This is a genomic window from Streptomyces sp. NPDC001339, assembly GCF_042895955.1.
In the GTDB taxonomy this organism is placed as follows: Bacteria; Actinomycetota; Actinomycetes; order Streptomycetales; family Streptomycetaceae; genus Streptomyces.
In genome coordinates, this window is sequence record NZ_JBIAWT010000012.1 from 171,880 (window position 1) to 214,021 (window position 42,142).

Annotated in this window: 41 protein-coding genes and 1 rRNA gene (1 of these 42 cut by a window edge); 23 read left to right on the plus strand and 19 right to left on the minus strand. The window is 70.2% G+C overall.

Annotated features, from left to right (window positions below; translation table 11 throughout):
• The 3 genes from ACFY12_RS30130 to ACFY12_RS30140 form a co-directional block, all read left to right on the plus strand.
• Window positions 1-226: the final stretch of an asparaginase gene (locus ACFY12_RS30130; RefSeq protein ID WP_390719084.1), read on the plus strand. The gene continues 839 nt to the left of window position 1, outside the view; only the last 226 of its 1,065 coding nucleotides appear in the window; its start codon lies beyond the left edge, outside the window; the stop codon is at window positions 224-226.
• A 264-nt stretch (window positions 227-490) separates the two neighbouring features.
• The gene (locus ACFY12_RS30135) at window positions 491-922 is read left to right on the plus strand and encodes an ankyrin repeat domain-containing protein (RefSeq protein WP_390719085.1); all 432 of its coding nucleotides are present in this window, start codon (window positions 491-493) and stop codon (window positions 920-922) included.
• 232 nt (window positions 923-1,154) lie between these two features.
• A complete protein-coding gene (locus ACFY12_RS30140; RefSeq protein WP_390719086.1) occupies window positions 1,155-1,721 on the plus strand; it encodes an NADPH-dependent FMN reductase in 567 nt (188 codons plus the stop codon).
• 29 nt (window positions 1,722-1,750) lie between these two features.
• Here the strand turns inward: ACFY12_RS30140 and ACFY12_RS30145 are convergent, their stop codons facing one another.
• The gene (locus ACFY12_RS30145) at window positions 1,751-2,338 is read right to left on the minus strand and encodes a TetR/AcrR family transcriptional regulator (protein ID WP_390719087.1); all 588 of its coding nucleotides are present in this window, start codon (window positions 2,336-2,338) and stop codon (window positions 1,751-1,753) included.
• Window positions 2,339-2,509: 171 nt separating this feature from the next.
• Here ACFY12_RS30145 and ACFY12_RS30150 point away from each other — a divergent pair, with 171 nt between their 5' ends.
• Entirely contained in the window at window positions 2,510-2,923 is a 414-nt protein-coding gene (locus ACFY12_RS30150; RefSeq protein ID WP_390719088.1) for a VOC family protein, read from the plus strand.
• Between the two features lie 138 nt (window positions 2,924-3,061).
• On the opposite strand, the gene ACFY12_RS30155 is transcribed toward ACFY12_RS30150, so the two are convergent.
• From ACFY12_RS30155 to ACFY12_RS30170, 4 genes are all read right to left on the minus strand, one after another.
• The gene (locus tag ACFY12_RS30155; protein WP_390719089.1) at window positions 3,062-3,472 is read right to left on the minus strand and encodes a VOC family protein; all 411 of its coding nucleotides are present in this window, start codon (window positions 3,470-3,472) and stop codon (window positions 3,062-3,064) included.
• Between the two features lie 172 nt (window positions 3,473-3,644).
• Window positions 3,645-4,640, minus strand: a complete 996-nt coding sequence (locus tag ACFY12_RS30160) for an aldo/keto reductase (protein ID WP_390719090.1) — start codon at window positions 4,638-4,640, stop codon at window positions 3,645-3,647.
• Between the two features lie 276 nt (window positions 4,641-4,916).
• Window positions 4,917-5,234 carry a winged helix-turn-helix domain-containing protein gene (locus tag ACFY12_RS30165; RefSeq protein WP_390719091.1) on the minus strand — a complete coding sequence of 106 codons (318 nt, stop codon included), beginning with the start codon at window positions 5,232-5,234 and terminating at the stop codon, window positions 4,917-4,919.
• A complete protein-coding gene (locus ACFY12_RS30170) occupies window positions 5,231-5,671 on the minus strand; it encodes a hypothetical protein (RefSeq protein ID WP_390719092.1) in 441 nt (146 codons plus the stop codon). Before ACFY12_RS30170 ends, ACFY12_RS30165 begins: the two co-directional genes overlap by 4 nt.
• A gap of 402 nt (window positions 5,672-6,073) precedes the next feature.
• Between ACFY12_RS30170 and ACFY12_RS30175 the strand changes: the two genes are divergently transcribed.
• Window positions 6,074-7,078, plus strand: a complete 1,005-nt coding sequence (locus tag ACFY12_RS30175; protein ID WP_390719093.1) for a putative protein N(5)-glutamine methyltransferase — start codon at window positions 6,074-6,076, stop codon at window positions 7,076-7,078.
• Window positions 7,079-7,485: 407 nt separating this feature from the next.
• Window positions 7,486-7,884 carry a DUF2752 domain-containing protein gene (locus ACFY12_RS30180; protein ID WP_390719094.1) on the plus strand — a complete coding sequence of 133 codons (399 nt, stop codon included), beginning with the start codon at window positions 7,486-7,488 and terminating at the stop codon, window positions 7,882-7,884.
• A gap of 29 nt (window positions 7,885-7,913) precedes the next feature.
• On the opposite strand, the gene ACFY12_RS30185 is transcribed toward ACFY12_RS30180, so the two are convergent.
• Window positions 7,914-8,762 carry a helix-turn-helix transcriptional regulator gene (locus ACFY12_RS30185; RefSeq protein ID WP_390719095.1) on the minus strand — a complete coding sequence of 283 codons (849 nt, stop codon included), beginning with the start codon at window positions 8,760-8,762 and terminating at the stop codon, window positions 7,914-7,916.
• Window positions 8,763-9,011: 249 nt separating this feature from the next.
• On the opposite strand from ACFY12_RS30185, the gene ACFY12_RS30190 reads away from it, so the two are divergent.
• Window positions 9,012-9,791 carry an NAD(P)H-dependent oxidoreductase gene (locus ACFY12_RS30190; protein WP_390719096.1) on the plus strand — a complete coding sequence of 260 codons (780 nt, stop codon included), beginning with the start codon at window positions 9,012-9,014 and terminating at the stop codon, window positions 9,789-9,791.
• 214 nt (window positions 9,792-10,005) lie between these two features.
• Here the strand turns inward: ACFY12_RS30190 and eno are convergent, their stop codons facing one another.
• Entirely contained in the window at window positions 10,006-11,283 is a 1,278-nt protein-coding gene (eno, locus tag ACFY12_RS30195; protein ID WP_390719097.1) for a phosphopyruvate hydratase, read from the minus strand.
• Between the two features lie 227 nt (window positions 11,284-11,510).
• Here eno and ACFY12_RS30200 point away from each other — a divergent pair, with 227 nt between their 5' ends.
• Window positions 11,511-11,969, plus strand: coding sequence for a MarR family winged helix-turn-helix transcriptional regulator (locus ACFY12_RS30200; protein WP_390719131.1), 459 nt, complete (start codon window positions 11,511-11,513; stop codon window positions 11,967-11,969).
• A 39-nt stretch (window positions 11,970-12,008) separates the two neighbouring features.
• Here ACFY12_RS30200 and ACFY12_RS30205 read toward each other — a convergent pair whose 3' ends face one another.
• Entirely contained in the window at window positions 12,009-13,118 is a 1,110-nt protein-coding gene (locus ACFY12_RS30205) for an MFS transporter (RefSeq protein WP_390719132.1), read from the minus strand.
• Between the two features lie 334 nt (window positions 13,119-13,452).
• On the opposite strand from ACFY12_RS30205, the gene ACFY12_RS30210 reads away from it, so the two are divergent.
• The 3 genes from ACFY12_RS30210 to ACFY12_RS30220 all read left to right on the plus strand — a co-directional run bounded on the left by ACFY12_RS30210 (window position 13,453) and on the right by ACFY12_RS30220 (window position 15,192).
• Complete coding sequence (locus ACFY12_RS30210; protein ID WP_390719098.1) at window positions 13,453-13,935, plus strand: helix-turn-helix domain-containing protein; 483 nt, start codon at window positions 13,453-13,455, stop codon at window positions 13,933-13,935.
• Window positions 13,936-13,967: 32 nt separating this feature from the next.
• Window positions 13,968-14,639, plus strand: coding sequence for a hypothetical protein (locus ACFY12_RS30215; protein ID WP_390719099.1), 672 nt, complete (start codon window positions 13,968-13,970; stop codon window positions 14,637-14,639).
• A 211-nt stretch (window positions 14,640-14,850) separates the two neighbouring features.
• Complete coding sequence (locus ACFY12_RS30220) at window positions 14,851-15,192, plus strand: DUF2516 family protein (protein WP_390719100.1); 342 nt, start codon at window positions 14,851-14,853, stop codon at window positions 15,190-15,192.
• A gap of 293 nt (window positions 15,193-15,485) precedes the next feature.
• Here ACFY12_RS30220 and ACFY12_RS30225 read toward each other — a convergent pair whose 3' ends face one another.
• Window positions 15,486-17,147, minus strand: a complete 1,662-nt coding sequence (locus ACFY12_RS30225; protein ID WP_390719101.1) for a SpoIIE family protein phosphatase — start codon at window positions 17,145-17,147, stop codon at window positions 15,486-15,488.
• A gap of 427 nt (window positions 17,148-17,574) precedes the next feature.
• Window positions 17,575-18,702, minus strand: a complete 1,128-nt coding sequence (locus ACFY12_RS30230; RefSeq protein WP_390719102.1) for an NlpC/P60 family protein — start codon at window positions 18,700-18,702, stop codon at window positions 17,575-17,577.
• A 608-nt stretch (window positions 18,703-19,310) separates the two neighbouring features.
• Here ACFY12_RS30230 and pstS point away from each other — a divergent pair.
• The 4 genes from pstS to pstB all read left to right on the plus strand — a co-directional run bounded on the left by pstS (window position 19,311) and on the right by pstB (window position 23,411).
• Window positions 19,311-20,432: a phosphate ABC transporter substrate-binding protein PstS gene (gene pstS, locus ACFY12_RS30235; RefSeq protein WP_390719103.1), complete on the plus strand. Its 1,122-nt coding sequence runs from the start codon at window positions 19,311-19,313 to the stop codon at window positions 20,430-20,432.
• A gap of 98 nt (window positions 20,433-20,530) precedes the next feature.
• The gene (pstC, locus tag ACFY12_RS30240) at window positions 20,531-21,532 is read left to right on the plus strand and encodes a phosphate ABC transporter permease subunit PstC (RefSeq protein WP_390719104.1); all 1,002 of its coding nucleotides are present in this window, start codon (window positions 20,531-20,533) and stop codon (window positions 21,530-21,532) included.
• On the plus strand, window positions 21,529-22,602 hold the full coding sequence (gene pstA / locus ACFY12_RS30245) for a phosphate ABC transporter permease PstA (RefSeq protein WP_390719105.1): 1,074 nt from the start codon (window positions 21,529-21,531) through the stop codon (window positions 22,600-22,602). The genes pstC and pstA overlap by 4 nt, the downstream gene beginning before the upstream one ends.
• A 32-nt stretch (window positions 22,603-22,634) precedes the next feature.
• Window positions 22,635-23,411 (plus strand): phosphate ABC transporter ATP-binding protein PstB, encoded by a 777-nt coding sequence (gene pstB / locus ACFY12_RS30250; RefSeq protein WP_390719106.1) that lies wholly within the window; start codon window positions 22,635-22,637, stop codon window positions 23,409-23,411.
• Window positions 23,412-23,580: 169 nt separating this feature from the next.
• Here the strand turns inward: pstB and ACFY12_RS30255 are convergent, their stop codons facing one another.
• Complete coding sequence (locus tag ACFY12_RS30255) at window positions 23,581-24,579, minus strand: anion permease (protein ID WP_390719107.1); 999 nt, start codon at window positions 24,577-24,579, stop codon at window positions 23,581-23,583.
• Between the two features lie 9 nt (window positions 24,580-24,588).
• Window positions 24,589-25,209 carry a DUF47 domain-containing protein gene (locus tag ACFY12_RS30260; RefSeq protein WP_390719108.1) on the minus strand — a complete coding sequence of 207 codons (621 nt, stop codon included), beginning with the start codon at window positions 25,207-25,209 and terminating at the stop codon, window positions 24,589-24,591.
• Window positions 25,210-25,402: 193 nt separating this feature from the next.
• Here ACFY12_RS30260 and ACFY12_RS30265 point away from each other — a divergent pair, with 193 nt between their 5' ends.
• Window positions 25,403-25,819 carry a metal-sensitive transcriptional regulator gene (locus ACFY12_RS30265; RefSeq protein ID WP_390719109.1) on the plus strand — a complete coding sequence of 139 codons (417 nt, stop codon included), beginning with the start codon at window positions 25,403-25,405 and terminating at the stop codon, window positions 25,817-25,819.
• Window positions 25,820-25,913: 94 nt separating this feature from the next.
• On the opposite strand, the gene ACFY12_RS30270 is transcribed toward ACFY12_RS30265, so the two are convergent.
• Together ACFY12_RS30270 and ACFY12_RS30275 are read right to left on the minus strand one after the other, a co-directional pair.
• On the minus strand, window positions 25,914-26,165 hold the full coding sequence (locus tag ACFY12_RS30270) for a hypothetical protein (RefSeq protein ID WP_390719110.1): 252 nt from the start codon (window positions 26,163-26,165) through the stop codon (window positions 25,914-25,916).
• A gap of 133 nt (window positions 26,166-26,298) precedes the next feature.
• A complete protein-coding gene (locus ACFY12_RS30275) occupies window positions 26,299-27,273 on the minus strand; it encodes a hypothetical protein (RefSeq protein WP_390719133.1) in 975 nt (324 codons plus the stop codon).
• A gap of 687 nt (window positions 27,274-27,960) precedes the next feature.
• Here ACFY12_RS30275 and ACFY12_RS30280 point away from each other — a divergent pair.
• Window positions 27,961-29,559 (plus strand): FAD-binding oxidoreductase, encoded by a 1,599-nt coding sequence (locus ACFY12_RS30280; RefSeq protein ID WP_390719111.1) that lies wholly within the window; start codon window positions 27,961-27,963, stop codon window positions 29,557-29,559.
• 130 nt (window positions 29,560-29,689) lie between these two features.
• Here ACFY12_RS30280 and ACFY12_RS30285 read toward each other — a convergent pair whose 3' ends face one another.
• Both ACFY12_RS30285 and ACFY12_RS30290 read right to left on the minus strand, forming a co-directional pair.
• The gene (locus tag ACFY12_RS30285) at window positions 29,690-30,457 is read right to left on the minus strand and encodes a phosphatase PAP2 family protein (protein ID WP_390719112.1); all 768 of its coding nucleotides are present in this window, start codon (window positions 30,455-30,457) and stop codon (window positions 29,690-29,692) included.
• Between the two features lie 226 nt (window positions 30,458-30,683).
• The gene (locus ACFY12_RS30290; protein WP_390719113.1) at window positions 30,684-31,688 is read right to left on the minus strand and encodes an NlpC/P60 family protein; all 1,005 of its coding nucleotides are present in this window, start codon (window positions 31,686-31,688) and stop codon (window positions 30,684-30,686) included.
• Between the two features lie 507 nt (window positions 31,689-32,195).
• Here ACFY12_RS30290 and ACFY12_RS30295 point away from each other — a divergent pair.
• From ACFY12_RS30295 to ACFY12_RS30320, 6 genes are all read left to right on the plus strand, one after another.
• Window positions 32,196-32,504, plus strand: a complete 309-nt coding sequence (locus ACFY12_RS30295) for a hypothetical protein (protein ID WP_046930918.1) — start codon at window positions 32,196-32,198, stop codon at window positions 32,502-32,504.
• A 681-nt stretch (window positions 32,505-33,185) separates the two neighbouring features.
• Complete coding sequence (locus ACFY12_RS30300) at window positions 33,186-34,046, plus strand: hypothetical protein (RefSeq protein ID WP_390719114.1); 861 nt, start codon at window positions 33,186-33,188, stop codon at window positions 34,044-34,046.
• On the plus strand, window positions 34,036-35,343 hold the full coding sequence (locus ACFY12_RS30305) for a hypothetical protein (protein WP_390719115.1): 1,308 nt from the start codon (window positions 34,036-34,038) through the stop codon (window positions 35,341-35,343). Before ACFY12_RS30300 ends, ACFY12_RS30305 begins: the two co-directional genes overlap by 11 nt.
• Window positions 35,340-36,914, plus strand: a complete 1,575-nt coding sequence (locus ACFY12_RS30310) for an SCO6880 family protein (RefSeq protein ID WP_390719116.1) — start codon at window positions 35,340-35,342, stop codon at window positions 36,912-36,914. The genes ACFY12_RS30305 and ACFY12_RS30310 overlap by 4 nt, the downstream gene beginning before the upstream one ends.
• 22 nt (window positions 36,915-36,936) lie before the next feature.
• Window positions 36,937-38,367, plus strand: a complete 1,431-nt coding sequence (locus tag ACFY12_RS30315; protein WP_390719117.1) for an ATP-binding protein — start codon at window positions 36,937-36,939, stop codon at window positions 38,365-38,367.
• A complete protein-coding gene (locus ACFY12_RS30320) occupies window positions 38,364-40,103 on the plus strand; it encodes a TraM recognition domain-containing protein (RefSeq protein WP_390719118.1) in 1,740 nt (579 codons plus the stop codon). The genes ACFY12_RS30315 and ACFY12_RS30320 overlap by 4 nt, the downstream gene beginning before the upstream one ends.
• Window positions 40,104-40,157: 54 nt before the next feature.
• Here ACFY12_RS30320 and ACFY12_RS30325 read toward each other — a convergent pair whose 3' ends face one another.
• From ACFY12_RS30325 to rrf, 3 genes are all read right to left on the minus strand, one after another.
• A complete protein-coding gene (locus tag ACFY12_RS30325; protein WP_390719119.1) occupies window positions 40,158-40,883 on the minus strand; it encodes a TetR/AcrR family transcriptional regulator in 726 nt (241 codons plus the stop codon).
• A complete protein-coding gene (locus ACFY12_RS30330; RefSeq protein WP_390719120.1) occupies window positions 40,880-41,941 on the minus strand; it encodes a saccharopine dehydrogenase in 1,062 nt (353 codons plus the stop codon). Before ACFY12_RS30330 ends, ACFY12_RS30325 begins: the two co-directional genes overlap by 4 nt.
• Window positions 41,942-42,054: 113 nt before the next feature.
• Window positions 42,055-42,142, minus strand: a 5S ribosomal RNA gene (rrf, locus tag ACFY12_RS30335); the annotation flags it as partial.

Genomic DNA, 42,142 nt, shown 5'->3' on the forward strand with positions numbered 1-42,142 from the left:
CGGGGTGCTGTCGAAGATGGGCGCCGAGGCGGTCCAGGCGGTGGCCCTGCCGGACGGCCGCGCCCTGGCCTTCAAGATCGATGACGGGGCGTCCCGTGCCCTCGGGCCGGTTCTGGCCCGCGTCCTGCGCACGATGGGCGTCGAGTCCGACGTGCTGGCGCGGCTGGAGGACGTACCGCTGCTGGGTGGCGGCGTACGCGTCGGGGAGATCCGGGCCGCGTTCTGACCGGCCCCGCTGCCGGCCTCACCGACAGCCTCACCGACAGCCCCGCCATCAGTCCGGCCATCGGCCCGGCCATCAGTCCGGCCATCGGCTCGGCCGTCGGCCCGGTGGCCGGCCTCACCATCAGTCCGGCCACCGGCTCTGCCACCCACTCCGGCATCAGCCCGCCACCGGCCCCGCCACCGCTGCCGCAACGGCCATGGCCTGCATAAAGTGGCGCTGACAGGGCACATACGCACCACCCACCACAGCAGGAGGCCGGCGACCATGAGCGACGCGAATCCCGAGCCGCAGGGGCCCGAGGCGATCGAGCACGCGCACGACCCCGAGGTACTGCAGCTCGCCGCGAAGGTCTTCGACCTGGCACGGCACGGTGACACCGACACCCTCGCCGCGTACGTGGACGCGGGCGTGCCCGCCAGCCTGACGAACGACAAGGGCGACTCGCTGGTGATGCTGGCGGCCTACCACGGCCACCCCACCACCGTGGAGGCGCTGTTGAAGCGGGGCGCCGACGCCGACCGGCCCAACGACCGTGGCCAGACGCCACTGGCCGGCGCGGTCTTCAAGGGCGAGGACGAGGTCGTCAAGGTGCTCGTCGCGCATGGTGCGGACCCGGCAGCGGGCACCCCCTCCGCGATCGAGACGGCCCAGATGTTCCAGAAGACCGAACTGCTGAAGCTGTTCGGCGTGGAGTGACGGGAATGGCGGAAATGGCGGGAACGGCTGAGGGTTTGATCGGCGGGGAGGGAGCGACCGGCGGGGGGAATGGCCTGGCGGGGAGGGAATGACCGGCGGCATGGCAGGTGCAGGTGCAGGTGCCCCCACCACACTTGACCTCAACCTTTCTTGAGGTCCTAGCGTCGAGCCCGGCGGCGGCAACACCACACGGCCGCCGCCGCCTCATCCGCCGTGCCACGAAGGGCCACGCATGTCCCAGCACCCCTACCGCCTCGCAGTGATTGTCGGCAGCACCCGGGAGGGCCGGTTCGCGCCCGTCATCGCGAACTGGTTCACCCGGCAGGCCGAACGCCACCCCGAGATCGCCCTCGACGTCATCGACCTGGACACGGTCCGCCCGTACGAACTCCGCCACGGCAGCGAGGAGTACGCGTCCTACGCCAAGCGCGTCGACGAGGCGGACGCCTTCGTCGTGATCACCCCGGAGTACAACCACTCCTTCCCGGCCCCGCTCAAGCACGCCATCGACCTGCTGCACTCCCCGTGGCAGGCCAAGCCGGTCGGCTTCGTCTCGTACGGCGGGATCTCCGGCGGCCTCCGCGCCGTCGAGCAACTGCGGCTGGTCTTCGCCGAGTTGCACGCCACGACGGTCCGCGAAACGGTGTCCTTCGCGCTCGCCGGCACGCTCTTCGACGACGCCGGCCACCTGCACGACCCGGCCCCGGCCGCCCAGGCCGCCGACACCCTTCTCGCGCAGCTGAGCTGGTGGGCCGTGACCCTCCGCGAGGCCCGCGCCGCCCGCCCGTACGGCGAATAGCGGGACCCGCACCCTCCCCCCCCCAACCCCTACCCCACATCCCCTTTCAGGCCGGTCGCGCGGTCGACGAGCGCCGTGATCAGGCCGTCGGCCTCCTCATCCGGCACCACTCCGGGCAGGGTGAGCTGCTCCAGCATCAGCCCGGTCATCGCGAGATACATCAGCATCACCGCCGTACGGTCCCCCGGCAGCCCGCTGTCCAGATGGAAGCGGACATCCTCGTCGAGTACCGCCCGGATGGTCCGGGTCAGCTCCGCCCGCAGTTCGGGCCGCCGGGTGGCCTCCAGGCGCAGCTCCAGCATCGCCAGATAGCCGGTACGGTTCTCGGCCACCCGGCGGTTGATCCAGTGCATCAGCTCGACGACCAGCGCCCGGTCCCGGGGCGCCGCCAGCACCTCGGCGACCTCAGCCGGGTCGGGCGCGATCCGCTGGTGAATCTGCCCGGTGACCTGGGCCAGCAGGTCGTCCCGGTTGGCGAAGTAGTTGGACGCGGTGCCGTTGGGCACACCCGCGGCCGTATCGACGGCCCGGAAGGTCAGCCCGCGCGCGCCGTCCCGCGCCAGCACCTCGATCGCGGCGTCCACCAGCGCCGCCCGCCGCTCAGGATTACGCGCCATCCCTCAGCTCCTCCGCCGTCCGCATCCCTGTCCACGCCCCCGATTCCGCATGCTCCACAAAAAAGACTTGCAACCACTACACCAAGAGTACTACAAATGAAGCACTACACCTGGAGTTGTTGTCGCGACCCAGCCGCCCGCTCCCGAACGAGAAGGACCACCACGACCACCATGCACTTCACCAAACTCGGCACCGCCCTGCTCACCGACGACGTCGCCGCCAGCGCCCGCTTCTACGCCGACAATTTCGGCTTCCAGCGGGTGGTGGAGCTGGACTGGTACGCCAGCCTCCAGCACCCCCAACACCCCGATCACCACCTGGACTTCACCCTGCGCGGCCACGAAGCCATGCCCGAGGACTTCCGCACCCAGCAGACCGGCGGGGCGCTCCTCGGCTTCCTCGTGGAGGACGCTGAAGCCGAGGAAGCCGCACTGCGCGCCAAGGGCGTACCGATCGCCGTACCAGTGCGCGACGAGCCCTGGGGGCAGCGCCGCTTCAACGTCTGGGCCCCCGAGGGCACCCTCATCGAGGTCCTCCAGACCATCGCCCCCGACCCGGAATGGCTGGCCTCCCAGGGCCTGTGAACGCCGCTGCCGGGAGACCGGCGGCGGCACGCTCCCACCCCCTTCCCACCCTCAACCTCCAGCCCTCCAGCGCTCAACCTCCAGCCCTACAGCGCTCGGCCTCCAGTCCTCCAGCCCTCAACCACCAGCCCTCAACCTTCAGTCCTCACCCGGCCGTTCCTGAATCGCCCAGCCATTCCCGTCCGGATCGCTGAAGTAGACGAACGAGTTCCACGCCCCGCCGGGACCCTCGGCCATCGCCCCGTTCTCCACATGCTGAACGGGGCCGGCCGGGACGCCCCGTTCGATCAACTGCGCGCGGGCGGCCGCGACATCGGACACCACCAGCTGCAGCCCCTGCACGGATCCCGGCGGCACCTCGGAGACTCCGGCACCCGCCCCGATGACGATCGAACAGTCCGACCCGGGAGGCGTCAGCTGCACAATGCGCGCCGCACCACCGATGCATACGTCGTGATCGACAGCGAAGCCCACCTGCTCGCTGTAGAAGCGCTTCGCCCGCTCCACATCAGACACCGGAATCGGCACCAGTTCGAGCTTCCAGTCCATGCCGCACCGTCCCTCCGTACGAGGACGCCCACTGCACAAAGTCTAGGAAGCGCAGCACGGATGCGCTCATCGACGCCCATTGCCCTTCAATGCCCTTCATTAGCCCTCATCGCCCCCCCGTCGCCCCCCATTGCCTCCCATTGCCCCTCGTGGGCCGCTCCCCCGGGCGGGCTCACCCGTTGACGAAGGTCATGCTCACCTTGTCGTAGCGGGTCCCGGCTATCAGTGCCGCCGGGGCTGCTGCGTCGATGGCGGCGAGTTCGTCAGCGGTGAGTTCGATCGCGACGGCGGCGAGGTTCTCCTCCAGGTACTCCCGCCGACGGGTGCCGGGGATCGGCACGACGTCCTCTCCGCGGTGCTGCACCCAGGCCAGAGCGAGCTGACCCGCACTGACGCCCCTCTCCGCGGCGAGGTCGTGCAGCTTCTCGACGATGGCCAGGTTCTGCTCCAGATTGCCCTCGGCGAAGCGCGGCTGGGTGCGGCGCATATCGGACTCCGGCAACGCCTTCAGCGAGGTGTAGCGACCGGTCAGGAAGCCCCGCCCGAGCGGGGAGAACGGCACCAGGCCGATGCCGAGTTCACGGCATACCGGCACGGTCTCCTGCTCCAGATCGCGCGTCCACAACGACCACTCGCTCTGTAGCGCGGCGATCGGATGCACCGCATGCGCCCGACGCAGCGTCGCCACACTCGCCTCGGACAGTCCGAGGTGCCGCACCTTGCCGGCCGCGACCAGATCGGCCATCGCACCGACGGTCTCCTCTATCGGTACGTCAGGATCGACGCGGTGCTGGTAGTAGAGGTCGATGTGGTCGACCCCGAGTCGGCGCAGTGAGGCGTCGCAGGCCTGCCGTACGTAGGCGGCGTCGCCACGGATCACGGTCGGCTCACCGAGCCGGTTGACGAACCCGAACTTGGTCGCCAGCACCACCTCGTCCCGCCGGCCGGCGATGGCCCTGCCTATCAGTTCCTCATTGTGGCCCGCCCCGTAGAAGTCGGAAGTGTCCAGCAGGCTGATGCCGAGGTCGAGCGCGCGGTTGATGGTCGCGATCGACTGCGCATCGTCAGACTCCCCGTAGCCGTGGCTCATCCCCATGCAACCCATTCCCTGCGCGGAAACGGTCAGCTCGCCGAGTTTGCGCGAAGGGACGCTCAACGCGCCCGGCATGCTCGGAGTACCCGGCATGCTCGAGGTGGTTGGCGTGCTCGCCGTGACTGGCGTGCTCGGCGCGGCCGACGTGCTCGGCGTGGCTGGGTTCGTCGTCGCTGTCTTCGATGTGGTCATGCTGCTGCTACCTCCTGGCCTGGGGACTTACCGGAATCCCGGCCGGGACGTTATGAGTTGGAGTGCGCTCGAAGTCAACCTCGAAGTCAACAAGGCTTCGGCGGTGGTGGTCGTACGATGCCGAGGCAGAGTCCCGTCAGCCGGTTCTCCCGCGTTCCGTCAGCCGGTGTCTCCCGCAATGGCCCGCAGGGCCTGGCAGTGCGCGGTGAAGGCGGTGCGGCCATCCTCCGTGAGAGCGAGCCAGGTGCGCGGGCGCTTGCCGACGTAGCCCTTGGTGACGGCGACGTAGCCGGCCTTCTCCAAGGTGGCGACCTGCCGTGACAAGACCGAGTCGCTCACCTCGACGGTATCGCGGACGAAGGCGAACTCCGCCTTGTCGGCAGCCGCCAGCGTCGCCACGATGGAGAAGCGGACCGGGGCGTGGATCACCTCGTCGAGTTCATGGCGTGGATGGTTTCCCCGCTGCGGGTCCGTCACCGCCGGGCCTCCAGGTAAGCGCCTATCAGCCCGGGAAGGGCAACCACCAGGGCACCGGGCACCCACCACGCCGCAACGCCCGGAAACCAGATGCAGCCAGGAATCAGCACCGCGTTGTAGAGCAGCGCCCAGGTGCCGATCAAGCCGCCGTGCCAACGGCCGAACCCGCGCCGGGATACGCGCTGCCGGGCCGCGTACACCGACAGTCCCCCGATGACGAGGCACCAGCACGTTATGCCGATCGCCACCCCATACGGATGGTCCAGCAGCCCGATGGCGAGGACCAGGAGCCCGGATGCACAGCCGTAGATCACCTGGTACCAGACATACCACCGGGAGCTGTCCCGGACCTTGGAGCTCAGCTCCTGCGCGCGGGCCAGTGCGGCCGCCGCGTCAGATGCGCCCCCGGAATCTGATGCGCATGCGTAATTCGGCATTTCAGTCCCCCCCTGACTAATGCGTTGACCAATGCGTCGGTTCGTCCTCCCGCGCCGCCCCATCTCCCGGCGTCGCACAATCAGCATGACAAGTACTTTCCAATCTGACAAGTACTTTCCAGCCGTCCGCTGCGGATGAGGCGCGGTTCGCCCCACGCCGCCCCACGCCCCGCACCGCCCAGCCCAGCCCAGCCCCGCACCGCACCGCACCGCACCGCATCCGAAGCTTTCGCTGCGTCAGGTACTGTGATCGTCACAGCAGTGGCCCGTTCGAGGAGGTGAGACCGATCCCCCGCCAGTCCCGGCAGGCGCTCCCGTCTCACGCCGTGCGGTCCACCCGGTCCAAGTGACCGTCCGGCACAGGTGACCCGGGAAGCGCGCTCAGCGCCCCGAAAGGCTCACATGTCGTCACCTCAGTTCCCCGCGCCCCCATTCCCCTCGGACCTGGTCCCGCCCCTCGCGGAGCGGGTCTCGTCGCGCTGTTCGGCTCCCGCGTCTCAGCAGGTCTCGCCGCCGCCGTCCCACTCCGCCATCGTCACCACGCTGCGCGCCGCCGGCTGCGTCTTCGCCGAGGACGAGGCCGACCTGCTCCTCTCCACCGCGGATACGCCGGACGAGCTCGCCGCCATGGTGGAGCGACGGGTCGCCGGCCTGCCTCTGGAACACGTCCTCGGCTGGGCCGAGTTCCACGGACTGCGCATCGCCGTCGATCCCGGCGTCTTCGTGCCCCGTCGCCGCACCGAATTCCTGCTGGGCGAGGCCATCGCGCTCAGCCTCCGGGCCAGGGACCGCCGCCTCCCCTGCCCCCGCTCCTGCCCTCTCCCCTGCCGTCCCCTGATCGCAGTCGACCTGTGCTGCGGCTCCGGCGCGGTGGGCGCCGCGCTGGCCACCGCGCTCACCACCGGGCCGGAGCGAGTCGAGCTGTACGCGGCCGACATCGACCCCGCCGCGGTGCGCTGCGCCCGCCGTAACGTCACCTCCGTGGGAGGCCAGGTCTACGAAGGCGACCTCTTCGCCGCGCTGCCCACCGGGCTCCGCGGCCGTATCGACATCCTGGTGGCCAACGTTCCCTACGTACCGACCGAAGAGGTCGGACTGCTACCCGCGGAAGCCCGCGAGTACGAGCCGCTGGTGGCGCTCGACGGCGGCGCGGACGGGCTCGACGTGCTGCGCCGGGTGACCGCCGCCGCGCCGCAGTGGCTGGCGCCGGGTGGACATCTGCTCGTCGAGACGAGCGAACGGCAGGCCCCGCGGGCAGTCGAGGCCTTCGCCCTCAACGGTCTGCATCCCCGGGTGGCCACCTGCGACGAGTTGTACGCCACGGTCGTCATCGGGACCCGGCGGCGACAAGGCGACGGCGCGTCCCGCAGCGCTGAACACAGCGCCGAACGCAGCGCGGAACGCTGACGGCTCCCCGCCCTCCTCTTGCCTCGTCACAGCAACGCCCTGCCGGTCGCCCGATCGGCCGCCGCCACGCCGCCGGGCAAATGCGGTCGGCGCCGGCAGAGCCGACACTGACCGAACGGACATCTCCCTCCACGGACGTCCCCCGCCCCCCCTCAGACGCAGACCACTCCCGCAGACGTAGACCACTCCCGGAGAAATCTCCCGAGGCCACAGCAGAACGAAGACGGTGGTGAGACGGCGTGCCGAGCGAGGACGGGTGGCAACACGGACAACAGGGCAGACGACAAGACAGAGGACAGGACAGGCCACAGACCAGGCAGCGGTGGCAGCGGTGGCTGCCATGCCGAGCAGTCTGGGAGGACCATGACCGGCACCGCTGGGCCGGCCCGCTGGCCGCGGCCGGACTCATGGCGGGCGCGGCAATGGCCCTCTTCGGGCTACCTCCGATCGACCTCCACGGGCCGCCGCATCGCGCGGGCGTGATGGGACCGCTGTGCGGCGGCACCCGTGGGGTACACGCGGCAATGCTCGGGCACTTCGGCGAGGCCTGGCGCTACAACCCCCTCAGCGTGGTGCTGGTCGCCGGCGCCCTGACCGTAGTGGTCCGCGAGGTCGTTGGACGCCTCGGAGGCCGCTGGCTGAACCTACGGGTACGCCGCCGCCCTATGACGGTGTTGGCCCTGACCCTGCTCGTCGCACTGACGGTGCGGCAGCAGGCGTACGCCGACCTGCTGCGGGTCGACCCGCACGCCGAGACACACGCCTGGTTGTCCCAGCACCCTGACCTCCCCGGTGGTGAGTGGTAGGTGGCAGGTGGCAGGTGGGCATCGTCGAGTTACTCGCAGACCTGAGCGTTCGCCGGGGCATGCGTATCGCCGCTGTCCGCGCCCAGGCCCGCGAGCAGGCGTAGCCCGTCCTCGGCGGGGCTTCCGGGAGCTGCGGACAGCACCAGCAGCTCCATGCCCGACCCATCCGGGAGTGCGAAGTTCTCCTGGTGCAGTTCCAACAGTCCGACCAGCGGGTGCCGGTACGCCTTGCATCCATGTGTACGGGCGCACACGTCCGCGCGGGCCCAGAGACGGCGGAAGCGTTCGCTGCCCATCGCCAGCTCGCCGATGAGCGAGGCCAGGCGCGGGTCCTCGGGGTATTTGCCGGCGGCCAGACGCAGGTGCCCGACCACGTCGAGGGTGCATTTCTCCCAGTCCGCGTACAGGCCGCGCTCGGCCTCCTCGAGGAAGATGTGCCGGGCGGTGTTCAGGCCCGGCATCGGCCGGCCGTAGAGGAGACCGGCAAGGCGGTTCCCGGCGAGCACGTCCATGCGGTGGTCCATGATCAGCGCGGGTGCGTCGGCGACCAGGCCGAGGACGCGCAGCAGCTCCGGCCGGACCCGCCCGCCCGGCGCCTTCGTGCGGCGGCGGCGCTGCCGGGCGAGCCGGTGGAGGTGCCCGCGTTCGGTCTCGTCGAGGCCCAGCACGCGGGCGAGCGCGTCGAGGACCTGCTCGGAGGGCTGGGTCGCGCGGCCCTGCTCCAGGCGTACGTAGTAGTCGACGCTGACTCCGGAGAGGTGCGCGACCTCTTCGCGGCGCAGCCCTTCGACGCGTCGGCGGCTGTCGACGGGGATGCCGACGGCCGCCGGATCGACCCGGGAACGCCGGGTCCGCAGGAAGCCCGCGAGATCGTCCATGTCCCCAGTATGGCCTCGGTGTTGACCGTGAAGGTGGCCCTGCCGTTACCAGGAAGTCCTGTCCGACGGAAGCCCCGTCCAGCGGAAGAGCCGTCCAACGGAAGTCCCGTCCGATGGAAGAGGTGTCCGACGGAAGAGACGTCCAACGGAAGAGGCGTCCGACGGAAGAAGCGTCCCTGAACGCCGGGCATCGCGGCGCCCAGGATCGAAGACATCCGATCCGTTCCGAAGGAGTCAAGGAGTGTTCCCGTGAAGACGCTGATCGTCTACGCCCACCCGGAGCCGAAGTCGCTCAACGGCTCGCTGAAGGACCTCGCGGTGTCCACATTGGAGAACGCCGGGCACGAGGTGCGGGTGAGCGATCTGTACGCGATGAACTGGAAGACGGCCGTGGACGCCGCGGACTACGGCCCCGACGCCTCAACTCCGCTGAAGGTCGCTCGGGACTCGGGCCGGGCCTTCGACGCCGGGACGCTCACCCCGGACGTCCTCGCCGAGCAGCAGAAGCTGCTGTGGGCCGACACGCTCATCTTCCAGTTCCCGCTGTGGTGGTACTCGATGCCCGCGATCCTCAAGGGCTGGGTGGACCGGGTATTCACCTACCGATTCGCGTACGGCGTCGGCGAGCACAGCGACACCAAGTACGGCGAGCGCTACGGCGAAGGCACCCTCGCGGGCAGGAAGGCTCTGCTGTCGGTGACGGCCGGCGGCCCGGAGTCGCATTACGCCGCTCGCGCGATCAACGGCCCCATCGACGATCTGCTGTTCCCGATCCACCACGGCATCCTCTACTACCCGGGCATCGAGGTGCTGCCGCCGTTCGTGCTGTACGGCACCGACCAGATGACCGGCGAGGACTACCGGGACGCCACCAAGGCCTGGGAGCAGCGCCTGCTCACCCTGGAATCGACCGAGCCGATCGCGTTCCGGCGGCAGAACTTCGGCGATTACGAGCTCCCCTCACTGCACCTGAAGGAGGGACTGGAGCCCGCGGGCCGCACGGGGTTCGGGCTGCACGTGCGCGACTGACCGCCGGGGCGGGGGTAGCCGGGGCGAGTTCGAGTCCGCGCTCCCCCTGCCCCTCGCCCTGCCCCTGACCCTGGTCCTGGCCCTGGCCCTGGTCCTGGTCCTCACCCTGGCCCGCCAGATTCCGCGACGGCTGACGAGCTCGTACGTGGTGAGCAGCGGTTTGCGGCGGTTTGCGGCGGCTACTGTAGCGGCGGCTTGCAGCGGCCAGCAACGGTCAGCGGCGCAGCGCTTCCGCGCCTGCATACCGGGCGCTGCTGCCCAACCCCTCCTCGATGCGGATGAGTTGGTTGTACTTGGCGGTGCGGTCGGAGCGGGACAGCGAGCCGGTCTTGATCTGACCGCAGCCCGTGGCCACCGCCAGGTCCGCGATCGTCGTGTCCTCCGTCTCTCCCGAGCGGTGCGACATGACGACGGTGTAGCCCGCCCGGTGGGCGGCGTTGACGGTGGCCAGGGACTCCGTCAGGGTGCCGATCTGATTGACCTTCACCAGGACCGAGTTGGCGACGCCGGAGCGGATGCCCTCGCGCAGGAGGGTCTCGTTCGTGCAGAACACGTCGTCGCCGGTGAGCTGGCAGCGCGCACCGACCCGTGCCGTCAGGTCCTGCCACCCCGCCAGGTCGTTCTCGGCCATCGGGTCCTCGATCGACACGATGGGGTAGGCGTCGATCAACTTGACCAGGTAGTCGGCGTGTTCGGCCGGTGTGCGCCGTACGCCCTCGCCGGTGTAGTCGTAGACGCCGTCGCGGAAGAACTCGGACGACGCGGGGTCCATGACCAGGCCGATGTCCGTGCCCGGCCGGTAACCCGTGCGCTCGACGGCGGCCACGACGAAGTCGAGGGCCTCTTCGGCGGTGCGCAGGGCGGGCGCGAAGCCGCCCTCGTCGCCGACGCCCGTGGAGTGTCCGGCGGCGAGCAGGTCGCGGCGCAGGGTATGGAAGATCTCGGACCCCATCCGCACGGCCTCGGCGAAGGTCTCCGCGCCGATCGGGGCGATCATGAACTCCTGGAAGTCCAGGGGGTTGTCGGCGTGCGCGCCCCCGTTGACGATGTTCATCATCGGTACGGGCAGCAGCCGGGCGTCGGAGCCGCCGAGGTAGCGGTAGAGCGGCAGGCGGCGGGCGGCCGCCGAGGCCTTGGCAGTGGCCAGGGAGACCCCGAGGATCGCGTTGGCGCCGAGCCTGGACTTGGCGGGGGTGCCGTCCGTGGCGACGAGGGCGGCGTCGAGGCCGGCCTGGTCCTCGGCCTCGCGACCGGTGACGGCGGCGGCGAGCTCCGTGTTGACGTGGCGTACCGCGCGGTCGACGCCCTTGCCGTGCCAGCGAGCCGGGTCACCGTCGCGGAGTTCGACGGCTTCGCGGGCGCCCGTCGAAGCGCCGGAGGGGACTGCGGCCCGACCGATGGATCCGTCCGCCAGTTCCACGTCCACTTCGACGGTGGGGTTGCCCCTGCTGTCGAGAACGCGGCGGCCGGTGACGGAGGTGATGGCGGTCACGGGAGTCCTGCCTTTCAAGGGTGGTTGCTCTGGTCATCCGTAAGACCCGTTGTCGTATGCGTGCCGGGCTCCGGCTGCTACGTGCCGGGCTGTGGCTGCGGCGACAGTGGCGCTGGACCCGGCACAGCAAAACTCTACAGCAATGCTGCGCAGCTATGCTGTTCAGTGCTGCTGAACAGTTGCACTGTTCAGCATCGCTGCGCAGTTACGCTGCGTTAAAATTCGGTATGCCCATTCCGGAATCCGCCGCCGTCGCGGCCGAACTGCGCACCGCGATGGGAAAGCTCACCCGGCGCGTGAAGCTCGAGGACCAGATGCCGCTCGGCCAGGTGGCCGTCCTCGGTGCGCTGGACCGCAGCGGCGCGATGACGACCAGCGAACTGGCGGCCGATCAGCGGGTGCGTCCGCAGTCCATGGCCCGAGCCGTCGGACTGCTCATGGAGCAGGGGCTGATCACTCGTCGGGCGCATCCGACCGACGGCCGCAAGAGCCTGGTCGAGCTCTCCTCTGCGGGGCAGGCGCTGCTGGAGGAGGAGCGGGGGCGCAGGGCCGATTGGCTTGCGCGGGCGATCGAGGCGGAATTGACGGGGGAGGAACGGGAGTTGCTGGCGCGGGGGATCGGGCTGGTGGAGCGGCTCGCGGCGCACGAGGCAGCGACCCGTGGATCAGACGACCGCTTGAGCTGATGTGGACGTACTTCCGCCGTCGTGGACGCACTTCCGTTGTCACGGCGGGGCGGACGCCCGCCCGCCCCGTAGCACTGCGCAGGCCCCGAACGTCAGCAGCCCACCGGCGAGGAAGGTGCCCCGCACGCCGGTCAGCGGCAGGATCAGTGCCCCAAGTGCGGCGCCCGCCGCGATACCGGCGTTGTAGGCACCGGAGTTCGCCGCGAGGGCGATATCCGTGCGGCCCGGTGCGCAGTGCAGCATCGCGTTCTGGGTGGTCATGAACACCGGCCCGAGTGCACCGCCCATCAGCACCAGGAACACCACCGCCCCTACCGGACGGGTGCCGGCCGCGTACAGACCGAGCATGCCCACCGCCTGTGTGGCTACGGCCGTGGTCAGAGCGGACTGCGGAAAGCGGTCCAGTATCGCGCCGGTGATGCTCGCCCCGGCCAGACACGCCACGCCGAAAGCCACGAGCAGGGCGCTGACCGCGCTCGATGAGAACCCGCTCACGTCGCCCAGGAACTTCACGATGTAGGTGTATCCCGCGAATGCCCCGGTGGCGGACAGGGTGCCGCCCGCCAGCACCGTCCAGAACCGGCGGGCGTGGGGACTGGTTCCGTAGGCGGTGGGCTCTTTTTCCGGACGCGAGGTCGGCAGCAGAACAGCGATCGTCACCAGAGAGATGAGCCCCGGAACCGCCGGCAGAGCGACCGGAACCGGCCAGCCACTCTGCCGACCCAGCCAGGTCCCGGCGGGAACACCGAGCACCAGGGCGAGCGAACCGGCGACGGACAGTGCCCCGACCACACGCCCACGGACCTCTGGCGCGAACAGGCCCACCGCGACCGGCCCCATCACAGCCCAGAACAGCGCCTGGCCGAGCGCGGTCAGCAGCCGCGCCACAAGGAGCAGCCAGTAGGAGGTAGCCAGCGCTGCCATCAGACTGGACACGACGAGCGCGGCCAGAAGTCCCGTGAGCACATGCCGCCGGGGCACAGCCCGCATGACGTGGGCCAGCGGTACCGACGCAACGGCCACCGTCACGCCGTAACCGGTAACCAGGAGACCGACCGCCGGCACCGACACCCGAAGGCTTTCAGAGATGAGCTCCAGGAGGCCGATCGGCAGGTTCTCCGCAGTGTTGAAGGTGAAGGCGGCCAGCATCAGGGCCACGAGCACCGCCGGTCCGTGCCAGGGAGCCGGTTGTCGACCGGCGATCGCAAGGTCTCTTCCCGCCCTCGCCCGTTGCTCCTGCTCCTGCTCCATGGCGCCGTCCATGGAGGTACCCCACAGAGCTCACCGACCCCGCCGCAACCCCATTCACCTGCCGTGCGCCATCACGACAAATACCTCAAATACCTCGCCGACATGACAGTCGGCGTGACGAGCCACTCGCACGACCGCAGCGCCGCAGCCCCACAGCGCCGCAGCCTCACAGCGGAACCACTTTTGCTAGCGGTTGCTTGCAATAGTTAGCACGAAGGGGCAGTATCGACACATGGCATCACTCAACGTCGGCAATCTCGGCGAGTTCCTGCGGGAGCAGCGGCGCACGGCGCGGCTGAGTCTGCGGCAGCTGGCGGATGCCGCCGGGGTGTCCAATCCGTACCTCAGCCAGATCGAGCGCGGGCTGCGCAAGCCGAGCGCGGAGATCCTGCAGCAGCTCGCCAAGGCGCTGCGGATATCCGCCGAGACGCTGTACGTCCAGGCCGGAATTCTGGACGAGCGGCGGGGGCTGGACGGAGTCGAGGTACAGACCGCGATACTCACCGACCCGGCGCTGAACGAGAGGCAGAAGCAGGTCCTGCTGCAGATCTACGAGTCGTTCCGCAAGGAGAACGGGCTCGTCGGCGGCGGCAAGGACGGCACTGCGAGCGGGCGTGAGGACGAGCGGGGAGACGGGAGCGGCCCGGATTCCCGCGAGGCACGCGGCACGGACTCCCGTGAGACAGAGGCCGACGGCGGCCCGCACGCCACCTGAGCAACCAAACCGTTTCCAGGAGGAAGAACGCCATGGCCATCACCACCGATGACCTCCGCAAGGCCCTGACCGACACGACCCCGCTGTACGCGCTGGTCGGCGGCTTCGACCTGGCCACCGAGAAGCTCGCCGAGGTGCCGCAGCTCGTCAAGAAGGTCCAGGCCGAGGCGCCCAAGCGCTTCGAGTCGGTACGCAGCACCGATCCCAAGGACATCCAGGCACTGGTCGCCAAGCAGGCCAAGGAGGCCAAGGAGAAGCTGGCGGAGCTGCGGGACTCGCTCGACGGCGACTTCAAGAAGTTCCGTGACCGCGCGCAGGAGCTGACGCTGCAGGGCGTGGGCCGGGTCGCCGAGGGCGCCGTACAGGTCCGCGAGGGCTATGAAGGACTGGCCGAGCGCGGACGGAACGCAGTGGAGACCTGGCGCAGCGACGCCGCCGACCGCGGCGAGGAGGGCACGGTCGCGGTCGAGCCGGGGTCGAAGCCGGCCGCCGCCGAGGGCAGCGCCGCGACCGAGGTCGCCAACGGGGCCAAGGCGGAGTCCAAGGCAACGCCGTCGACCCAGGGTCGGAGCCAGGAGCAGGCCCCCCAGGCCCAGAGCTCGGCCCAGAGTCAGAGCCAGGCCAAGGCGGCCGCGGGGAAGAAGCCGGTCGCGCAGCGCAAGCCGGCCCCGGCGAAGAAGAGCACCCCGCCCTCCACGAAGTGACTCGGATCACTCTTCACTGACGGCGCCGCATCAGCCGAGAGCGCCGGTTCACCGGCCGGGCCGGGCACACTGGACGTGCCCGGCCCGTTGTCCGGGTACGGTCCCGTTGTCCGGGTACGGTGGGGCCGCACGGACGACGACGAGCTGACGAGTACGAGACAACTGGCGAAGACGAGAAGACGAGACGAACGGCGAACGGGCGGTGGATGGCGTGCTGATTTACGGGTTCCAGAGCATTCTGAGCTGGGTGCAGCTCGGCCTGGGGGTCTATGCCGCCGTGATGCTGATCGATGCGGCGGTGCGCCGTGAGGACGCCTACCGCGCCGCCAACAAGCAGACCAAGGGCATGTGGCTGGTGTTCCTCGCCATTGCCACGGCCCTGCTGTTCATCCTGCCGGTCATGTCGTTCCTGCCGATCATCGGCATCATCGCGGTGATCGTCTACACCGTCGATGTGCGGCCGGCACTGCGGGAGATCTCCGGCGGCAGCGGCCGGTGGCGCGGCGGCTCCAGCTCGGACGGACCGTACGGGCCGTACAACGGCGGGCGCTGAGCCGGGCGGCCCCTAGGGGACGGTCGAACAGATCCCCTAGGGGATGCGAGGGCCCCCTGCGGGGCCACAACGTTGGTGCGGTGCGCGGTATTCCGGGAGCGGGTGCGCAGTATTCCGGGAGCGGCGGCCGTGGTGCGTCGTAGTGCGCCGTGGCGCGGAATCGGTGCGGCGGGTGGGTTGCTCGGTGCTCCGGTCAGGGGTTGTTCTCGGTGCTCCCGTCAGGGGCTGTTCTCGGTGCTCCGGCCAGGGGCTGTTCTCGGTGCTCCGGTCAGGGGTTGTTCTCGGTGCTCCGGTCAGGGGCTGTTGTGTGGGGTGGGGTTCTGGGTGGGGCGGTCCAGGAGCAGGACGGCGACGTCGTCGGTGAGTTCGCCGCCGTTGAGGTCTTGAACCTCCTGGACCGACGCTTCCAGCAGGGCCTCGCCGCTGAGGCCGAACTCCATCTGGCGGCTTACCAGTTCGGCCATCCCCTCCTGGCCGAGGCGCTGGTTGCCCTGGCCGATGCGGCCCTCGATCAGGCCGTCGGTGTACATCATCAGGCTCCAGGCGCTGCCCAGCTCGACCTGCCGGCGCGGCCAGCGGGCCTGGGGCAGCAGGCCGAGCGCCGGGCCGCCGAATTCGTACGGCAGCAGCTGGGGGCGCTCGCCGGCGCGGGCCAGCAGGGGGGCCGGGTGGCCGGCCAGGAAGAGGCCGGCGTGGTGGCCGTCGGCGGAGATGTCGACGGTGCAGAGCGTCGCGAAGATCTCGTCGTCCCCGCGCTCGTGCTCCAGCACCTTCTGGAGGGTGGCGAGCAGTTCGTCGCCGGACAGCCCGGCGAAGGTCAGCGCGCGCCAGGCGATCCGCAGCTCGACGCCGAGAGCGGCCTCGTCCGGACCGTGGCCGCAGACGTCGCCGATCATCGCGTGGACGGTGCCGTCGGGGGTACGGACGGTGTCGTAGAAGTCGCCGCCGAGCAGTGCACGGCTGCGGCCCGGCCGGTAGCGGGCGGCGAACCGCAGGTCGGAGCCGTCGAGCAGCGGAGTGGGCAGCAGGCCGCGTTCCAGGCGGGCGTTCTCCTGGGCCCGCATCCGGGACTCGGTCAGCTGGCGCTGTGCGAGGTCGGCGCGTTTGCGTTCGACGGCGTAGCGGACGGCGCGGCTGAGCACCGCCCCGTCCAGCTCGTCGTGGAAGAGGTAGTCCTGGGCACCGACGCGGACGGCGTCGGCGGCGCGCTCGGCATCGGTCTCGCGGGTGAGGACGAGGACGGCGTGCGAGGGGGCCATCCGCAGGACGTCGCGGAGAATCCCCAGCTCGTCGGCGGAGGCATCGGCCTGGCCCGGGGCACCCGGGCTGCCTGAGCGACCCGGGCTGCCCGGGTCCCGCTCCGGTTTGTCCGTCCGGGCGACCCGTTCGGCCCAGGCGGCCCAGTCGGCGCGGTCAGCACGTTCCGTACGGTCAGCACGGTCCGTACGGTCGGCGGCGCGCTCGGCCGGGGGCAGGTCGAGCAGGATGCAGTGCACATCGTCGGTGAGCAGCCGCTCGGCCTCGGTGAGGTTGCGGGCGGTGCGTACGCGCGCCTTACGGCCCGCCCAGTCCCACATGTCGGGAACGTGACTGTTGGGGTCCTCGCCGATGAGGAGCAGCGTCAGGCCCTGCGGGACCGGCGGCGCGGGGTCGTCCGAAAGTCGCTGCTCGCCGGGCTCTGTACCGGGTGTGCCGGGCCCCGTACCGGGCGTGCCGGCCTCCAGGCCCGGCATGCCGGGCGCCTTGCCCGGAGCGTCGGCCGCCTTGCCCGGGGCGTCGGCCGCCATCCCGGGGCTGTCGGCAACCGTGCCCGGGATGCCCTCGGCCGTGTCCGGCGTACCGGCGACCGTGCCCGGCGTACCGACGACTGGCGCGGTGTCCGCGCAGGCGTCGTACGCCGGTCCTGCCAGCCGCGGCGACTCGGCCGACCGCTGCTGCGGTACGGGTACGGGCATCGGTCTGCTTCCTTCCCTCCCCCCGAGGGGCGTGATGAGGCGCTGATCGGCGCACCACCGTGCCGGGTCACATCGCTCAGGTGGGTCTTGGGTCAGTCTTGGATCAGTGGACCAGTCGGCCGGTAGGCGGATGGCCTGCGGCCGGTGGCCGGCGGCCAGTAGGTCGTGGCCGGTGGCCGGTGGGTCAATTGAGCGGGCGTGTTCCAGGCACTGACAGGCGACGATAGCGCCCGTACGGAGAGGGAGGGAATGGCCGACGGCATTCGGCCACCGTCATATGCCGCACTCAATAAGCCATTTGACCTGGGGCGGGCAAAATGGGGAATGACGAACATCACCCCGCTTGAGTGCATTCCGCTACACCACGACAACCCACGGATAGCAAACAATCCGGTCATTTATCGCCGGAGTGATCTGCGTCATTGTGTCAGCGGTCACCATCAGGTCCGTCTTTGTCGGACAGGTCACCATCGGGGCGTACGACGCCGAGGATCGGCATCGAGCCGGCGCCGGCGATCGTCACCTGCCGGCCGGGCCGCGGCGCGTGCACCATCGCGCCGTCGCCGAGATACATCCCGACATGGCTGGCATCGGAGAAATAAATGATCAGGTCGCCCGGCCGCATATCCCGTAGGGCGATGTGCGGCAGCCGCCGCCACTGTTCCTGCGAGGTCCGCGGAATCGTCCGGCCGCCGTGCTGCCAGGCCCGCAGGGTCAGCCCGGAGCAGTCGAAGGTGTCCGGCCCCTCCGCGCCCCAGACATAATCCTTGCCGATCTGTGCGGTGGCGAACGAAATCGCCTTCTTGCCCAGCGCCGACGCGCTGTCGCTGATGTCTTTCAGGGCACCCGAGTCGAGCCACTTCTGCTGCTGCCGGAATGCCTCTTCATCCTCCAGCTTCCGCAGCCGGGACATTTCCTTGGCAGCCAGCCGGGATTCCAGCCGCTTTGCCTCGTCGATCTTTTTCTCGATGTCCCGCCGGGCGTTTTCCTGCTTCTTGCGATGTGCCTCCAGCTGCTCCCAGCGTTCGGTGGCGGAGTGCGAATAGCTCTCCAAGTCGCCCTTGAGATTCACGAGTTGATTGACCACGCGCTTAGCGGCGAGCTGCCCCTTCCGGGCCAGCGTGGCATTGTCGAGGAAGGCCTCGGGATCGGCGTCGAGCACCAGTTTCGCTTCGACCGGCAGCCCGCCGCCGCGGTACTGGGCGCTGGCCAGCACCCCCGCCTGCTGCTTGAGGGCGGCCAGCCTGCGCTGGGTGCTGTCGATGCCGCGGGCCAGCTTGACGATCTCCTTCTGCTGGCGCTCGACCTGTTCCTCGGCGGCGTTGTAGGCGTCGGTGGCCTGCTCGGCCTTGCGGTAGAGGGCGTCGATCTTCTTGCGGACGTCGTCGAGACGCCGCGCGTCGGAGTCCGGGGCCGGGGGCCTGGTGTCGGTTCCGGTGTCGGTTTCGGTATCGGTCCCGGTGCCGGGCGCGGCCGTGGGGCCGTCGGCGTAGGCCGTACCGGCCGTGGCGCCGAGCAGACCCGTCGCACACAGGACGACGGCGATGCAGGTCAACAGCCGGGCCGCCCGGCCGCCGCGGACGCGAGGTGCACTGTCCGTGCGATATGAGCCGTGTGTGGGATATGAGCCGCGTGTGGGATGTACGCCGCATACACGGTCCGCACCCGCCGCATCTCCTGCGTCTTCTACGTCTCCCCCGTCTTGCACATCTCGCACGTCTCCCCCGTCTCGTACACCCCGAACGCCCTGCCGTGCCCCCTGGCTCCCCACCAGCCACCTCCGGTCGTTCCGCACCGATTCGCGTCGTATTCGCGTCGTATCCCCGCGCGGATGCTGCCATACCGATCAGTCATTCGACAGAGCGACGGGCTCTTTAGTACGAGCGGGCGAACAGTTCTCACCCCGCTCTCATCCCGTACTCATCTGACGGACGAGGTTCACCTCGCGTTCACTCTCCTCCATCGGCTGCTTCACCTGATCTGCCTAATTTCGGCCGTACCGAGTGCGCGCCCTGCCCACGGAGCGAGCGCGACGCGGCTAGCTGGCACCGCGCCCCCACAGCGGTCACCACCCGTAACAAGCACCGCAACACGACCGCATCACCACCCATCACCCCTCAGCACGCCGACCACGCGGCGCGCCCCAGGAAGGAATTCCCGACAGTGAAGCTTCAGCGCAAGAACCGGGTTCGCGCCCTCTCGCTTGGCGCTCTGGCCGTCACCGGTGCCCTGGCCCTGACGGCGTGCGGCTCCGACGACACCACCGGCGGCGGTGGCGGCAGCTCCGCCAAGGCGTCGGACATCAAGTGCGAGGGCAAGGGCAAACTGCTCGCGTCCGGCTCGTCCGCGCAGAAGAACGCCATGGACGCCTGGGTGCAGGCCTACGCCGGCGCCTGCAAGGACACCGAGATCAACTACCAGCCGACCGGCTCGGGCGCGGGTATCACCACCTTCCTGCAGGGCCAGACCGCGTTCGCGGGCTCCGACTCGGCCCTCAAGCCCGACGAGGTCTCCAAGTCGAAGCAGGTCTGCAAGGGCGGCCAGGCCGTCGACCTGCCGATGGTCGGCGGCCCGATCGCGGTCGGCTACAACGTCCCCGGTGTGGACAACCTCGTCCTGGACGCCCCGACCCTCGCGAAGATCTTCGACTCGAAGATCACCAAGTGGGACGACGAGGCGATCAAGAAGCTGAACCCGGACGCCAAGCTCCCGGACCTCAAGATCCAGGCCTTCCACCGCTCCGACGACTCGGGTACGACGGACAACTTCACCAAGTACCTCAAGGGCGCCGCCCCCGCCGACTGGAAGTACGAGCCGTCGAAGAAGTGGGAGGGCGCCAACGGCCAGGCCGCGTCCGGCTCCGCCGGTGTCTCCTCGCAGGTCAAGCAGACCAACGGCGCGATCTCCTACTTCGAGCTGTCCTACGCGACCTCCAACAAGATCCCCACGGTCAAGCTGAACACCGGCGCCAAGGATCCGGTCGAGGCCACCGTCGAGAACGCGTCCAAGGCCATCGCCGAGGCCCAGCAGGTCGGCAAGGGCAACGACCTGGCCCTGAAGCTCAACTACGCCACCAAGGCCGAGGGCGCGTACCCGATCACCCTGGTGACGTACGAGATCGTCTGCGACAAGGGCAACAAGGCCGAGACCCTGCCCGCCACCAAGTCCTTCCTGACCTACGTCTCCAGCAAGGACGGCCAGAACGCCCTCAAGGAACTGGGTTACGCCCCGCTGCCCACCGAGATCGCCGCGAAGGTCCGCTCGGCCGTCGCCTCGCTCTCCTGACGAACCCCGGGCGGCGGCCGGGCCCCTTCCCCGGCCGCCGCCCGTCCGGTGCACCGCCGCACCAGGAGCCCTCACCGGCTCCGCAGACCGGAGAATTCATGACCCACGCCTCCCCGATATCCGACAACCCGCCCGCGCCGGCGGACGACGCCGACCGTCCGTCCGTGTCCGGCAAGGCCGTCCACCCCGGTGACCGGATCTTCCTCGGGCTCTCCCGGGGCTCGGGCATCGCCCTTCTCGTGATCATGGCCGCCATCGCGGTCTTCCTCACCTACCGGTCCGTGATCGCCATCTCCGGCGACAAGGCCGACTTCCTCACCACGCTCGAATGGAACGCCGGCGGTACGGAGCCGAAGTTCGGCATCGCGGTGCTCGCGTTCGGCACCCTCGTCAGCTCGGTGATCGCGATGGCCCTCGCGGTCCCGGTCGCGGTCGGCATCGCGCTGTTCATCTCGCACTACGCACCGCGCAAGCTGGCCTCGCCGCTCGGCTACGTCATCGACCTGCTCGCCGCCGTGCCCAGCATCATCTACGGCCTCTGGGGCGCGCTCTTCCTCGTCCCGCACCTGTCCGGCCTGTACAGCTGGCTCAACGACTACCTGGGCTGGACCGGCGTCTTCAGCTACTCCCAGGGCGCCGCCCGCTCACTGTTCACCGTCGGCGTCCTGCTCGCGATCATGATCCTGCCGATCGTGACCAGCGTCAGCCGCGAAGTCTTCCTCCAGGTCCCCAAGACCCACGAGGAGGCCGCGCTCGCGCTCGGCGCCACCCGCTGGGAAGTCATCCGCATGGCGGTGCTCCCCTTCGGCCGCTCCGGCGTCATCAGCGCGTCCATGCTGGGCCTGGGCCGCGCGCTCGGCGAGACGATGGCCGTGGCGACGGTCCTCTCGCCCAGCTTCCTGATCAACGCCAGCCTGCTGGATCCGGGCGGCGGCACCTTCGCCCAGAACATCGCCAGCAAGTTCAGCGAGGCTGACCAGTTCGGCCAGGACGCCCTGATCGCCTCCGGGCTCGTCCTCTTCGTGATCACGCTGCTCGTCAACGGCGCGGCCCGCCTGATCATCGCCCGCCGCAAGGAGTACTCGGGAGCCGCCGCGTGACCGTCACCACAGAATCCCGGCTGCGCTCCGAGAGCCGCACCGCGGTCTCCCTCAAGCAGGCCCGGCTGCCCCGCTGGGCGGCACCGGCCCTCGCGCTGGTCGCGACCGGCACCGGCTGCGGCATCGGGCTGGCGGCCGGCCTGGACAGCAGGATCCAGTGGGGCCTGATCGCCGCGCTGCTCTTCCTCCTCGGCACGTTCGCGCTGAGCACGGCCGTAGAGGGGACCCGGCAGGCCAAGGACCGGCTGGCCACCAGCCTGGTCTGGGTCACCTTCCTGCTCGCCGTCGTCCCGCTCGCCTCCCTCCTCTGGGAGACCATCGCCCGCGGCAGCAAGGTCCTCGACGGCTACTTCCTCTCCCACTCGATGGGCACCCTCCCGGACGCGATGCCCGGCGGCGGTATCTACCACGCGCTCATCGGCACCCTGGAGCAGGTCGGCCTGGCCACCCTGATCGCGGCGCCGGTCGGTCTGCTCACCGCGATCTACCTCGTCGAATACGGGCGCGGCCGGCTCGCCAAGGCCGTCACCTTCTTCGTCGACGTGATGACCGGTATCCCCTCGATCGTTGCCGGCCTGTTCATCCTCTCCGTATGGATCCTGATCCTCGGCTTCGGCCCGTCCGGCTTCGCCGGTGCGATGGCCCTGGCGATCCTGATGATGCCGGTGGTGGTCCGCTCCACGGAGGAGATGCTCAAGCTCGTCCCGAACGAACTGCGCGAGGCCTCACTCGCCCTCGGCGTCCCCAAGTGGCGCACCATCCTCAAGGTCGTCCTGCCGACGTCGATCGGCGGGATCACCACCGGCGTGGTGCTCGCCATCGCCCGTATCACCGGTGAGACCGCGCCCGTGCTGCTCCTGGTGTGGGGCGCCAAGACGATCAACAACAACCCCTTCGAAGACGCCCAGCAGTCACTTCCGCTGTATGTGTTCCAGCAGTGGCAGCAGGGTTCCGAGGCCTCCTACGACCGCGCCTGGGCCGCGGCACTGGTCCTCATCGCCTTCGTCATGATCCTGAACCTGGTGGCCCGCGGCATCGCCCGCTGGAAGTCCCCCAAGACCAGCCGCTGACCGGCCGGCGACAGAAAGAAGCAGTGATTCCCATGGCCAAGCGCATCGACGTCAGCGGCCTCTCCGCGTACTACGGCGGCCACAAGGCCATCGACGACATCTCGATGACGGTCGAGCCGCGCTCCGTGACGGCGTTCATCGGCCCGTCCGGCTGCGGCAAGTCGACCTTCCTGCGCACCCTGAACCGGATGCACGAGGTCACGCCCGGCGGCCGCGTCGAGGGCAAGGTGCGGCTGGACGACGAGGACCTCTACGGCTCCGGCGTCGACCCGGTGGCCGTCCGCCGCACCGTCGGCATGGTCTTCCAGCGCCCCAACCCGTTCCCCACGATGTCGATCTTCGACAATGTGGCGGCCGGACTGCGGCTGAACGGCTCGTACAAGAAGAGCGACCTCAAGGACATCGTCGAGAAGTCCCTCAAGGGCGCCAACCTCTGGAACGAGGTCAAGGACCGCCTGAACAAGCCCGGCTCGGGCCTCTCCGGCGGCCAGCAGCAGCGGCTGTGCATAGCCCGCGCCATCGCGGTCGAGCCGCAGGTGCTGCTGATGGACGAGCCCTGCTCGGCGCTCGACCCGATCTCCACCCTCGCCATCGAGGACCTGATCGGCGAGCTGAAGGAGCGCTTCACGATCGTCATCGTGACGCACAACATGCAGCAGGCCGCCCGGGTCTCGGACCGTACGGCGTTCTTCAACCTCGCGGCCGTCGGACAGCCCGGCAAGCTGATCGAGATCGACGAGACCGAGCGGATCTTCTCCAACCCCTCGGTCCAGGCCACCGAGGACTACATCTCCGGCCGCTTCGGCTGACCGGCGTCGGCTGCCGGACGCGGGGACCGGCGGCGGCCGGACGCCGGATCAGTGGCGGCCGGACACAGGCGTCCTGCGGTGCTGCATGGCGGTGCCACCGCAAGGCGAAGGGCCCGCCCTCCGGGAAGGAGGGCGGGCCCGTTTCCGTGCCGTCTGTGCGGGACGGCCGTCAGCCGAAGGCCAGCAGGACGAGCCAGTACACGAGCGCCGCGACCAGCGCCGCCGCCGGCATCGTGATGAACCACCCCGTCACGATGTTCTTGGCGACGCCCCAGCGCACCGCGCGCGGGCCCTTGGTGGAGCCGACGCCCATGATCCCGGAAGTGATGACATGGGTCGTGGAGATCGGCGCGTGGAACATGAACGACGCGGTGTACATGACCGAGGCGGCCGTGGTCTCCGCGGCGAAGCCCTGCGGCGGGTCCAGCTCGATGATCCGCCGGCCGAGGGTGCGCATGATCCGCCAGCCGCCGGCGTACGTACCGAGGGAGAGGGTGAGCGCACAGGCCAGCTTGACCCAGACCGGGATGGCCGCGCTCTGCTCCTCGACATCGGCGATGACCAGCGCCATGACCACCACACCCATGGTCTTCTGGGCGTCCTGCAGACCGTGGCCGAGCGCCATACCGGCCGCGGAGACGGTCTGCGCTATACGGAAGCCCCGCTTGGCCTTGTGCGGATTGGCCCGGCGGAACATCCACAGGATGACGACCATGACCAGGTAGCCGAGCACCAGGCCGATGATGGGGGAGATGAACATCGGCAGGACGATCTTCTCGATCACCCCGGACCAGATCACCGTCGTCCCGCCGGCGAGCGCGGCGCCGACCATACCGCCGAACAGGGCGTGCGAGGACGACGAGGGCAACCCGAAGTACCAGGTGACCAGGTTCCAGACGACCGCGCCGACCAGCGCCGCGAAGAGGATGCCCATCCCCTTGCTGCCATGGGGAGTGGCGATCAGCCCCTCACTGACCGTCTTGGCGACGCCGCTGCCGAGGAAGGCACCGGCGAGGTTCATCACGGCGGCCATCGCCAGGGCGGCCCGCGGGGTCAGCGCGCGCGTCGAGACCGAGGTCGCGATCGCGTTCGCGGAGTCGTGAAAGCCGTTGGTATAGGTGAAACCGAGCGCGACCGCAATGGTCACGACGAGTGCGAAGGTGTCCATGGCCGGGGCTCAGGACTCCTTGACCGCGATGGTCTCGACGGTGTTGGCGACGTGCTCGAAAGCGTCCGCCGCCTCTTCCAGGATGTCCACGATCTGCTTGAGCTTGAGGACCTCGATGGCGTCGTACTTGCCGTTGAAGAGGTGCGCGAGCAGCTTGCGGTGGATCTGGTCGGCCTGGTTCTCCAGTCGGTTGACCTCGATCCAGTACTCGGTGAGGTTCGCCATCGTGCGCAGATTCGGCATCGCCTCGGCGGTCAGCTCGGCCGCCCGCGCCAGCACCTCGATCTGCTGCTCGACGCCCTTGGGGAGCTCCTCGATCTTGTAGAGGACGACCAGGTCGACGGCCTCCTCCATGAAGTCCATGATGTCGTCGAGCGACGAGGCGAGGTTGTAGATGTCCTCGCGGTCGAACGGCGTGATGAACGAGGAGTTCAGCTGGTGGAAGATCGCGTGGGTGGCGTCGTCTCCCGCGTGCTCGGCCGCGCGCATGCGCTCGGCGATCTCGGACCGCGCGGAGGCGTCCGCCCCGAGCATTTCCATCAGGAGCTTGGAGCCGGTGACGATGTTGTCCGCAGAGGCGGCGAACATGTCGTAGAAGCTCGTCTCCCTGGGGGTCAGACGAAAGCGCACGTGAAATCCTCGGGGTGCATCGGATTCGGTCGAGTTGATGCTAGGCGCATCATCCGGCCACTGCTAACCGGCATTCCCTCAGTGTCGCCGATGGGGGACCATGCTCTGCACGGGGTACCGCCAGTGCCCCGAAATTCGATAACATATACCCGCTAGGGGTATATGGATCGCCTAGATTCCAGGGGAGACGGCCATGACGACCATGGACGCCGACACCACCGGCAACACCGCAGCCGCCGCGGCCAGCCACGCCCCGCAACCGAAAACCGACCCCCGAGGCGAAGCCCAAACCGTGACCGATACCGCAGAGACTCCCCCGGCCACCGGCGTCCACGGCTACGCACAGCAGAAGGACGCACACCTCAAGCGACTGCGCCGGATCGAGGGCCAGATCCGCGGACTGCAGCGGATGCTCGAAGAGGACGTCTACTGCATCGACATACTCACCCAGGTCTCGGCGAGTACGAAGGGCCTGCAGTCCTTCGGTCTCCAGCTCCTGGACGAGCATCTGCGGCACTGCGTCGCCGACGCCGCGATCAAGGGTCCCGAGGCCATCGACGCCAAGGTCCAGGAGGCGACGAAGGCGATCGAGCGGATGCTGCGCACCTGACGTCCTCGGGTGCTGGGCACTTGACGTCCGCGGGTGCCGCGCACGTGACGTCCTCGGGTGCCGCGCACTTGGCGTCCGGCGGCCGCGCCGGCCGCTATGCGGACTCGGGCTCGGACTCCGGCTCACCGGGCTCCCCATCGCGGCCCCCGTCCCCGCTCTCGTCCTCGTCCCCGGCCCTCCGCTCACCGCCGCCCCCGGCACCGGCCACGGCCAGCACCTCGTCGATACGAGCCGGGCTGAGCCGGTCCTCGCCGGCCGCCGCGGCCGCGATCATCAATTCAGCGGTCAGGTCGATCTCGACGAGGGCTATGTGGTCCTGAACCGTCGTATGGCGCTGGCCGGCCACGTACCACACCTCCTCCTTCGAGCGCCTTCGCACGCCCTGGTGGTCAACGCCAGCGTAAGGACGGGCGCGCGCCGCGCGCATGGCACGGAAGGACCATTTCCGGGTGGCGCCTCCCTACGGGGCGGAACCCCCACTACGGGGCAGCGGGTCCCGGCGAGACCGCGGATCCCTGCGCGGCGGAGGATTCCTGCGCGGCCGCCGATGCCTGCGGGGCGGCAGATTCCCGCGAGGCGGCGGACGCCTGCGGGGCGGCGGACGCGATCTTCCCCGTATAGATGTCCCGCCGGTCCGGCAGCCGCACCGCCACCCGTGTGCCGAAACCGGACAACGCCGTCGTGGAGGTCACCGACGCTCCTTGGGGCGCGCCGTTGGCGAAGTGGAAGCGGAGGCGCACCTTGCGCAGCCGCCCCGCCGCGTCGAGGTACGCGTCGAACGGCACCAGGGCGGTGGTGAACCCTTTCTCCGCGACGGCCAGCACCCGACCGGTGCGCGGCGACGCCACCCGGGCCGCCGCCCCGATGTCCGCCGTACCGCGGTAGTGCCGGACCACCACACCACCGTCCAGCCGCTCCTCGCCCAGGTACGTCACCTCCCGCGCGCCGCGCAGCAGTTCCGCGGCGGCCAACGGGTCGGTGGCACCGCCGGTGACCAGGTTGCCGTCGGCCAGCGAGACCGTCTCCACCCGCACCCACTTGTCGGCGGGCACCCCCGCCCCGCGGTTCTTCATGAACAGCGCGCCGGGCGCGAGGATCTCGGTGATCGGCTGACGGCCCCCGCCGGGCCCGCCCGCCGGATCGGGCAGCACCACCCGCAACTGCCCGCTGCTGGTGGTGAAGTCATAGCCGCCGGTGCCCCGGATGGCGAGGCGGGTGCCGCCGCTCACCGTCTCCAGGGCGGTACGGACCACGGCGGAGCGGGCCCGCATCAGGGCGTCGGCGCTGTCGCGGACGCGCGTGGCGGCCGCGTCGGCGGGCCGGACGGACGGCTCCTGCTCGTCGGCCGCGGCACCGTCCGGGGAACAGCCCGTCGCCAGCAGTCCCATCGCCAGACCCGTCCCGCACGCCACGGCCACGGCCGCCGCGCCGCCCCGTCTGCCCTGCACCACCATCGCGTACGAGCCCCCTCGGCCGCTGTCTTCGGAACCGGCCTGGGCGACCGGTCCGCTCGGGAGGGTCGAACGTTCCGCCCACACCGCATCTGACGTTCACCGCACCTGACGTTCCGTCGACCGATCCGTTCAACGACCGTTACGAAGCCTCGTCACGCAACGCCATCCGGGACACGTAGCGTGGACGCGTGCCCGACCAGCCCCCTCACACACCTCCGCACACACCCCCTGACAGGACCCCTGGCAGGACCCCTGACAGGACCCCTCATACGGTCTCCACCACCGAGCGCGGTTCCTTCTGCACGGCGCACTGCGACTGCGGCTGGCGGGGCCCGGCCCGCCGCGCCCGCTCCCAGGCGCGCACCGACGCACATCGCCACCTGGAAGAGTCCGAAGCAGAGTCCGGCCCCGGCCCATCGGACGGGCGCTAGGAATCGGCGAGTAGGAATCAGCGAGTAGGAATCGGGAAGTCCGTTCCGGGAACCCCCAACGCCCGTACGCCATCTGGGTAGTGAGAGAAGCCACGGCACCGCGTCGGCACGGAATGGCAAGAGCAGAATCGGACAGTTCCGGACAGCGCGGCGCTTGCCGGGCAGAGCGGTCCGCGGGGGTGTACGCGGCGCGCCGCCCCGGTGTCGTGGTTCCCGCACGACATCGACCGGCACGACATCGAGGGGACTCATCCCAGTGAAGCGGCGCACACTCCTGCAGGCCGGCACCGGACTGGCGGCGACCTCGGTCGCCGTGGCCACCGGCTGCGGCACCACGACCGGCCGGGCGGCCGGGGCGTCCTCCGCCGCCGGGGCCGCGGGCGGCGGAACCGCACAGGCCACCACGGCGTCCCACGCTGCGGGCCGCGCCACCGAGGCCGGCTGGACCGCGCTCGGCAAGAGCCTGGACGGGCAGTTGATACGGGCCTCGGACGCCGCGTACGCGGCCGCCCGCCGCCTCTACAACACCCGCTACGACACACTGAAGCCGTCGGCCGTCGCGTATGTGAAGCACCCGTCGGACATCGCCGAATGCCTCGCCTTCGCCCGGCGCTACGAAACCCCGGTCGCCATCCGCAGCGGCGGCCACTCCTACGCGGGCTGGTCCAGCGGCAACGGGCGGCTCATCATCGACGTCTCCGCCCTCGCCAAGGTCGGCGCGCCGTCGGGCGGGATCACCCGCATAGGGGCCGGCGCCAAGCTCATCGACGTGTACCAGGGGCTGGCGGCGCACGGCGTGACGATACCCGGGGGCTCCTGCCCCACCGTCGGCATATCCGGCCTCACCCTCGGCGGCGGCCACGGCGTGGTCTCCCGCGCCTACGGCCTGACCTGCGACAGCCTGGTCGGCGCCACCGTCGTCACGGCCGACGGCAAGACGGTCGACTGCGAGGCCAAGCACCACTCCGACCTGTTCTGGGCGCTGCGCGGGGCCGGCAACGGCAACTTCGGTGTGGTCACCGAGCTCCGCTTCCGTACGCATCCGGCGCCGCGCGCGGTGATGGCGTACCTGACCTGGCCGTGGGCCAAGGCGGCGAAGGTGGTGGACTCCTGGCAGAAGTGGGGGCCGGTGCAGGCCGACGAGATCTGGTCCGCCTGTCACCTCGACGCCCGTCCCGGGGGCACCCCCGGCGTCTCCGTGGCCGCCTTCTCCCTGGGCACGAAGGACGACCTCCAGAACGCCCTCGACAAGCTCGCCGACCAGCCGGGCGGCCCCGGCCCCGCCAAGAGCGTCCGTGTCACGCCGATCGGCTACCTGGACGCGATGGAGTCCTATGCGGGCTGCTCGTCCAAGTCGTCCGCGCAGTGCCATACGCCGGGTTCGCTGCCCGGGCAGAACGGCGCCGGGAAGCTGGGCCGGGAGACGTACGCGGCCCGCTCGCACTTCTACGACCGCTCACTGCCGACGGCCGGCATCCAGGCCATGCTCCAGCAGATCGAGCGCGGTGGCCGCCAGGGCGTCGCCGGCAATGTGGCGCTGACGGCGCTGGGCGGTGCGGTCAACCGGGTCGGCCGTACCGACACCGCCTTTGTGCACCGCGGATCGCGGTTCCTCGCCCAGTACCTGGCGTCCTGGCCGGAGAAGGGCTCGCCGGGCTCCCGCACGGCATGGCTGAATGCGTTCCATGACGCGATGCGCCGGTACGCGTCGGGCGCCGCGTACCAGAACTACACCGACCCCGGCCTGACGGACTGGAAGTCCGCCTACTACGGCGCCGCCGCCGACCGCCTCGCCCAGGTCAAGAAGGCCTACGACCCGCAGCGGCTGTTCAGCACCTTCCCGCAGGCGCTCTGAGGCCGGGCGGGACGCGGCGACGGCCGGCACGGCGGACGGCCCGGACCCCACAGGGCCCGGGCCGTCCGGTCAGTCTTCCTTCAGTTCTTGTGTCGTCTCTTGCGTCGTCCGGTCTTGTGTCGTCCGGCCCTCAGGCCGCCAGGTCCTTGTCCCGTCCTTTGTGCCCGTGCGGCACCGCCGTCCCCGTGGCCATCACCGACCCGTCCCCGGCATCCCGCCCGCCACGGCCGCCGGCACCCTCACCGTCCACGGCACCGTCACCGTCCACCACGACACCCCGCGCCCGTACCAGCCACGCCAGCCACCCCGCCTTCGACCGGCCGATCGCGGTCGTCAGCGGGACCAGCAGCGCCTGGGCGAGCGGCGCGAGCAGCAGCGCGACGGCGGTGCCCAGCGCGAACCCGCCGATCACATCGGTCGGGTAGTGCACGCCCATGTAGACGCGGCAGAAGCCCTCGGCGAGCGCCAGGGCGATCCCGATCAGGCCGTACTTCCGGTGGGCGATGAACAGTCCGACGCCGACCGCCATCGTCAGCGTCGCATGATCGCTGACGAACGAGAAGTCGCTCTTGCCGGGGATCAGCACTTCCAGCCCGGCGTGGTCCTTGAACGGCCGCGGCCGCTCGACGAACGCCCGGATCGGGATGTTGGCCAGCAGCGCGACACCGGCGGCCAGCGGCGCCCAGACCAGACCGGCGACCGCGGACGGCGCGTCCGGCCGGCGGCGCGCGAACCACCAGGCGATCAGACACAGCACCGCGAGGCCGGCGATGATGCCGTACTCGCCGATGTACTCCATGGCCGTATTGACCCAGGCGGGGGCGTCCTTCGCGAGGCCGTTGACGCCGTCGAGCACGTCGACGTCGGGGTTCGGCCCCTCGAGTGCGAGTCCAGCCATCTGCCGCGGCCCCTTATCTTTCGCGCGCGCGAGCGCCTTCGTCTGCTGTCGGCCCCCGTGGTCGTCGTGCGTGTGCTGCTGCGAGCGCTGCTACGTCACCACGCATAGGAAACGTGATCGGCCACCCGGGCGTTCCACTCTCCACCGGATGATCACCAGGACGTTATCGAAGCTTGACTCATCCTGGCCCATCGCCGCAGTTCAGAGCCTGTCTGCGCGCCTATTTTCACGCAGCGTCCGCGGTCGGGAGCGCTTTTGCGCCATCCGATGTGACCCGGGTCGCACCGATGTAGTCCGGCGTATCGATCTTGTCGAAGCGGATCACCGCACCGGTGTAGGGCGCGTTGATCATGTATCCGCCGCCGACGTACATCCCCACATGGTGGATCGACCGCGGATCGCCCAGATCGTGCGCGAAGAACACCAGGTCCCCGGGGAGCAGCTCGCTCCGCTTGGGGTGCGGTCCGGCGTTCCACTGGTCGTTGGCCACCCGCGGCAGTTCGATGCCCACCGAGTGGTACGCGGCCTTGGTGAGCCCGGAGCAGTCGAACCGCCCGCCCTCCTCGGCCGTCCCGTTCCCGCCCCACAGGTACGGCGTGCCGAGCTTGTCCTGTGCGTAGTAGATGGCGCCCGCGGCCTGCCGGGACGGCGCCACCGGGGCGGTCGGCGCCTCGAAGCTCTTCGCCAGGGTCGTGATCGTCTTCACATAGTTCTGGGTCTCCTGGTAGGGCGGCACGCCGTCGTACTGGATGACGCGGTACGCCCCGGCGTTGTACGCGGCGAGCATGTTGTGCGTGGCGTCGCCCGACGCCTTCTTCACATAGCCGGCCAGCTCGCAGTCGTACGAGGCCGCCGACGCGATCGCGTCCGCCGGATCCCATACGTCCCGCCTGCCGTCGCCGTTCCCGTCGATGCCGTGGGTCTGCCAGGTGCCCGGGATGAACTGCGCCATCCCCTGCGCGGCCGCCGGGCTCTGCGCCTTCGGGTTCCAGCCGCTCTCCTGATAGAGCTGGGCCGCCAGCAGCGCGGGGTTTATCGCCGGGCAGAGCGTCCCCCACTTCTGCACCAGCGACTGGTACGCGGCCGGCACCGCGCCCTTCGCCAGCCCGACCGCCCGCCCGCCGGCCCCGGCGAGCCCGGCCGCCGCCACGAACGTACCGATCAGCAGCAGCCCGACCAGGCCGAACAGCAGCCCCGCCCCGAGCCCGCCGGCCACCCAGAATTTCCGCACCTCACAACCCTCCCCCATTCAGGCCCGGTTCACTGCCTCTTTCCGGCCGCTCGGCCGATGCCCTCGCCTGGTCCCTCGCCCGGTTCGTCGCCCGGTCTCGCGCCCGATCCCTCGCCGCCACCCCGATGATCATTGCTCACGGTTATCACCCGTGATACACACGGTGAGAGTAGTCGGTTCAATGGACGGCGTGCGCCCACAGGTGCACCCGCTTCCGCGGCCGGACCCCCTGCCGAATCCCCGGCCGAATCCCCGGCCCCAGACATCGAAGAAGACACCGAAGAGGGCACCGGAGAAGGCATCGAAGACGTCAAAGAAAGGCTCCGAGTCGGCTTCTGACGATGCCTCCGGCGTCTCCGTCGGACAAGATAGAGGCCGGAACCCGTGCCGCGTCCTACGGGGATCGACGACATACCCACCTCATATCCACCTCATAATCAATCCACAGTCAACATGGTCAACTACCCATTAGGGGCGGTGAGTTCACACATGGCGCACATGTCACAGATGTTCCTTGCGGCCGAAAAGGGCGACATCACCACCATCATCGGCGGAATCGCCCCGGACTGGGGCCCGTTCGGCAGCCTGGGCAACGAAGCCCGTGTGATGGTCGAAGTGGTCATGGCGGTAGCGATCCTGCTCTGCCTGGGCATCGCCATCTGGGGCGCCGCCAAACAGCGCATCGGCGCCACCGCACTGCGCGACACCTTCAGCGCCGAACAGGGCAAAGGCCTGATCGTGGCCGGCCTGACCGGAGTCTTCATCATCGGCTCCCTGGGGACGCTGTTCACCATCGTCTACGGCATGGCGGTCTAGATCGCCTAGATCGTCGAGGTCGTCCAGATCGTCCACGGCATGGCGGTCCAGGCAGCGGGACGGCGGTCCGGGCGGCGCGGTGCGGCGCGCGGCCCAGGTGGCAGCCCCTGCCCCCGGTGACCGCCACCAGCCAACCATCGTGGCCCGCCTGCGCGACACACCCTGCCGCTGCACCGCCCGCGCACCCGGGCATGCGTCCGTCCCCGCGCCGTCCCCCATGCGCCCCGCCCACCCGTCCCCCGCCTCTCTCCGCCGTCCCGTGCCCCCACTCGCTCCCACCCGGCCGTCCGCCGGCCGCACCTCCCCTGCCGAGGCCCCATGCTGACGCCCCCTCACCCCAGCCCGACGGGGTCCTCGCCATGCCCGCGGCACCGCCGTCACCAGCGGACCGATTGGGCGGCCCGCTGTGCGGGGACAGGTGGTTCCGAAGGGGGCAGGCAGGCGCCGGGCGGCGCAAGAGGGCGACAGCGGATGCGGAGCGGGCAATGATCACAAACCACCCAGAGTCCCCCATTCGCCTTCGCCACACCGCACCTGAGGACCCGTCACGGTGAGATGTACTCGTACCACCGCACCCGAGCCGCCGCCCACGCGGCTACGGTCATATGAGGGCGGCACAACGCGGCACAACAACGACACCGACGGCGACGGCGGCAGAGCGGCAGAGGGGGCACAGGCGCGATGAGTACCGGTGAGGACGGCGGCTACGGCGGCGACGGCCACCGTGGTCCCGGGACGGGCCAGACCCGGACCAGACTTCCCGAGAGCGAGGGCGACCTCTACGGCTCGGCACGGCGGCCGCGGTCCGGGCTGTCCAGCCGTAACCTCGTCACGATCGTCGGGGTGATCGTCCTGCTCCTCGCGGCGATCGCGTTCGCCAACCGCGGCGGAAGCGGCAACAACGAGTCCCCCGCCGCCGGCGCCCCCGAGGACGCCGACGCCGCTGCCGCCCGGCCGACGGCGCCCACCGGCACCAAGCCGGTCAGCGGCAGGAGCCTGGGCATCGCCGCGGGGTTCGCGCAGACGAAGCAGGGGGCGGAGTCGGCGGCGGCGAACTACGCGGTGGCGCTCACCAGCGACGGCATGTACCAGGCCGCGGCCCGGCAGAAGATCGTCAGTGCCGTGTATGCGCCATCGGTCGCGGCAGTCCGCAAGAACGACCTCGACAAGGTGTACTCCGACCCGGCCTTCCTCGGCCGGATCGGACTCAAGCCGGACGGCACTCCGCCCAAGGGCATGACCTTCGTCTCCCGCGCGAACCCAGTTGGCACAAAGACCGAAGCGTTCAAGGACGGTACCGCCAAGGTCTCGGTCTGGTACTCCGCCCTCTTCGGCCTCGCGGGCACGGAGTCCAAGAACCCCGTCGCGGAGAGCTGGTACACGAACACCTTCGATTTGAAGTGGATCGACGGGGACTGGAAGGTCACCGACTTCACCCAGAAAGAGGGGCCTGCCCCGGTCGGGCGCGACCAGCAAGCCGCGTCTGCCGAGGACATGACCAAGGCCGTGCAAGGGTTCGGGGGGTTCACTTATGCCCGCTAGCAGTCGCCGCCGTACCCTCTCGCTCACTGCATTGGTGACGGGCGTTCAGACAGCTGCCGTACTCCTGGCCTCGAGGGCCGCCGCTGCTCCGTCCCCCAAGCCAAGCAACGACCCCTGCGACCTCATCCGTGGTCCCGCCAGGCAGTACTGCCAGTCGGGCGAGACCGGCTCCGCCCCCAAGGCCCCCACCAGCCCCCTCGACAACAACCCCCTGGACCCCCTGTCCTCCCTCGCCAAAGGCTGCGCCAAGGCCGCCGCATGGATCGTCGACAAGCTGTCCGACGCGGTGAACGCGACCTCGCAGGTGGACTTCACCAATGCGGCGTTCCTCCGGCAGTACGCCGTCGTCTTCGCCGCCTCCACCGTCCTCACGCTCGTCCTCTGGCTGCTGGCCGTGGCCAAGCGGGCGGTGCGCGGGGTGCGGCTCACGGAGGCGATCAGCGAGGCCGTCGGGTTCCTGTGGCTGACGGTGCTGGCGTCCGCGTTCACCCCGCTGATCCTGTACACCGTCGTCTCGGCGACGGACGGCGTCACCGAGATCATCGCGAAGGGGACGGGCGCGCAGACCGACACGTTCTTCGGCGGGTTCGCGAAGGCACTCACCAAGGGCACCGACATCGGCGGCGGGCCGATCATGCTGATCGTGGTGTCCCTGGTCTCCGTACTGGCCGCCGGTGTGCTGTGGCTGGAGCTGGTGATCCGGGCCGCGCTGCTGTACGTCGGGGCGCTGCTCGGGACGGTGGTGTACGCCGGGCTGGTGGACAAGAACATGTGGGGGCATGTGCGCCGCTGGGCGGGCGTCATGATCGCGGTGATCATGGTGAAGCCGGTCATCGTCATCGTGCTGGGCATCGCCGGTGCGCTGTCCGGCAACACCGGCCCGAACGCCGTCTCCGCCGTGGTCTCCGGCCTCGCGATCATCCTGCTGGCCATCTTCGCCAGCGCGGTGATCTACCGCTTCGTCCCCGGCTTCGGCGACGAGATCGCGGCCTCCCGGAACAACCGGATGAGCCGGGGCGCCGAGAACGCCGCGGCGGCGGTGCTCAGCTCCCCCGCCGCGCTGGTGTCGCAGGGCATCAAGACGCACAGCTCCCGCCGGTCCGGCGGGGACGGCGGAGCCCAGGCGCAGAGCGGACAGGGCGGCCCGTCCCGGCCGTCCGACGCGGTGTCCGGCGGAGTCGCGGCCCACAGCTCCCGCACCTCGGGCACCCCTTCCCCCGCCGCCCCCGCCCCCCGTACGAACCCCGGCTCCGGCGGCGCCCGCACCGGCAAGACAGCAGGAGGTGACGGGCGTTGAGCACCCAGTCCCACTCGATGTCCCACCCGATCGCGCCACGGCGCACGTACCTGATCGGCCGCGCCCGGCCCAACGCCATCGTCGGCAAGAACCGCGAGACCGGTGAGATCGCGCTGATCATCGCGGGCGCGTTCCTCGGCATGATGTGCGGGCTGCTGGTGCCCGTGCTGTCGCTGCGGATCGTGACCCTGACCGGCTTCCCGATGGTGGGGCTGGCCGCCGTCTACGTGCCGTACAAGGGCCGTACGTTCTACCGGTGGTTCGAGATCCGGCGCAGCTTCCGCCGTACGGTCCGGCAGGGCGCGGTCTACCGCTCGGGCACCGCGGAGGCGGGCATCCGGCTGGACGGGCGGGAGGTGGAGATCGGACCGCCGCCCGGCATCGGGCGGATCACCTGGCTGTCGGCCCCGTTCGGGCCGGACGAGATCGCGGTGCTGCTGCACGCCGACCGCCGGACGGTGACCGCGGCCATCGAGATCGAGGGCCCGGGCGTCGGGCTGCGGGACAGCGAGGACCAGGAAGCCCTGGTCGACCGGTTCGGGACGCTGCTCAAGCACGTCGCCAACGGCGACGGCTTCGTGACCCGGCTGCAGATGCTGGCCCGTACGCTGCCGGCCGACCCGGACGCGCACGCCAAGGACGTCGCCCAGCGCGGTGACGCCCACGCACCCCCCTGGCTGCGGGACTCCTACGACCAGCTGCAGTCGATGGTCTCGACGAGCAGCGAACAGCACCGGGCGTACCTCGTCGCCTGTATGCACTACACCCGCGAGCTGGCCGCCGAGGCGCACACCATGGCGCGGGCCGCGCGGATGCACCAGGGCGGGCTGCTGCGCAAGAAGCTCGACCGGGACGCCGGGCTGGCCGTGGTGATGGCCCGTGAGCTGACCGATATCTGCGCCCGGCTCGCCGAGGCCGACATCCGGGTACGACAGCCCCTCGGACAGGCCCGGCTGGCCTCGCTGGTGCACTCCATGTACGACCCGGACCACCCCATCGACCACCTCCAGGCGATGAGCAAGCGCAACGCCTGGCCGGCCGAGCTGGACGCGACGGAGCCGACCTACCTCCAGGCCAAGACCCGGGAGTCGACGACCCGCGCGCCGTGGTGCCACGCCACGGCCTGGATCAAGGAGTGGCCGCTGACCCCGGTGGGCGTCAACTTCCTCGCGCCCCTCCTGGTGCACACCCCGGATGTGATCCGTACGGTCGCGGTCTGCATGGACCTCGAACCCACCGAGATCGCCATCGAACGGATGCTGACGGAGAAGACCAACGACGACGCCGAGGCCAGCCGGGCGGCGAAGATGAACCGGGTGGTCGACCCGCGGGACGTGGCGCACCACGGGCGGGTGGACCAGCGCGGTGAGGACCTGGCGTCCGGCGCGGCGGGCGTCAACCTCGTCGGCTACCTCACGGTCTCCTCCCGCTCGCCCGAGGCGCTCGCCCGCGACAAGCGCACCATCCGCGCCTCGGCCGGCAAGTCCTATCTGAAGCTGGAGTGGTGCGACCGGGAGCACCACCGGGCGTTCGTCAACACCCTGCCGTTCGCGACCGGGATCCGCCGCTAAGCCGCTGGGAGGCGCGCACGTCATGGCCACGCTCGATCCGCTGGGAACGCTCACCGAGGCGTTCACCGGGTTCCTCTTCGGGAAGGTGGAGACGACCCGTCTGCCCGTGCGCACCTCCACCGGCCAGGCCCAGGCCGTCTACCTGCCCACCGCCGCCCCCGGCCTCGGCGACTCCGGCGTGATCATCGGGCGTGAGGTCTACAGCGGCAAGGGCTATATCTACGACCCGTTCCAGTTGTACGGCCAGCAGCTCCCCGCCCCCCACTGGCTCGTCCTCGGCGAGTCCGGCAACGGCAAGTCCGCGCTGGAGAAGACCTACGTCCTGCGCCAGCTGCGCTTCCGCGACCGGCAGGTCGTCGTCCTGGACGCCCAGGGCGAGGACGGCGTCGGCGAATGGAACCTGATCTCCCGTCAGCTGGGGATAACTCCCATCCGCCTGGACCCGACCGCCGCCCTCAACGGCGGCATCCGCCTCAACCCCCTCGACCCGTCGATCACCACCACCGGGCAGCTGGCCCTGCTGCGGACGATCATCGAGGTCGCCATGGGCCACGGCCTGGACGAGCGCTCCGGCTTCGCCCTCAAGGTCGCCCACGCGTACGTCAACGACACGATCACCGACCGCCAGCCCGTCCTGACCGACATCGTCGAGCAGCTGCGGCACCCGGAGGCGGAGTCGGCCGAGGCGATGAACGTCGACATAGACGACGTACGGGCCTGGGGCCTGGACGTGGCGCTGGTCCTCGACCGGCTGGTCGACGGTGACCTGCGCGGCATGTTCGACGGCCCGACCTCCGCGGGCATCGACCTCGACGCGCCCCTGATCGTCTTCGACCTCTCCCATATCGACCGGAACTCCATCGCGATGCCGATCCTGATGGCGATCGTGGGCGTGTGGCTGGAGCACACCTGGATCCGGCCCGACCGGAAGAAACGCATCTTCCTGGTGGAAGAGGCCTGGCACATCATCAACTCGCCGTTCGTGGCGCAGCTCTTCCAGCGGCTGCTGAAGTTCGGCCGGCGACTGGGCCTGTCGTTCGTCGCGGTCGTCCACCACCTCTCCGACGTGGTCGACGGCGCGGCGGCACGGGAAGCCGCGGCGATCCTCAAGATGGCCTCCACCCGGACCATCTACGCCCAGAAGGCGGACGAGGCACGGGCCACCGGGCAGGTCCTGGGCCTGCCGCGCTGGGCGGTCGAGATCATCCCGACCCTCACCCCCGGTATCGCGGTCTGGGACGTCAACGGCAACGTCCAGGTCGTCAAACACCTGGTCACCGAGGCCGAACGCCCGCTGGTCTACACCGACCGGGCGATGACCGAGTCGGCTCCGGTGCCGACGGACGAGGCGCACGCCCTGGAGGCGGCGGCGGACGCGGAGGCCGAGGCGCGCGCCGAGGCCATTGCGATGGAGCGCAGATGGCGGGACGAGTCGAGCGAGACGGTGGCGTGAGACGCGGATACGACGACGAGCGGCGCGAGAGCCGCGGCCATGACCGGCGGCGCGCGGGCCACGGCCACCACGACCGGCCGTACGGCGGCCGGGAGCGCGGCATCCCGGACTCCCTCCTGGTCGGGCTGCTCGCCTTCCTGCTGGGCCTGACCCTGCTCGTGTGGACGGCGACCGGGCTGGCCGGACTGTTCGCGCACGGCGCCTGGCCCGACGGGGTCGACTACCCGGGTACGCCGATGGCGCTACGGCATCTGGTCTCCGCACCGCACGACATGGCCGCGGCCTGGCCCGGCACCCCCAGGAGCCAGCTCCCCGGTTACGGCCTGTTCTGGGGCATCCTCATCGGCGAGGTGATGGTGCTGCTGGTCCTGGCCCTCTTCGCGCTGGGGACGATCACCCGCTACCGCGCCGTACGGGCGGCGCGACGGTCGGCGCGACGGGCAAGGCCCCGGGGGGCCGGGGACCGGGCCGGTGGGCATGGCGGCTCCGGGGACTTCGGCGAACCCGGGCACCTCGGGAAAGCCGGGGCCATCGGCCAGGCCGGGACTCTCGGGCAGACCGGGGTTCTCGGGCAGACCGGGGCTCTCGGGGAACCCGGGGAGCAGGCACGGGACGCGGCCGCCGCGGAACCCATGGTCCCCGCAGCCGCCGCAGCGCCCGCAGCCCCCGCGACGCCCGTACCGGCACTCGCCGAACAACCGCCTGCCGCCTCCGAACCCGCCACACCCACCGGCCCGGTCCCCGAGCAGCGCACCACCTCCCCGGCCGGCCCCCGCCCGCTCACCGAGCTCCCCCTCCCCCGCGTCCAGTTCGCCACCACCGACCCCACCGACCCCACCGCCGCCCGTGCCGCGGCCACCGCCATCGCGGCCGCCGCCCCGGGCCCCCTGGTCGTCGCCACCACGGACCCCGCCCTCTGGGCCGAGACCAAGGACTCCCGGGCCAAACTCGGCCCCCTGCTGACCTACGACCCGACGCACCGCCTCGACACCCCGGCCCGGCTCCGCTGGTCGCCGACCTCCGGATGCGAGGACGTGTCCACCGCCGCCGCCCGCGCCGCCGCCCTGCTGGCCCCGGTACGGCCGTCCGGCGTGCTCGACTCGGCGGTCGCGGACGCCGCACAGACGCTGCTGCGCTGCTGGCTGCACGCCGCCGCGGTGGACGGCCGGCCGTTCCGCCAGCTGCACCGCTGGGCGCACACCACGGGCGGAGCCCAGGAGCCGGTACGCATTCTGCGCACCAGCGCCAAGGCATCGGCCGGGCAGGCCGGCGAGCTGGAGTCCGTACTGACCGCGTACGCCGAACGCAGTGAGCTGGCCAAGGAGTTGGCCGGCCGTGCGCTGACCGCCCTCGCCTCCCTTCACATCCGGGATGCGTGCACTCCGCTTCGCACGGATTCGCTCCTCCTCGAATCATTTATCGATGAGGGGGGAACGCTCTATGTGGTAGGTGATCCCATCGAGGATCCGCGTACCGACCCGGGTGCGATGCCCCTGCTCACCGCACTCCTCTCCAGCGTGGTCGAGCACGGCCGCCGCATGGCCGAACGGTCATCCGCCGGCCGGCTCGACCCACCACTCACCCTCGTCCTGGACGACATCGCGGCGCTCGCCCCGCTGCCCGCGCTCCCCGACCTCCTCGAAACCGGCCGCACCCGCGGCCTGTTGACGCTGGCCACCATGCGCTCCCAGGAACAGGCCCGAGCCCGCTGGCCGCACCGCTCACTGCCCGTCTGACCCAGGCGCAACGGGATGGGCCCTGGCACATCAGCCTCGCCCCTCTGGCTCCCCTTACTCCCCTTGCTCCCCTTGCCCCCCTGAATCCCGGAGCAACTGCACGGCGAACAACCCCAGTTGCGCATCCATCGCGGCCGACCGGCTGCCCACGATCCCCGACCGCAGCAACGCCGCCCCTTCGAGCAGCGCCACGAACGTCTCGGCCCTGGCCCGGCACAGGTCACCCGGCCAGTCAGGCCGCCCCTGCCGCACGAACGCCTCCACGTGGGCAACGTACTTCTGGTAGAACTCCCGGACCACGACGGCCACATCGTCATCCCGCGCCGCCAGCGCCCACACCTCGACGTAGAGCCGGGTGAGCCGGGGATCGTCCTGCTCGGCAAGGAGCACCGCCACCACCGCGTCCGGCTCCGCCGCCCCGGCCCCAGCCCCGACCCGGGTCCCGATGGCCGAGGGATCGTCACGCACCATCCGCAGCCCCGTCGTCTCCGCCAGCCGCTCAAGCGACCGGTCCAGCGCCCGCTCCAGCACCGCCTTGATCAGATCGGCCCGGCTCGGAAAGTAGTGCTGGAGGTGCCCGACCCGCACCCCGGCCTCGGCGGCGATCGCCCGCAGCGGCGCATCCGCTCCCTTGGCCACCAGCACGGCCTCGGCCGCATCGAGCAGACTCGTCCGCCGAATGCTCCCCTGCCGTGTCAGCGACGACACCTTGCCGGCCCCCGACCCCTTCCCCCTCTCCGTCTCCATCCCCTTCTCCGTCCCCTTCTCCCTCTCCGTCACGACAGCTCGACCTCCACACCCGCCTGCTCCAGCACACCGACGACATCCCGCGGCACCGGCGTCATCTCGGGGAACACGACCCCGCCCGGCGCGGCGGCACCGTCCTCCCCCAGCACCCGACGCAGCCCCAACAGCCCGCCCAGCGCGGTCAGATGCGCCTGCCCGGCCGGGTCGGTCAGGGTCGCCGTACGCCGCTCACCGTCCCGCCCCCGGACATCGATCCGCAGCAGCGCGCTGCCACCCTCCCCCGGCGAGTACAGCATCGACCGCCGGACCGACGCGAAGCGATCCCCGCGGCCCCACCGGAAGAACCCTGTCCGCTTGAGCGCCAGCAGAGCGGACGTCGATGAGTTGGCGCTGAACCCGATCCGCGTGACGGCCGTATCGACCCCGAGCACCAGCGGCAAGGTGAACTGCTCCGGAGTGTCGATCCGCGCCACCTTGGTCCGGTACCCGCCGATCGTCACGTAACCGGCCCCGCTGAGCGGCATCACCATCCGCCGCTCACCGTCCTCGGCCACCTCGTAGTCGAGCCCCAGCCGGTCCATGAACTCCACCGAGTCGGTACCCGACCGGTCCTTGAGGTCGTACCGGATCGCGATCTCCACCGCGGCCGCCCCACCGATATCGGCCGACAGCCCCGCGGCGACCAGCGCGCTCACCCCGCCCATCCAGCTGGACGACAGCAGCACCGGCGCCTTCGGGGGCTCCACCGCAGCCACCGCCGTGGCCCGCTGCAACCGCGCCGTCCATCGCGTGATGTCCACGTACGGCACACCACCCCGGATCGCCGCCAACAACACCCGGTCATCAGGGTCGTTGACGGTGCTGATCACAGCCCGCACCCGGGCCGAAAAAGGCTCCGGGTCGCTCAGGTCCCAGCGCCGCACCTCCGCACCGACCTCGTCGGTCAGCGCCTTGCCCCGCTCCGGCGTACGCCCGGTGAGCAGCAAGGGCCACGAGGAAGCCGCCAGCCGGGCCAGATCCCCGCCGACGGTCCCATAGCCGCCCACGACAAGTACCGGGCCCGTCACATCAAGTTGGATGTCATCGTCCACATCAGTGAGACTAGGTCAGCTGACCTAGAATCACAATGCCCGCCTGCCCCGGAACGCAAAAAAGCCTCGTTCCCCGAGTCGAAACTCGGGGAACGAGGCTTTTTCCAAAAATTGTTCGGCGGCGTCCTACTCTCCCACAGGGTCCCCCCTGCAGTACCATCGGCGCTGAAAGGCTTAGCTTCCGGGTTCGGAATGTAACCG

What these genes read in the sequence shown, in the direction of transcription:
- ACFY12_RS30215 (WP_390719099.1), top strand. Translation starts at nt 13,968, where the DNA reads ATGGCCATCACCACCGATGACCTCCGCAAGGCCCTGACCGACACGACC.
- ACFY12_RS30175 (WP_390719093.1), top strand. Translation starts at nt 6,074, where the DNA reads ATGTCGTCACCTCAGTTCCCCGCGCCCCCATTCCCCTCGGACCTGGTC.
- ACFY12_RS30295 (WP_046930918.1), top strand. Translation starts at nt 32,196, where the DNA reads ATGTTCCTTGCGGCCGAAAAGGGCGACATCACCACCATCATCGGCGGA.
- ACFY12_RS30170 (WP_390719092.1), bottom strand. Translation starts at nt 5,671, where the DNA reads ATGCCGAATTACGCATGCGCATCAGATTCCGGGGGCGCATCTGACGCG.
- ACFY12_RS30265 (WP_390719109.1), top strand. Translation starts at nt 25,403, where the DNA reads ATGACGACCATGGACGCCGACACCACCGGCAACACCGCAGCCGCCGCG.
- pstC (WP_390719104.1), top strand. Translation starts at nt 20,531, where the DNA reads ATGACCCACGCCTCCCCGATATCCGACAACCCGCCCGCGCCGGCGGAC.
- ACFY12_RS30275 (WP_390719133.1), bottom strand. Translation starts at nt 27,273, where the DNA reads ATGGTGGTGCAGGGCAGACGGGGCGGCGCGGCGGCCGTGGCCGTGGCG.
- ACFY12_RS30160 (WP_390719090.1), bottom strand. Translation starts at nt 4,640, where the DNA reads ATGCCGGGCGCGTTGAGCGTCCCTTCGCGCAAACTCGGCGAGCTGACC.
- ACFY12_RS30285 (WP_390719112.1), bottom strand. Translation starts at nt 30,457, where the DNA reads ATGGCTGGACTCGCACTCGAGGGGCCGAACCCCGACGTCGACGTGCTC.
- ACFY12_RS30255 (WP_390719107.1), bottom strand. Translation starts at nt 24,579, where the DNA reads ATGGACACCTTCGCACTCGTCGTGACCATTGCGGTCGCGCTCGGTTTC.
- ACFY12_RS30155 (WP_390719089.1), bottom strand. Translation starts at nt 3,472, where the DNA reads ATGGACTGGAAGCTCGAACTGGTGCCGATTCCGGTGTCTGATGTGGAG.
- ACFY12_RS30210 (WP_390719098.1), top strand. Translation starts at nt 13,453, where the DNA reads ATGGCATCACTCAACGTCGGCAATCTCGGCGAGTTCCTGCGGGAGCAG.
- ACFY12_RS30305 (WP_390719115.1), top strand. Translation starts at nt 34,036, where the DNA reads ATGCCCGCTAGCAGTCGCCGCCGTACCCTCTCGCTCACTGCATTGGTG.
- ACFY12_RS30135 (WP_390719085.1), top strand. Translation starts at nt 491, where the DNA reads ATGAGCGACGCGAATCCCGAGCCGCAGGGGCCCGAGGCGATCGAGCAC.
- pstB (WP_390719106.1), top strand. Translation starts at nt 22,635, where the DNA reads ATGGCCAAGCGCATCGACGTCAGCGGCCTCTCCGCGTACTACGGCGGC.
- ACFY12_RS30140 (WP_390719086.1), top strand. Translation starts at nt 1,155, where the DNA reads ATGTCCCAGCACCCCTACCGCCTCGCAGTGATTGTCGGCAGCACCCGG.
- ACFY12_RS30150 (WP_390719088.1), top strand. Translation starts at nt 2,510, where the DNA reads ATGCACTTCACCAAACTCGGCACCGCCCTGCTCACCGACGACGTCGCC.
- ACFY12_RS30315 (WP_390719117.1), top strand. Translation starts at nt 36,937, where the DNA reads ATGGCCACGCTCGATCCGCTGGGAACGCTCACCGAGGCGTTCACCGGG.
- ACFY12_RS30145 (WP_390719087.1), bottom strand. Translation starts at nt 2,338, where the DNA reads ATGGCGCGTAATCCTGAGCGGCGGGCGGCGCTGGTGGACGCCGCGATC.
- ACFY12_RS30225 (WP_390719101.1), bottom strand. Translation starts at nt 17,147, where the DNA reads ATGCCCGTACCCGTACCGCAGCAGCGGTCGGCCGAGTCGCCGCGGCTG.
- ACFY12_RS30200 (WP_390719131.1), top strand. Translation starts at nt 11,511, where the DNA reads ATGCCCATTCCGGAATCCGCCGCCGTCGCGGCCGAACTGCGCACCGCG.
- ACFY12_RS30185 (WP_390719095.1), bottom strand. Translation starts at nt 8,762, where the DNA reads ATGGACGATCTCGCGGGCTTCCTGCGGACCCGGCGTTCCCGGGTCGAT.
- ACFY12_RS30180 (WP_390719094.1), top strand. Translation starts at nt 7,486, where the DNA reads ATGGCGGGCGCGGCAATGGCCCTCTTCGGGCTACCTCCGATCGACCTC.
- ACFY12_RS30300 (WP_390719114.1), top strand. Translation starts at nt 33,186, where the DNA reads ATGAGTACCGGTGAGGACGGCGGCTACGGCGGCGACGGCCACCGTGGT.
- ACFY12_RS30205 (WP_390719132.1), bottom strand. Translation starts at nt 13,118, where the DNA reads ATGCTGGCCGCCTTCACCTTCAACACTGCGGAGAACCTGCCGATCGGC.